The organism is Porphyromonas uenonis DSM 23387 = JCM 13868, assembly GCF_000482365.1.
GTDB lineage: Bacteria > Bacteroidota > Bacteroidia > Bacteroidales > Porphyromonadaceae > Porphyromonas > Porphyromonas uenonis.
In genome coordinates this window covers 57,672-115,342 of sequence record NZ_KI535307.1, presented here as the reverse complement: position 1 = coordinate 115,342, position 57,671 = coordinate 57,672, and the positions used below count along the sequence as shown (strand labels likewise).

Sequence of the window (57,671 nt, the reverse complement as noted above, 5' to 3'; positions counted from 1 at the left end):
GTCCTGCGAAGCAACCGATGCCAGACAACTATCGAGATAAGCCTCCTCATTGTAAAAGGTGACTATCAGTGTAATCAGTGGCTGGGTGTCGGACATATCAAGCTAGGTCAAGGTAAATGTTCAGTAGGTAGCCATTAAGCTTTGCGGGTTCGTACGAAGAGCCACTCCTCGGAGGTCGCTTCGTCGATAATCTCTAGCCCCACGGACGCTAACCCTTGGCAGATGGCTGTGCGGTCCGAGAGGAGGAAACCACTGAGCCACACCTCGCCACTCGATCGTACAGCCGCTACGTAGCTGGGGAGGTCCTGTAGGATGATGTTGCGATGGATATTGGCAAAGAGCAGATCCGCCTTGCTGGGGTAGGCGGAGAGACGCGCAGCGTCACCATGTAGTACGCTGATCCGCTCCGAGGGAACGAAGCCGTTGAGCTGGAGGTTGTGCAGCGTATTGGTCACGCATTCGGACGATATGTCTATCGCTACGAGCGAGTCGGCACCGAGCAGCAGAGCCGCTATGCCGAGGATGCCCGTCCCGCACCCCATATCGATCACCTGAGCGCCCGTCACGTCGTAGTCGAGTAGATGCTCTAGGATCATACGAGTCGTGTGGTGTTCGCCCGAGCCAAACGAATTGTACGCCTCAATGAGTAGCTGTAGCTCATGCGTTGGTAGTGTCGGAGCCAGCTCGGGCGTGGTGACCAGCATACGCCCCCGTAGCGATATCGGCTCGAAGGTCGTGCTGCGCCACGCTGCCAGCCAGTCACTGGATGGCGCCAGATCGTGGCGATAGTGCCACGCTATATCATATAGTGTGAGGGCTCCCGCATCTGTGGCGAGCTGGCTGTCAACCTCTCCGCTCTCTTGCCAAGCGTCATCAGAAATGTAGGCGTGAAGCAACCCTTTGTCAAGCTCCTCCTGAAAGCTTTCGAAGCCCCAGTCGGCTAGCATTTGAGCGAGCAGAGGCATCGCCCATTCCGTCTCGCCGAGTTGCTCCGTGGTAAAGGTGTAGTGGTGGTACATAGCGTAGTTAAGCGGCTAAGTTCGTTGGGGTTAGTTTGTCTCTCTTGGTGAGTAGTACGATGATGGCGGTGATACCCTTGCCGATGGATGAGAGGGAGATAGCCCACCAGACGGCTGGCAGTCCCCAGCCCAAGTAGATCAGTAGGAGCGCCAGCGGTATGCGTAGCAGATTTCCTACGATACTGATGATGGCGGGCGTATTGCTCCGTCCTACACCGTAAAATAGTCCCTGCGTCGTAATCTCCGCCATGATAAAGAGCTGGGAGAAGCTGGCGATGTAAAGGTATCGTCCGCCCTCTATATAGGTCTCAGGATCTGGTACAATCAGCGCAAAGAACGCCCTGCCGAGGAAGAGAAAGAGCAGCGTCCCGAAGAGACCTATGGATAGCGTCATGAGGATCGTCGTTCTGTAGCCACGCCACACACGGTCAAACTGACGTGCCGCATAGTTGTGCCCCACGAAAGTCGCTAGGGCCGTGCAAAAGCCTTGGCACGCATTCCATGTCACGCCCTCTAGCTGTCCGCCAGTCGTCATGACCGCCACGCCGATAGCGCCTCCCTGATCGGAGGCTAAGCGACCCATAAATATGCTGATCAGCGCGAAGAGCGAGTTGAGCAGCACCACTGGTACACCGATAGCGAAGATTCGTCTGCTCTGCTCTCCCGCTAGCTTTGTCACGATGGAGCTCCCGTCAAGTATCTTGTCGCGGTGCTGCATGCGATAGTAGAGGATAGCGCAGACGACCAGCTGAGAGAGGAGTGTGGCGAGGGCCGCTCCGACGACTCCTAGATGGCAGACGAAGATGAGCAGCGGGTCGAGGATCATGTTGAAGAGTAGCCCCAGCGAATTGATCTTGAATGGGGTCATACTCCGTCCATGCGCATTATAAATGCCACTCATGGCGAGCGTCAGGAAGTAGCCCGGCAGGCCAACCAATACGATGCGCAGATAGCTTAGCGCCATCTGGTGCACATCCGCCTCTAGATTGTAGATGCCCACGATCGGAGAGCCAAAGAGTAGGTAGACGAGCGCTAGGAGCGTCCCGATGATGAGCGCCCAGGTGGTACAGTGGCGGGCAAACTTGATCGCCAGCGGTTTATTACGAGCTCCGAGACTCTGCGAGACACACACCTCGGCACTGGTCTTGGTAAGCTGAGCGATCGATGTAGCGATCCACAGGAGCACCCCGATGACACCGACGGCGGCCACCTCACGCCTGCCGAGACGTCCGAGCCACGCCATGTCGGTGAAGTTGTACGCCATCTGGACAAATGAGGTGGCGACGATCGGAGCCGCCAGTCGCAGTAGTTGCTTACGGATCGGTCCTTGAGTGAAGTTTATGCTATCAGTTTTGATGATTTTACCTTCTAGTGAGAGCTGCCATCTAGCGCGGCAGCCTCGGTTACAAACTCGATGCAAAGGTATCAAAAATGGGGGCAGCGAACCTGTCCTCTCCTGAAATAGTACACAGTTGGGGAGCCAACCCCAACTGTGTACTATTTCAGGAAGAGGACAAAAAAATTCTTCCGAACTTTTATTTCCCGTCTCCGTGGAGAATATTCGTTTGCTCCCTGGAGACTCTCGATTTTCCACGTGAGGATTTGCTCCTCCTGACGATAAAGAGTATATCGGGGTGGAACGAAAAAGTCACGCCTAGAAAAGCGGTTGCTCCTAGGCGTGACTATGACAAAGTAAACTAGATGCGGGCTACTATCCGTGCGGGTAACTCCTGCAGCAGTGCCTCTACATCGACCTTTGGCTTGGCGCTGGTACGCTACCTAGCGTGAGGACTTTGTAAAGGACTCTCTGCTAGTCCCCGATTATCGTCCAGGGGGCTTGACCCTTTCTAGATATTAAGTTGAGACTCCTCGTGATTACTCCAGAGTCATAACCTTGTAAGCGATGCCGTTCAGTAGCAGGATGTAGCATCTGCTCGGCTCAAGTGTTATCTGGCTCATAGCAGGGTAATCACCCTGTGCCACGATCGTACCATCTACTGTGTAGAGTGTCAGGGATCCATGATCTGTAAGGATCAACTTAACCCCATCAATTGTGTAGGCAGGAGTTGCGACCACATTTTGCAGTGATGTGATCTGACTGACCTTGACATTGTCTACCTGATAGGTCGTGGTCCGCTTGGTCTGAGAGCTATCGTCGCCTGCGTACTCGAAGAGGATGAAGCTGTTGCTTGTGCCCTTAGGCAAGGCGATAGTCTCTGTGGTGAAGTCCTTAGCATATCCCTGAGCTGGATCCGTAGCAGTGAATGTCTTAAGATCCTTAGTCAGTTGTCCCTGAGCATCGTAAAGGCAGACTCTGAGGGTCGCTCCATTGCAAAATCCACTCTTGAGGTCAAACTGTAGCTCGTACTCCTTAGCAGCGTCTATCGCTACAAGAGGCGTAATGAGTCCTACGGTCAGTTCCTCTCCACTCTTATGTGCTGAGAACTGGGCATACTGATTATTGTTGTACTGCTTGATAATCCATTGGCGAGTTCCTTTCAGAGCCTGTGATGTCCACCCCTCTGGTAAGGAACCAGACTCAAAGTCCTCGTTGAGAGCGATAGGCGTTGCCGTTGTGTCAAAGTGGTAGGAGCCTTGGGTCGGATTGTTGTCATCGCCTTCGTCGCCCTCTACGGTCGCTAGCACAGGGATCGTCAGAGAAGCCTTGCCACTCTTTACTAGGATCTTAGTGGTAAATGATCCCGACTTTTTCGCATCAAAGGAGACCGTTATAACCCCGCCCTCCTTGGGTAGGGTCGTGGGGCTAATGGTAAAACCCTTATCACCCTCTAGGGATATCGTCATATCCTCACTTAAGCCCTCTCCAGTGAGTTTGATCTGGTAAGAGTCACTCTCTCCAATGAGAAACTCTCCAAAGTCCACGCGAGACTCACTCGCCTTGATGCTACCCGATGAGGACTGATCGCCCTCAGCATACACTTTGACATTGTCTAGGCGGTAAGCGGTCGTGCGCTTCAGGCTCTTGTCGTTACTGTCTAGCCCCTTGTATAAAAAGGCGATAAAGCTATCATCACAGCCTGAAGGTAACAAAATCTCCATCGGTGTGAAGTCATCTTTCCATAGCACATTGTCTTTGTGGGTGAGAGTTGTGAGCTCCTTAACCACCTTGCCTGTCTTGTCTAAAAGCAAAACAGACAGCTCGGCTCCATTGGCGAAGCCCCAGTTGTAATCGAAGGATAGTGTGTAGCTCTTTGTCGGATCCATATCGATCAAAGGTGTCGTTACGGCCGTCTCAACCTCAACTCCTAGACCAAAGGGATTGATATGTAGGAACCTATTGCTGTTGTAATCCTTGACCTCCCACGCTACACGACCTTTGAGGGGGATCTGACTCCATCCCTTGGGGAGATTGTAGCCAGAGTCGTCCCACCCAGTTGGCTCAAAGTTTTCATCGAGAGCTTGCGGAGCCATAGCGACATCCACATTGTAGGGATTAGAGGGATCTAAACCACGTCCGTAGAGCATGATCCCCTCATAGAGATCTCCAGACGTCGCGGAGAGAGAGGCTGAGTGACTGCCGCCCTCTGTAGGGTGGTAAGTGATGACCAGCTCTCCGCCCTCCTTCGGTAGTGTTGTGGTGCTCAGGGTAAATACCTTGCTACTATCGGTGAGTGAGAGCTGTATGTCTTCAGGAAGGTTGCGCCCAAGGAAGGTGATGGTGTAGGTGTGATCCTTGTTGATCTCACGACTGTAGAAGTCGTAGCTACTTACGGAGGCTGTGAGCTCTTGCTTAGCGTTGGCAGGCTCTACAACGATGTCATCGATTTCGTAGGTTGTGGTCATAATCGGCCCTTGCGTATTGTCGTCATTACCGATATATTCAAAGCATATATAGCCAGGTTCTGTCGTGTCAGGTAAGTAGAGGGTGTGCTCATCCCAAAAGGGAGCCCAGTCTGGATGATTCTCTTTGATGAACTCCTCTAGGACTTGTACCACGTTGCCATTACGATCGAGTAGCTTCGTCACGAGCTTTGCGCCATTGGCATAGCCTGTATGACTCCAGAAGTTTAGCTGATAGCCCCGCCCCTCATTCTCAGGGAACTCAATCAGAGGGGATACGAAAGCTGTGGTACACTTGCTCCCCGATTGGTAAGCTGTCATACGTAGAGCCGTATTCTCGTCAAAGGTCTTAAGGACCCACTGGCGTGATCCCTCTAGAGATACATTGAGCCAGCCAGTAGGGATTTGCTGATCTTCGAAGTCTAAGTCTATCGTCGTACAGGCGATAGGGGTGGCTGTCGGATTTACTCCGTATGGATTGCTCTGAGCGTGTGAGGAGCTCAGTAGTCCTAGAAGTAGTAAGGTGAGGAGGTAAAGTTTTTGTCTCATAGTAAAGTGATAAGGTTTACTTATAGTGATTAGGCTTGATGATGCGCAGTCTCTATCTAGAGCGCATCACAAAGTACTGCTCACTAGAGCAGTTGCGGAGGCAAAGATATGCTGATAATGTGACGGGACTGTTACTACGGGTGCAATCTAGTGCTAAGGCTCCCCACGTGTCGTAGGACTATGAAGTCGCTATTGTTTGCTTTTCGTATCTTTGGCACTACCAACCATTTTCAACTAGCTTCCTATGGAAGTAAATACTCCTTCACCCTATGAAAACCGAAATAAGGAGCAACAGGACAAGCCAGTAACAAATGACTATGTCCAGAACGCGGTGCCGAGTCCGTGCAAGAACCCTCTAGGTACTGCTGGCTTCGCCTTGTCGGCTGTCACCTTCGTCGTAGGCTGGGTGCCAGAACTGGGCTTTATTGTATGGGTTCTGGGAGCTATCTTTTCTGGCCTTGGGATCTTTCGTAAGCCAAGATATCCAGCCATTGCAGGGGTTTGGCTCTCTTTCTGTTGGCTTATAATAGTCATTTGGGCCTCCGGTATCTTGACGACTTACGAGGACGTTTTCTAGTGTAGGGGGGGCCTGAGAGCTGGTCGTCTCGCTACTATGTCCGCCTGCAGATGATCGACGGGGGAGTGGCTACGCTACCCTTTGACAAGCAGTAAGACATACTAGTCAGTAGAGTGTCTGGCCTATGAGCCTCACGCTATAAATAGAAACACGCCCCAGTTCTAATCTTAGAGCTTGGGCGTGTTTCATGTGCCTCTACGTAAGGAGCCTTTGGTAGTTGAATCTACGGTTACCTCATTGAGGGGTCCTTATTGTTTGCTATTCGTATCTTTGGCACTACAAACCATTATCAACTAGTTCCCTATGGAAGTAAAGACACCGCCACCTCCTCCTCACTACGTGAATCGAATACCGGAGCAACCCGCTAAGCCAGTAACAAATGTCTATGTACAGAACGTGGTACAGAGTCCGCAGAAGAACTCTCTAGGTACTGCAGGCTTTGCCTTGTCGCTGGTCGCCCTAGTCGTAGGTTGGTTCCCCGTCGTAGGTTGGATTGTATGGGTCTTAGGAGCCATCTTCTCTACTATTGGCATCTTTCGTAAGCCACGAGGTCTAGCCATCGCTGGGGCTTGTATCTCTTTCTTTTGGCTTATAATCTTCGTCCTAATCTTCGGCGTCTTTATGACGGCGGTTGTGGCCCATGGCTACGCTAATCCCTAGAGAAGCGAGATGCCCGAGAGCTGGTCGTGGAGCTGTCGTAAGACGAGGAGCGACTCGGGTCCCATATTGAAGAGCAGGTCGAGGATACTGAGATTGGCGACGAAGCCGAGCGATCCGGCGAAGACTTGGTAGTACGGGACGGAGGCGATAGTCTTTTGGGTCGCTGTGCTGGCGGTTGTGATGGGCGGCAGGATCTGTGAGCACACGCCTGCGGAGATGCCGACATACTGCTCCGTCTCTTGCCACTGGTAGGGTAGGTGGATGAGCTGGCAGATGCGTATGATGAGTCGCTGATTGTGCTGGTAGAGCGATGTGGATCGGCGCTCCTTGTCGAGGTAGAGTGGCGCTAAGTCGGGAGCGTAGTACTCGTAGTAAGGTGATGCACCGTAGCAGGTCTCTATGGTGTACCAGTGCTTGTGCCGCCAGTTGTCATGCTCAGCGATCTGCACCGACTGTACAGGGCACTGCTGTGAGGAGCCGGCGAGGACGGGGATAGAGAGCTTCATCACCCCCTCGGCGCCAACGATGGCGCAGCGATTGCGGTAGGTTTGCTTCTGATAGTACTCGTGCGCCTCAATACGAGTGGAACCGTCCAGCAGGTAGCTCATATAGGCGATCGAGGGAGCGTATGCCGTGGGGAGCACTACCATATGACTGTTGCTGAGATCTCTGAGCGGTGGATCGGTCCGAGGTGGCGAGAGTCTATCGTCTCTGCCGTGAGCGGGGGCTTGGCTAAGAGCCAATATTCATCGGCTGCCAAGACCACTTCGTAAGTACTTTGCTGTAAAGGCTGGGGGAGTGGCATGGTAAAGGTTTTCCGACCACGCTTGCCCAGAACTAGGAGTTTGCCCTCGGTAAAGCGCAAGGTGTCGCTTGGCTCGCCCACGACTCGTAGTATCAGCTCGCTTCCCGCTAAGCTATCGGCGGTTAGCTTGAGGAGTACGTCATCGCCACGATGTGGCTGTGCGATGCGACTCATCAGGTGGTAGTTGCTTCCGCTAGGTGTGGGCTGACGATAGACAAAGAAGAAGAGCCGTCCGACGATAATGAGTACTACTATGATCGTCGGAAGTCCCCAGCGTAGCCAGGTGGCTCGTCTCTTCGTTGCTATGTCAGAGTGGCTGACCATGTATCGTGTGCATCATACGTCTCCAGCGTATCTTGCCGCCCCAGAGACCTAGATCCTTGTCTAGCGAGAGCCAGAGGAGAGCGGGACGCCCTACGATATGATCTTCGGGAACGAAGCCCCAGTAGCGACTATCGGCCGAGTTGTGGCGATTGTCACCCATCATATAGTAGTAGTCCATCCCAAAGGTGTAGTGCGTGGCGGGCTGTCCGTCAATGAGAACGGTTCCGTCGGGACGCTGCTCGAGAGCGTGTCCCTCGTAGTTGTGTATACACCTACTGTAGAGTGCTAAAGCTTCGGGCGTCAGTTCGATGGTGAGTCCCTTGCGCGGTATCTGTAGTGGACCGTAGTTGTCACGGGTCCAGCCGAGGTCATAGCCTACGGGGTAGAGATTGGTATTGGGGTCTTGCGACACAACAATCTTAGCGACACGGCTATCACTGGCCAATTGCTGGCGCATCGCCTCCGCAAGAGGTAGTAGGTAGAGCGCCTGCAGGTCGCTGGGGTCGACGCCAGCTAAGCCCATCGCCTCTAGGTCGCCAGCAGAGAGCTGTGAGGGAGAGACGACATGCTGATCGTCGAGGCTAATGCCTAGATGCTTTAGCTCCTCACTGGAGAAGTATCCTCCACGGGTGCAGACCCAGTAGTTGAGCTGCATATGCTCGGGACGCGCCTGTTGCTTGCCATTGATATAGATGTCATTGTTGCGTATCTCGATGAGGTCGCCAGGCAGTCCTACACAGCGCTTCACATAGTGGTCACGACGATCCACGGGGCGGTAGACAATCTTGCCAAAGACCTCCGGTTGAGCCTCTAGCGCAGCCCGTCCGCCATACATCTCCTTGAGGTAGTAGTAGTCGGGATTGGTCACCTTGGTCGTGACGGTGTCGCCTGTGGGGAAGTTGAAGACGACAAGATCGCCACGCTGTACCTTTCTGATGCCTTTGAGTCGCTTGTAGGAGAGCTGTGGTTTGCTGAGGTAAGACTCACGGCCGAGGAAGCGGTTTTGCGTTAGTGGCACCTGCAGTGGCGTCATCGGCATACGGGGACCGTAGGTCACTTTGTCCACAAAGAGGTAGTCACCGACGAGGAGCGTCTTCTCCAGCGAAGAGGTGGGGATGGCAAAGTTCTGGACGAAGAAGATGCTGAGCAGATGCACGCCGATGACCGCCCAGAGGAGGTCTGCCAGCAGAGAGACGAAGCCTCTCAGCGTCTTGTTCTTGATGTTGCGGTACCAAGACCAATTGATGAACTTGGTAAAGTAATAGTCCAGGATAAAGGGGAGGAAGATCAACCAAAAGGGACCAGCCCAGAGGAGACAGAAGAGGAGGTAGAGAATCGGTATGACGATGGCTACAATCTTCTGAAAGATGGTCTTGTCTTGCCAGTGAAGCTTCATTTTCATAGTGTGAATGGGGTGTGTGGGAAGGACTATTTGTGTAGGATGAGGTCACGCATAGACCAGACGCCTACAGGGTGCTGCTGGAGATACTCAGCGGCGAGGGTGGCTCCTAGAGCAAAGCCCCGACGGCTATAAGCCTCGTGGCGAAGCGTTATCTCGTCGATGTCAGAGTGGTAGATGACGGTGTGGATGCCAGGCACCTCGCCTTCGCGGATTGCCTCAATGCCGAGAGAGCCGTCGTGCGTCTCAAGCCCTAGATGCCAGTCGTGTAGCGAGGGGGTCTGCTCGATGAGCCCCTCGGCGAGTGTGATCGCAGTACCACTGGGCGCATCAAGCTTGTGTATGTGATGCGTCTCCTGAATGCGTGGCGTGTACTCGGGGTAGGGAGCCATGAGCTGGGCGAGCTGCTCGTTGAGGATCATCATGAGATTCATTCCGAGGCTAAAGTTGGACGCTGCAAAGAGTCCCCCACGTCCAGAGCTTTGCACCTCAGTCTTGAGCTTTTCTAGTTGCTCTTTCCAACCCGTACTGCCTGTGACCACGGGGAGTCCCGCTTTTAGGGCAGCCAGGCAAAGCTGATAGCCACTCTCAGGGGTGGAGAACTCAATGGCGACGTCGGCCTCTCGCAGAGAACCGTCCTCCAGTAGGGCAGCGTCAGCCTTATCTATACGAGCGACCACCTGATGTCCGCGCTGGGTGGCGACCTCTTCGATCATATGCCCCATGCGCCCGTATCCGAGTATAGCGATTTTCATAGTAGGTAAGTATTTAGCGAGTGTGCGTGGCTTACGGCACACGAGATGTGTGGATTACTTCTTAGACTTCTTGGCGTCCTCGGCCTTAGCTTTGTGAGCAGCGTTGAGGAAGTCAATGACTTCTTGGGTGATGTCAAAGCTTTCGCCAGCGTACATCACGCCTTCAAGTCCTGCGGAGGTGAGGATCAGGTCGTACTTCTTGTCCTCGTTGAAGGCTTTGAGCTGAGCTACCACCTCATCGTGAAGGGCTTTCTGAGCATCTGCTTGAGCTTTCATCGCCTCCTCAGCGTAGCGCTGCTCCAGCTGAGCGCCTTCCTGCTGCATGGCGGTGATGCGCTTCTCTTCGGCATCGACCTGAGCCTGAGTGGTAAAGAGACCTTTCTGAGCCTTCTCCATATAGCTGGCGTAGGCTTGCTGAGCTTTCTGCGCCTTGTTGGCAAGTGCCTGCTGATTGCGCTTGATCTGAGCCTCGATCTGCTTGTTTGCCTGAGTGTAGTACTCGTAGTTCTTGTAGAGCGAGTCAAGAGACACGACGCCTATCTTGAGCTGATGCGTAGGAACGGCGATAGCAGCTGTCAGGCTGTCTGAAGTCGTGGGTTGACCATTCTGTTTTTTATTGCAGCTGCCGAGTAGGAGAGACGCAATGAGTAGGGGGAGTAGGAGAATAAACTTCTTGTTCATATAGTTATTGTGTTGATTTGACTAAAGGTGGAGAGGGCACTACTGTGGATCATCGGCTAGACGGTCGGCTAGGTCTTGTCTTGTAGCCAACTCCGCCATCTGCTTGTTGGCACATCCTATGCCTCTCTTCTTAAGAGCTTTGCTGTCCTCTATGTGCGAGCTCTGAGGGCTCTTGTCGCCCTTGACGACCAGTCGCAAGGCGAGCAGAAGTACGGCGAGTCCGACTAGGAGAACGGATATGATGATGAGTTTCATAGTTTTTCTTAGTATATTTGCAGAGGGAGAGTAGCACGGTGCTACAGCTCTCAGGTAGACAAAGGTATACCTTTTGTCGGACTTACGCACGCATTTGAGGTGACAAACTGATATCGTGCGGTAGTTAATCAGCTAATATTCTAACTTTTCAAAGCAATAAACGATGCAAATAACAGATCTAACTCACATGCCCATCTGGCAGCACTTCTACGAAATCACTAAGATACCTCGCCCCTCTAAGCATGAGGAGCAGATATTGGCTTTCCTCAAGAAGTTTGCCGAGGAGCATAACCTAGACTATGCACAGGACAAGACGGGCAATATAGTCATCCGCAAGGGTGCTACACCAGGCATGGAGGACCGTGAGACCATCATCCTCCAGGGCCACGTAGATATGGTCTGCGAGAAGAATAGTGACGTAGAGCATGACTTCTACAAGGATCCTATCAAGACGCAGATCACAGACGGATGGATTCACGCTGAGGGTACGACTTTAGGTGCCGACAATGGTATCGGAGTCGCTGCAGGGCTTGCTGTCCTAACTGACCCCACCGTAGAGCATGGACCTGTTGAGTGCCTCTTTACAGTAGATGAGGAGACTGGTCTGACTGGTGCCATGGGTATCGAACCAGGCTTCGTCAAGGGACGCATCCTCATCAACCTCGACAGTGAGGACGAGGGCGAGATGTTCATCGGGTGCGCTGGTGGTATGGGTACGATGGCCTTCTTTGACTATACGACAGAGGCTACGCCCGCTGGGCAGATAGCTCTCGAGGTGAAGGTAAGCGGTCTCAAGGGCGGACACAGCGGTGGCGACATCCATGTCGGCCTAGGCAATGCCAATAAGCTCCTCGTGCGCTACCTATATAAGGTACTCAAGGAGGTGCCCGAGATGCGCCTAGCTATGATCGATGGTGGTAATCTACACAACGCTATCGCTCGTGAGGCTAAGGCAGTTATCACGATCCCTGCCAATCGCAAGGAGGATCTAGCTATCTGGGCAAACGAGATGGACGCTGAGTTCCGCAACGAGCTCAAGAAGGTTGATCCTAATGTCAACCTCCGTGTGGAGACGACCACGACTCCTAAGGAAGTGGTCGATGCCAAGACGGCTAACACGCTCATCCGCACGCTCTACGCTTGTCCTCACGGTGTGATGGGCATGAGCCACTCGCTAGAGGGGCTCGTAGAGACATCGACCAATCTAGCTAGTGTCAAGATGCGGGAGGGCAATGTGATCAGCATCGAGACCAGTCAGCGTAGCTCTACCGAGTCACTCAAGGAGGATGTGGGCAACATGCTCCTCGCTCTCTTCGAGCTAGCTGGTGCACGCACAGAGGTTCGTGACGGCTATCCTGGCTGGGCTCCTAACCCCGACTCTGAGATCCTAAAGGTCGCTGAGAGCACCTATCGTGAGCTCTTTGGCAAGGAGCCAAAGGTCAAGGCTATCCACGCAGGTCTCGAGTGCGGACTCTTCCTTGCGAAGTATCCTTACCTTGACATGGTCTCCTTCGGCCCGACGATGCGTGACGTGCACTCACCCGCAGAGCGTATGGAGATCAAGACGGTGGAGATGTTCTGGCGTCACCTCGTAGCAATCCTCAAGAACGCTCCTAAGCGTAAGTAATCATAGCTAAGACTGCCGACTAACCAGTCCGCAGTTCCACTAACGAGAAGGCTCAGTCGCAGCGATGCGGTTGAGCCTTCTTTAATGTTTGCTCTTCTTACGACTAGTCTGCGAAAACAATTAAAAAGGCGAGAGGAGTGCTACCATCACGGTAACACCCCTCCCTATCACATACACTAAACAAATTAATGTCTCTTGCCCGCCTTACTCGTGGTCGTGATCATGGTCGTGGTCGTGGTGATGATCGTCAGGAGCGTTCTTGGAGAGGATGACGGTACGCGCCACCATCGACTCATTGCCCGAGCGATCCACGCAGTAGACGAGGAGGTGGTACTCACCTGGCGTTGCGTCTGCTGGGATCTTGATGTCGTGGTGGTGGATATGGGCGTTGCGCTGGTTGACCGTGTACTCCTTGTTGAAGCTAAAAGGCTTCGTCTGGTCGTCACCGTGACGTAGATCGCGGGTGTGCGAGTGCCCGTCGAAGTTGTTGTGGACGTCGATCTTGTACGACTTGACGAGGTCGTTGTCCGAGAGATTCATCTCGAAGTGCACGCCGTTCTCACCGCCGATGCGGAGCGAGTCATTGTCTTCGGGCTCGATGAGTTCGATGACCGGTTTGGTCGTGTCAACAATTGGTTGATTCTTGGGCTCCTCTTTGCAAGCGGTGAAGGCTGTCGCTAGAGCGAGACAGCTAAGGAGCGTGATTGATGCGAAAATTGTTCTTTTCATCATTGTATTGAAGATTAAAATGATAGATTGATTGTTAGTAGTACATTTCGTCCAGCCTCAGGGAGATTGACTCGCCTGTAGTAACTCATATGGTCATAGTAGCGGCTGTCCAGTAGGTTTTGGATAGCTAGAGAGATGCTGTAGTTGCTCTGTCTGAGCTGTCCGTCGTAGGTCACAGCTAGGTCTAGTAACGTGGCTGTGCCAGGTGTCGGCTCCTCATTGCGCGCTATGCGATGCTGGGGAGCGATCATGCGGTGCTTGAGCGAGAGCGCCCAGTGCTTAGGGTGCCAAGTCAAGTCGTGGCTCAAGCGTGCTGGTGGCGAGTAGGGTAGCGCTAGGCGGTCTGCCACATTGTAGGTGTAGACATAGTCACCCTGCAGGTGGTAGTCCCACTGCGGATGCAGATGCCAAGTGCCCTCCAGCTCGACGCCTGTAAAGAGCGCCCGTGTGGACTGGTAGCGGTATATCTGTCCCGAGTGGGGCAGTATGGACCACTCGCCCGAGGGCTGCAGGAAGATGTAGTTGGTAAAGTAGGTCACAAAAGGCGCTACCGTACAGCTCCACACTTCATTATGAAAGCCCACCTCGCTATCTAGTAGCCAGCCCTGCTCACTACCCAGCGAAGGGTCGCCCACCTCGTGGCGGAAGGTGCCGTGGTGGATACCATTTGCTGCAAGCTCGTAGATGCCTGGTAGGCGAAAGCTTCTGCCCAGATTGACCTTCCAGAGCCAATGTTGATCGATCTGCCAAGCTAAGCCGACACTCCCCGAGAGGTCGTGCCAATGACGCTCGCCCTCCTGGCTACTGTAGTAGTACTGCGCCAAGGTTGCCGAGGACTCGCCACGCTCCTTGAGGTAGTCAGCTAGATAGGGGTCGTGGTAGGGGCTCATCGAGATGTATCCTAAATCGTAGCGCAGACCACTGGTGAGGTGTAGTCCCTGAGCTATGCGCCCTTGGTAGGTTAGGCTCATGCCACTCGTTGCTCGCTGGTAGTCTGGTAGGAGGAAGCCGTAGCCTCTCCGCTTGTGCCACTGGTACTGTCCATCAGTGGCTAAGGTCCACTTGCCACCCCAGGGCGCATAGTAGCTAGCCTGCAAGCGTGCGGAGATGGTCTTGAGGTCAAACTCAAACTCCAAGTCTGCGTCCTGCACGGGTCGCTGCATCGTCCCGTAGTGCGTGTGGAAGGCGCTAAGCTCACGGCGCAGGTTCTGCTGCCAGCCTAGCTCGCCGACCAATTGCCACTGCGGAGAGATCCGCCACTGCAGAGAGCCCTGCGTAGAGAGCTGGCGCACGCTGCTGTAGGGTAGCTCGATGTTGTAGCGGCTTTTGTCCGGTAGCACACGCTTTAGGTCTGGTACGCCGTGTGCTCCAGGGAAGAAGCCACTGCGCTCCCCGTTGACAGAGGCTTGTAGCGAAGCTTTGATCTGTTCTCCCAACCACTCGTAGCGTAGTTGGGAGGCGTAGGTCTGTGTGGCACTATTCTTTAGCCTACGATTATGTATCGGTATCCAGCGGGTGAGGTAGGTGATGCTGTCAGCCGTCACATTGCGGTCGCCATGATACTGACCACTCACACGGAGACGGATGTGATGCGCTCCGTGCAGGTAGCCCATCATGAGACTACCACCACCGCCCATCGTACTGCTCTGTCCCAGTAGTGTGCAGGAACCATAGAGCCCCTGCTTGTGAGGAGGATCTGCTGGCTGTCTCACAATGACTCCTCCTAGGGCGTCGCTGCCGTATAGGAGTGAGCCAGCCCCCTTGATTACTTGGACAGGGTCTTGGTCGAAGGCATCTACCTCCAGCCCATGGTCGGCGCCCCACTGCTGTCCCTCTTGCTTGAGTCCCCCATCGACATAGGCGATGCGGTTGAAGCCTAGACCACGGATCACAGGCTTGCCGTAGCCAGATCCGATCGTGATCACATTGACCCCGGGCAGCGTGCTTAGGGTCGCTGCAAAGTTGCCCGTAAAGTGTTTCGTCAGATAAGTGCTGTCAAGCCACTCGATGGTCTGACCGAGGCGAGCGGTCTGAAGCCGATGGTTATTGGCTCTGACGACCACCGTCTGGAGCGTCTCGTCAAAGGGGTGAGGCTCTAGCGCTACGCTGTCAGGTATCGATATGGATGACTCAGCTAGAGCACCCATCGGGATGAGATATATTAATAGATGGCAAATGTATCTGCAATACATCGCAAAAATGATTTGAACCAGTGAAATGTAAGGAGGGACAGTGCCACTACGCCGATAGCTTCGCTCGCTCACTACGGAGGAGCAGGCGTGCGTAAGTGGTTGTGTCACATAGATATGGTCTAGCTACGCTAGGGAAGGTAGGGGAGCGACACGACGGTCACTCACACTATGGCAAGAAGCCAAAGCAAGCGCATACGGCGGAGCATCAGCATAGAGCTAATCCGCCTATAGCCACGTAGTAGAATAGGTGTGGCTAGCAGTATCTCACTGGTGGGGCTCTTAGAGCTTCGCCCTCTCTCAGGGCTAGGTGTACAGCTTCGGGTTGTAGCACTGGAGCGGGAGCATCCCACTCATCCACCGCAAAGGATGGCGCTACTGCACACTGGTCTGTGATACCGAGGTGAAACTCGCAGATGGGGCAAGTTACATTATTAACTAGGTATACCCTAGAGCTAGTGTCACTCTTCTTGTTATCGTCACTCTGGTGCCCGTTGGCATCAGAGATTAGACCGTAGTAAGTTGACGAAAAGATCTCCGCATCGTGCTGGTGCACAGCTTGCCCCATCAGAGCCAGTACGTACACTAGCCCTAATAGCAAAGCCGTCATTCGCGTCGGCATATCGATATGCGTGAGTCTCTTCATAAGCTGTATCGACCGCAAAGATAGTAAAAAGTTTTCTTTGCACAATAGATGCCTGTTCAAATTTAATGCGACAAATTGGATTTGAAGAGTCGAGGTGCCTTACGGTGTCCCCCGAAAAGCCAATTCCTCCGAAGAAATCCTCAAATTGTTCGGTGGCAAATCAGTATTTCCTCCGAAGTTTGAAATGAAACTTCGGAAGAATGAAATGAAACTTCGGAGGAGTTTTCAAATAGCTCCCTGGAGAATTAGAATTTCCTCCGTAGAAAGTCGGATAAATTGGGATCTAGCCCACGAATGTCACCAAGCGAAGAAAACTTAGAAGGGGTAGCCTACAGCAAAGTGGTATCCGAGCGAATTGGCAAACTTGGGCAGGTTGTAGTAGCCATGGCGTGAGGTCTCGAAGGGTAGGTGCAGACCCACACCGACATCAAAGCGGATGACTAGGAAGTTGAGGTCGTAGCGTAGTCCTACACCAGAGCCGAGGGCGAGCTGCTTGAAGAAGTCCTTAGCCCCAGTGATCTCCTGGAGTGATGCTCCAGGGCGGTTTTCGTCGGGACGAAGCAACCATATATTACCCGAGTCGAGGAAGAGCGCACCGTGCAGATCGCCCGCAAGACGGAAGCGGTACTCAGCGTTCATCTCCAGCTTGAACTCTCCTGTCTGATCCATAAAGGCGTAGCGACTATTGCGTGGCACAAAGCGCCCTGGTCCGATACTGCGTACGGTGAAGGCGCGGATGCTGTTTGCTCCGCCGACGTAAAACTGCTCACTATACGGCGCTACGGTCATATTGCCATAGCTGTATATAGCTCCCACACCAGCTCTCAAGGCTAAGCTCTGGTTGCGATCGATGCCGTAGGTGTAGCGCAGCTCGGCGGTACCCTTGACAAACTGTGCAAAGGGGACTCCGAGGATCTTTTTAGTCTCATGATAGTTGCGCCCAGCTAGCGAGTAGATGCCGTTGAGGATATTGCCCGCCTCAGAGATGCCTAGGTCGATGTGCAGGTGATGACTGCCTAGTCCTGTGAAGATATTGTCAAAGGTGTACTGGTAGCTCATCTGCGGGATTAGTTGGCTCCGCAAGCTAAGCCCTAGGATAGGATTGTCGGCGATGACCTTTTGGAAGATTTCTGACTGGCGAGAGAGCCGGTTGTAGTGTATCCGCAGAGGCGCGATCAGGTGCTGATGCTGTTCATTGCGTACGCTATAGCTGGCGCTCAGTCCTAGAGAGGTGATCTGGAAGTAGCGAGCACGATTGAGCATGGAGGCGGATAGGGTGTAGGTGGTCTGCACGTCGTGTGTGAGGTGCAGATCGTAGAGCCACGGCAGCAGGATGCGTGGAGCCTGTAGGTTGAGATTGGAACCGACCTCGTAGCTGTTGATGTCGGATATGGATACGTTCTGACTGCTCCGTGTACGATTGGTCTGCCACTCGTAGGAGCCGTAGAGATCGAGTGAGAGGCGCTCTCCACCTCCGAAGAGGTTGCGACGTCCGAGTGATAGGGTGAGTCCTGGTCCGATGAAGTTGTTGGACTTGGTCGTGAAGACGGCAGAGAGCGAGGAGTCCCACGGCTTGTCTAGCTCGGCTGTGATGTAGAGGTCGAGGAGGTTGTGCAGTGTATCACTAGCGACAAACTGCATGTCAACATAAGAAAAGGCGCCTAGTCCCAGTAGCGACTGACGTGTAGCCTGCTCGCGGGACTGTGAGTAGAGCTCTCCTGAATGTAGCTGTATCCTATTGGCAAAGACTGAAGGTCGTACTTTAGGGTGCTCTCGGTAGTGTAGTGTGATGCCCTTGAACTGCATGGTGTCTGTCAGCGAAAGCCGATCGTCCTCGGTGAGTAGGACGTGTACGGAGCCTATGCGCCATGGCTCGAAGGTATAGTTTGGGTAGCCACTTTGCTCGCGTACCTGCATATAGACTTTGCCTGGTGTGAGTAGCGTGTCTACCTGATATACGAGCAGGTCTGGTGTGTAGAAGTAGTAACCACGGTCTCGCAGATTCGTGACCAGCGTGTTGCGGTCCTGGAGAATCTGAGAGAAGTTGAACTGGTCGCCCTTGTGTATCTTCGACAGCTCAGCATGACTTAGGATTTCTCCACTACCTAGGAGCCATGGCTCCATATAGCTAATGCTGTCGTAGCGGTAAGGCGCTCCAAGATCGGCTTTGTAGTAGACACGAGCCTGTAGCGAGTCGCTAGAGGCGCGCGCTATACTATCGGTCACGACAGCATTAAAGTAGCCGTGCTCGTGGAGGATTAGCTGGGACTGCTTGGCACGCACGTCGGGGCGTACATCGCTGATGAGCTTGGGCTCCTCGGCAAAGAGCTTATAAAGACGTTTGCCCACCCAAGTGCTGTCGTTGACAAAGCCGTTGTAAAACCAGAGCCCGATGGGGATGCGAAAGCGAGAGCGTGCACTGCCGAAGAAGGCATCGTTGGGTGGTACATTGAGCACTTTCTCCATATTAGATATGGCGCGATCAGCAGCGTCACTGCCGTCGTCTCCCTGGATGCGTGTCTTGCCGATACCTATATATAGTAGCTCTCCCTGGGGTATGTGTTGTGTCACAGAGCAACTACTCATAGCCAGTATGGTGCCGAGTAGGAGGAGTAGCGCATGAGCTATGGTTGGTCTGTAGCGATAACTGTTCATAGCTGTGGGGTCTGTGAGGTTGGGGTTACTGAGTCTGGTGTGATAGGCGTAGCGTGTGACAGGCTATCAAGGGGATTCTTGGAGTCAGCGGGCTTTTCGGACTTCTTCTTTTGCCACCACATGTAGTTGCGCGGATCAAAGAGATCGACGAAGCGACGTGCCTTGAGCTTGACGAGATAGCCGACGCCCGTCTCGGTCACTACGCCCTCGAGCATGTTGTCGTTGTTACGCTTGTGGAAAAGCGTCACATACTGCCGGCCAGCCTCGTCAAGACGATACTCGAAGGTTACGTTGTCGATGAAGGTCTGCTCGTAGTTGGTCGGTAGATTGCCTGAAGCGACGCGCCCACCGATGACGAAGCGTATGCGATCGTTGAGGAAGCGACGACTGAAGCTGTAGGTATAGTTTGTCTGCTGTAGCTGCGACTGGTTGTATCCGCCCAGCTCCATGCCGAGGGAGAGATTCGTCCCCTGGAGGAGCTTGCCCGTAAGGTTGTTGAGCTCGCTCATGGCGACGTTGCTGAGTACTTTCTCCATTGACATCTGTCCCATGTCGGAGGCGAGGTAGGTGCCCGACACGAGCATAGCTACCGCCTGCTTGCCACGCTCCTCTTCGCTCATAGAGGAGAGCTGCGTCTGCGTCTCTAGGTCTTCGGGGGCTGCTAGGTCGAAGGCGAGTGACATATCCTTTAAGTTTTCATCAGCCTTGATGGATACCTCAAAGTCTACCTTATTGGTTGTCTCGCCTCTGGTCACGTCGGCGCGTAGCTTTTGCGAAGCGATGAAGTGTAAGTAAGGATTTAGCAGATCGCCGCTCCAGACGAGGTAGCTCTCGGGTTCTATGTCGAAGTGGCGTCGCCCTACGACGGGGAACTCATACTGTACCTCGCCACCGTTGAAGTCGTACCGCCCTACGAGGCTCATCGTGCCGAGTGGCGGGTACTTCAGGCGGAGGTCTCCACCGCCCTGTATGCGTACGTAGTCTTGTCCTCGTGAGGAGAGGTCTATGCCTATCTGTACTGCGGGCTCGATGTGAAGCGCCACAGCTAGATCCATACGACCGAGAGACTGAGAGCGCTCCTTCTGAGGCTCCTCGACAATCGTAGTGTCTGAGAGATTGACAAACTCTACGACGCCCGACATGTTGTCCTGGGCCTTGATGGCTGCTTGCGACATGACGTAGGTCGCATTGGTTCCTCCATGTAGCGTGACTGATCCCAGTAGCTGAGGCGCTGTCAGGTAGCCCTGCAGGCGTAGGTCCGCAGAGAGGATAGCTCGTCCGTAGATCGACTGCTTGCTGTGGTACTTGCTGTCGATCACCTGTGCATGGTCGGCATAGAGACGAAGGTTGCTCTTGAGCGCCTCAGGACCAAAGAGATTTAGCCAACCATCAAGGTAGAGCGAGGTCTCCTTGCCTTGTAGCGTTAGCTTGTAGTCCTGGAGGTTTAGTCGGCTCTGCTCGATAGTCAGCGGACGACTGTCTAGGGTGTACTTATTGCCTGTCAGAGAGAGTGCGACCAATCCATCGGTAATGTGTGGCGCTCCATTGAGAATAGGATTTTTTGGCGTACCCGTCACCGCAATTGAGCCATTGAGTGCACCTTCCAGACTGAGCAGATTGCCACCTAAGAAGGGGTTAGCCAGACGTAGTGGTAAGGATTCGAATGATGCCTTCATATCCAGCGCCTCTTCGCCCTTACGACTATGGTAGATACCGTCTACCGTGAGTGCTAGGTTACCATTGCTACTCACCTGTGCGGTGACATATTGCGAGGCATTGTCACGAGGCTCGTAGAAGAAGGCGACACTCACGTTGCCTAGGTCCCCATTCATGTAAGTCATGTCGTTCACCGAGAGATCGCCCGTGGCACGGTAGACGTTGTCCACACGCTCGATGCGCAGATCCATGAAGGTGCGTCCACTCATATCGGGTAGGCGTAGGATGCGTGCCAGATCGCTCAGCTCTAGTCGCTGTACGTTGCAGAGCAAACTCTGTACATTGTTTGGCTCATCTAGATCGCTGTGGACAGAGAGCTTGGCGCCTTGCGGATTCGTCAGCTCGAGGTTGGCAAAGATCTGGTTGTCCTCACGGAAGTAGAAGAGCGCATTGTCCTCATTCGCACGAAGTCGCTCGCCAGCAAGGTAGATATCCTTGTCGGATAGGCTTACGCCAAAGCCCTGCGCATTGTAATACCCGCTAGCGCCCAAGCTGTAGTACAGCTCGTGGTCTCGTAGCCAGTCGAAGTCTAGGTTCATAGCTACAAGGTCTGTCTGAGCCGATCCGATGATCTTGTATGGTGGACGCTTTTCCTGTCGCTCACCTTCGAGGCTGAGGTCTATCTGTAGCAATGGGTGTACGTATCGCTGGGCAAGTTCATCAGAGCTAAACTGATCGGAGAGGTCTGATAGGAGTAGCGGTCGCATAGCCTCGGAGGGCAATTGCTGGCTCACATGGGTCAGATGGTCTAGGAGTACGGGACGAGTCGGGGAGAGCGTCGTCAGCTGGAGGAGAGCGTTGTCACACTGTATCGTATCGTACTGTAGCTGGTGCAGCTCGATGCGCCCATTGATCCCTAGCTTAGGGCTGGTCAGCAGATCAGCGTCGAGAGACTCTACGGAGACATTGTACTTCTCTAGCAGCGAGCGGAGCGGGTGGTGTGATCCCATGTGCAGTGCTATGTGAGCATTGGGGAGGACGCTGATGAGGTCGCTGTAGGCGGTCAGTCGGGGCTTGTCAAATTGATATCCCCCTGCCCACTTGGAGACTCCTGAGATAGAAGTCAAGAGGTGGTTCAGTCCCTCCTGCGTTGTCACGCTCAGGTCTATATCGCTAGCCCCTAGCTGTGCCATCACTTGCGTCGTATCACTAGCCAGGCGCAGGTTGATCTGCTCGTTATCTATTCGCTGTGAGCCGACAGCTAGGTGCAGACCAGACAATTGTCCATCGACCATATGAGTCTCTGCAAAGTCGCTATAGAGATCTGCCGTAAGCCTCATACGCCCTTCCATAATACTATCGCTTAGTCCTATAGCTTGTAGGTCTAGGTGAGAGACATCTAGGTCTATCTTGCCTCCGAAGGAAGGCCGTTTGCCAGTTGTGATAAGCGTTCCCGCAAGGTCTCCGGATAACTGTGCCGAGGGATCGTTAGCCTGCAGGGAGACAGATACAGAGTCCCCACGTAGGAAGCCGTCGAGCGAGAGATCGCGGAGCTTATAGTTCTTATAGTTGACTTCGTCTAGGGCTACCGCGACGAGCCCATACTTGTTCTTGGACTTTAGAGAGAAGCCTGCGCCATCTGCTTTGATTGATCCGGAGATTACTCCGATGGAGTCGCGAGGCATAAACTGAGCGACATCAAGACCGTCGAGCTGGCCGTCAAGCTTGTAGCGCTGCTGGTGCAGTGCATACATTCCGTTGAGGGAGAGCGAGCCTCTCGGTGTGCCAAGATGCAGATCCGCTGTGATCTGGTCGCCGTGGAGTGTGCCGTCTAAGTCGAGGTCCATCTTTGCTGGTAATGTCACAGATCCTGACGCTTTGTCTATCCCTGCCATGGCTAGAAGTAGCTTAGCCGCGGGGCCTGTCTGTATGCTACTTTTCAGGGAGGCTGTGCGCCTGTGCTCGTCAAGGATATGCGAGGCTGTGCCACTGGCCGTGAGTGCGATGAAGCCCTCTTGTTGCAACTCTAGATTGTATATCTCCAGGGCACTCAGTGAACCTCGCGAACTCAAGTCTACGGACAGAGGCACATCGGCCAGTTGCTTGTGACCTCCAGGGCTATAGAGCATACTGTCCAGACTAATGCGTGTGTAGTAGTATAGGTCTTGTGGAGCTAAGGTACCCTTGAACTCAGCCGTGACGATCGCCTCTTCATCGCCCGAGAAGAGATCTAAGGGAAGGATCAGATCCCCCGTTAGCTGGCTCTTAGGCGTAGCGAGCGCGAAGTTGCGCATGTTGATCACTTTGTCCTCAAGCTTGAAGTAGCCCTGGAAGTGCTCCAGCTGTGCTCCACTCTGCTCACGTAGACTCAACTCGTTAATGTCCATCTGCACCAGCCCCTTACTATTGATAGAGAGCCCATCAATATCGGCATGCGCATCGTGATAAGACATATGACTGTAGTCCACATAGGGGAGTCGCACCGTGGCTGTATCTCTTGCATAGCTCGCCCTAGTCAGGTCTACATTGATATGCTCTACGAGTAGGTTGAAGTCGGGGATCTCGACCATTACCTTGTCGATAGCGCCACGGTCGATCACCGCATCGGTGTGTACGCCCGAAGGGTAGAGGTGTATGTAACTAGCAAAGCGCGTGAGATCCACCCGATTGATATTGATGCTCATAGGCGGTCCAGGCTCGCTAGTCTCGGTCGTGTCAGTCTGGGTGTAAGCAAAGAACCCATCCGCCAGGGAGACTGCTGCGATATCAATATCCATCGAGCTCAAGTCTACCTGCACATGTCCTGCCTCCATATTCCCTAGACGGGCATCGATACGGCTGCGGTTGAGACTGTCTAGAGGCATCGCCACAACTGCGTCTCGCAGGTTCAGGCTGGGAGCCTCTAGGCGCTTGTTAAAGAGAGGCATCAGTGGCAGACTGGTGCGCAGCTCATCGACCCATATGACCGTGTCCCCCTTCTCCGTGGCGAGCAGTTTGTCAACCCGCACCCGCAGAGGGAAGCTAATGCGCATCTCCTCGACCGTAATCTTCCAGCCCGTCTGCTCCTCGAGGGTACGGACGAGACGGTCTACTGCCCAGCGCTGTACACTAGGTAGGTAGATCGATCCTATCAGTAGCAGTAGTACTGTCAGTGGGGTGAGGAGTAGGATCCAAAAGAGTTTACGGCGTCTTCGTATGGGGTTCATGGACTAAGTTTGGAGCCATCTGAGTAAGCCGAAGAGCACTCTCGGTGTGAGCTCTGAACGGAGCATTCCTGAGGCGAAACGGCTAAATGCATACAAAGGTACGAATTTAGTGCTAAGATCTTATTCTTCTTGCCGCTGGAGTTACGGCTTCTTATCCTTTGGCGGTGCGACAGCTTCGTAAGCGCCTACGGTGTAGCCTCCCAGCTTGTTCTTGCGTCGGGGCATACCCGTACGATCCAGGCCGCATACCGCAGGAGCTAAAGGCGAAAGCTCTTGCAGACCAGCTGTCTCTACAGGGTGAAAGTCAAAGTGAAAGTGATACTTAGCCTGTCTATTGCTACGATCCTTGTAATCCTTGCCCAGCATCCAGTAACTATCCACAAAGGGGACAGTGGCTCGATGACAGGTAGGGAAAAGCTCATCAACGAGTTGCTTAGCCACGATAGAGTCCTGCTCCAATCGTAGGTAGCAATGCTGCAGATCCAGTTGCGTCTGATCCGAGGGGTGCCACGCTAGTTCGCCTGAGCGACGCAGCGTATCGCTCTGTAGTGCAATCGTCTGCCTACCATCCACGATGCTATTGATCATCTGTAGCTTACCCTCCTTACCTACATAGAGTACAGGGCTGCGCCTGTGGTCAAATAAATAGTCGCACACCACCGTCATCTGCTCTGCCTGTACGGTAGCTTTTCGCATGGATAGGCAGGAGCCACCCACATTGCTTAGCTCGCTGTTTCGTAGCGTATAGCTACCTCCTGCGAGGGTCAAGCCATCCCCGCCCATATTGGTGATGGTGCTTGACTCTAGGAGCAACCGCTTCGCTAGAGGATCATTTCCCGGGGCAAAGGTTACCCCTTCACATCCATTGCGAATGGTCGTATAGCGTATCTCATTGTCCTGGCTCTCTGCCGTAAATTGTATGTAGTCCCACTGATTCGGTAACAAGCGATAGGAGACATCTGTCGTGAGATTGTCTCGTCGTACACCCTCTATGAGGATGGGACTAGCCGCCGATCCCGCCAGTGTCAAAGCACCTCGCACGATGATCCGCCCCCCTTGAGGCAGTAACAGGTGCCCCCCTTCGGCGATCGTTAGCCGCGCGCCTGGCTCTATCGTGATGCTGTCGGTTATTAGGTAAGGACGCTCGCTACGCCAGAGGGTGTCCTTTGTTATGTGCCAGTTGGCGGATAGGGTAGAGACGTTTTGCCGATAACCCTCGATGCGCGTATAGTGCGTGACCCCATTGCAGCGCCACAGGAGCGAATCGGTCACCAGTGTCGGCAGGTCTGAGTCTCCCGCCGTAAAGGTCGCCTCCACAAAGACAAAGATGCTATCACGCGGAGGCAGCGTCACATCTCGTATCTCCGAGCCACTACATCCGTCCACGTTGATGCGGTACCCCTTATTGCCACCGCTCAGGAGTGACACCTCATCGAGGAGTAGCGGATGGTCGTGCGGGTTGTAGATCATCGCCACGTGGGTCGCCGAGGAGAGCGCGCTGTAGAGCGTGTCCAGTCGTATCGTGTCAACGGAGAGGTGGGGCTGGCTACCCTCCGAGCGGTCATACTGCCAGGGCGACCGCACGCACGCCACCAGCAAGAGAGCTGCGCAGAGTGCTATGCTGGTCAGTCGTGACAGAGCTCTGATAGATCTTCTTATTTCGTTCATCGAGTGTTCATCAGGTATGGAAAGTGTGGAGCAAAGCAACCTCCTGGTCACCGAACCTGTTGCGGGTCATGCTCCTCCTAGCAAAAGTACTGAAAATAGCGATTGGCGCAACCGCTCACACAGGGCTGACGCATGATAAAAAAAGAGCTCATTTCAATTCCTACCTAGGAAATGGCAAAATTCCTCCGTAGATATTTTTGATTTGCTACCTAGAAAATGGCCAAATTCTTCGGACTTATTTTTTGATTCTTCCGAAGTTTCATTTGATTCCTCCGAAGAATTTTTTATTTCCTAGGTAGGAATTGGGCCAATTTCTAGGTAGCTATTTGGCAAATTCCTAGGTAGGAATTCAATTCTTCGGAAGAAAGGTATAATCAGAGAGGATCCGTAGCCTCTCTGTAGTAATGCTCGAACCCTCTGTAGCGGTGGTCGAACAGCACATCCCTAGTTATCGTCATATGCCGCTCCTAGACGGCTGGCTATCATGCGTCAGCCCTGACCGCTCACACTCTGTACCCTTGTAAAAACAAACGAGTGCACTCCAAACATACTGGACTGCACTCGCTAAGTGTGAGGATGCAAGGCGCATCGTGGTGGTCCCACTTGGGCTTGAACCAAGGACTCCCTGATTATGAGTCAGGTGCTCTAACCAACTGAGCTATAGGACCCGAGGAGCGGCCGTGTGGCTTACCTCTAAATGTCTGTTTCGAAGGGCAGGACGCCTACTGATGAAGCGCCGTTCGCTCTGTCGTGGTGCAAAGGTAATGCTTTTTTCTGATATAAGGGCTCCCTCCTCCTCGACAAAAAACTCGCAGATAGTAGGTATGCGTACCACGTTGCTTAGGTGGAGCAAATGAGTTACCTTTGTCCTTAGAGTAATATATCAAGACACAAGTACTATGAACAAGAAAAAATCTAATCTACCCTCTGAGTGTACGACCATCATCGTCGGCAGTCAGATGAGTGCTGATGGATCACGTATCGTAGCGCGCTCAGAGGATTGGGACGCTATGTTTGCCAAGAACCTCACCATCCACCGTCCCGGCGAGCCTGGCTCGGTCGATCCTATGCGCTTTGACGCATTCGATAGCCCCTTCGCCTGCGATCTGCCCGGCAATGCGCAGAGCTACTCGGCGCTGCCACCTTATCATCTGCCAGGACACTGGGGAAGCGCAGGCTTCAACGAGTCCGGCGTCGGCATGAGCGCCACCGAGTCTATCTTTAGTAGCGATGCAGCACTGGCTGTCGATCCTCTTGTGGAGAATGGTGTGGCTGAGAACTCAGTCTTCAACATCGTCCTCCCCTACATCCACACAGCTCGCGAAGGCGTAGAGCGCCTCGGCAAGCTCATCGAGGAGTATGGTGTCAGCGAGGGCTTTGGCATCGGCTTCGTTGATAGCGATGAAATATGGTATCTCGAGACCGCTTCGGGACATCGCTGGCTAGCTTGTCGTATCCCCGAGGAGCAATACTTCGTCACGGGCAATCAGAGCCGCTTCCGCCAGTATGATCCCAAGGACAAGGAGCACTTTATGGCATCCAGCGACCTGATCGAGTTTGCCCAGGAGCACGGGCTGTATGATCCTAAGGAGGGTGCCTTTGACTTCCACAAAGCTTACATACGCGACGTGGAGCTAGACACTACGTACAACTATCCACGTGTCTGGGGACTCCAGCAGATGTTTACCCCCGCGATGAAGCAGGATGTAGCTGTCAACGACTTCCCTGTCTATGCTAAGGCTGAGAAGCCAATCACGATGGAGGCTATGCGCCATGCTTTCCGCTTCCACTACGACGGCACGGAGCATGATCCTTACCTCCACAGCAATCCGCACGAGGTGTACCGCCCAGTCTCCATCTTCCGTACCACGCAGACGCATATCCTACAGGTGCAGCCTAAGCTACCCGTAGCCGTCGGGCGTATCAACCACGTTTGCTTGGGTATGGCAGACCTAGGTCTCTTCGTACCGCTCTTCCAGGGTGTGACCTCCTATCCCGAGCCTTATACCAAGGGTGGGGGAGAGTCCTCACAGGAGTCAGCCTACTGGACCTTCCGTAAGGTGCAGGTGCTCGGTATGACCAACTATAATAAGTACGCACCGCTGATCAAGGAGCGCTACCACGCCTTCGAGCTGGAGTGCGACGAGCGCATTGAGGAGATACAGCGTCGCTACTGTCATAAGCTGGACAAGGGGATGCCACACGCAGCTCAAGATATGCTACAGGAGGAGTCGGACGCCATCTTGTGGCGCGCCCTCGAGGTGGCTGATGCGCTGATCGAGGAGCTCTTCACGCAGATGACCCGCGACATACAGGCTGAGTACCTCTTCCACGGCGCTTAGTCGATCAACGTCACGCAACAAAACAAAAAGGAGACCGCTCACTGATTGGAGGGCGGTCTCCTTTTCTCGTATGACATGCCCGTCATACTGGAAAATAACTACGGAGGAATTTCCGATTTCCTCGGTGGCTCTTAATTTGTCAGGCTAAACTCTAGGTTTTCGCCACTGCTTTGACTTATAAGTCAGGAGTTTAGCCGATCAGGCGGATCAGACAGTAGCCCCCGATAGTGAGCCAGAGGTAGAGCGCTCCTGCGAGGAGGAAGGGTTTGCCACCAGCACGCTTGAAGCGAGCGAACGAAGCATCGCTACCGAGCGCTGCCATAGCCATACAGAGTCCGAAGTCGTCCGCCCAGCGGATTCCGCCACAGACCTGATTGTAGAGGTCGTTCACGCCCTGCTGCTCAGCGAGGTAAGCGATCAGTGTATTGACGCAGATCATGATGAGGAACCAGATGGCAAACCAAGGTATAGACACCTTGCGCTGGCCTGTGACTGCGCCACGCCCGCCACGATGTAGGACGGAGGTGAGGATGAGTAGGAAAGGCGCCAAGAGGATCACACGGATCATCTTCGTGATGGTTGCTGTGGAGGCGATTGCTTCGCCCATAGCACCGCCAGCACCAGCCACATGCGCTACCTCGTGGAGCGTGCCTCCAGTGTAGATAGCCATCTGATGGTCGGTCAGTCCGAGCCAGCCAGTCGCGTGGACGAGTGGGTAGAGAAACATGCTGAGCGTACCAAAGAGCACCACCGTAGCGACAGCTATGACCGTCTTCTCCGAGCTGGCTCCCAGCACAGGTTCGGTGCCTAGCACCGCAGCGGCACCACAGATAGCGCTACCCGAAGCGGTGAGGATGGCAGTGTCTCGGTCCATCTTGAGCCAGCGACCGATGAGCACTCCGAGGAGGATGACCGAGGAGACGATGATGAGGTCGTAAATGAAGGCGGTAGCTCCCGCCTCGTAGATGTCTGCCAGCGTAAGGCGAAAAGCGTAGAAGACGATCGCTAGGCGCAGGATACGCTTCGATGAAAAGGCTAGCCCAGGCACCCACGTGGGGTTGAGCTTATGCCGTAGCGTATTGGCATAGATCATACCAATCAGGACACTTATGATGAGTGGAGAGATGCGGAGCGTCTCCTTAAAGAGAGGTAGCTGCGCTAAGGCAACAGCTACGCCAGCGAAGACTGCCATTAGGAGTAGCCCACACCAGAAGCCTCGTGAGGGACGTGAGATTGTTTTTGTCATATATATAATTAAGGTATAGGTCTAGTCTAAGCTTTTACAGAGCCATAAAGGTGTAGAACAGCGAAATGATAGCTATCAAGGCAAAGATGAGCGCAAAGATGCGATTGAAGGTGCGCAGATTGCGCAGACTCACCAAGTCTCTCAGGCGGGTGGCTATGTAAGTGATAAAGAGCCACCAAATCAGAGCTCCTAGCGCGATGGAGATGAGTCCGAGAATAAACATCCCGTAGGGAGGCTCGCCAAATGGATAGACGAAGTTGAACTGGCTGAAGAGGACTACATAGACTGGGACGATGAGCAGGTTGGGGATGGTCAGCAGGAAGCCACTCCCAAGGTGGGAGAGGTTGCGCTGATTGATCTGCCCGACGACACGCTGCGAGACGCCCAGCCGTGGCGTGCTGAAGTATAGGTAGCAGGCAAAGGCTAGGAAGAGGAGACTTGCTATAATGCGCAGGACCATCTTGTTGTGATCTATATAGTCCAGCATGATCCCTGTGAAGAGATAGGTAATAACCGCATAGAAGAGGTCGCCCAGCGTGGCACCCACGCCTGTGACCACTCCTGCACGTCGTCCCTGCTCGATGGCTCGTCGCAAGCAGAGGATCCCCGCAGGACCCATCGGGGCGGAGATGCAGATGCCTATGATGATACCTCCGAATAACTGTAATATGTACTCTGTAATCAACATCGTATATAAGAGATAGAAGAGGAGACTTGGACCGCCGACCTCTAGTGACTCCGGCACAAAGGTACAAAAAGGAGAGATTAGAGGTTAGAAGTTAGAGATTAGAAGTTAGAGGTTAGAGGGGGCTAGTGTTTCTAGTGACACTAGTGCTTCTAGTGCTCCTAGTGCCTCTAGGGCCTAACTTCTAACCTCTAACTTCTAATCTCTAACTTCTAACCTCTAATCTCTAGCTTCTAATCTCTAACCTCTATTTTCGTATCTTTGTCCCCGTATATGATACCTTAACTATAGATATGCAACAGAACTGGCGACTGTACAATCTGCTGAACAATGTGGTGGGCTGGGTGACTTTTGTCATCGCAGCAGTGGTCTACCTGATGACCATCGGTCCCTCGGCGAGCCTGTGGGACTGCCCCGAGTTTATCTTATCGGCCTTTAAACTGGGGGTGGGGCACCCACCTGGGGCTCCCATCTACATGCTTGTGTACAATGTCGCTGCACACTTAGCCCCGACACCTGCACTGGCGGGACTATACACCAATGCGCTGAGTGGACTGCTCAGTGCGGGGACGATCCTCCTGCTCTTCTGGAGCATCACCCATCTGGTGCGTCGTGTGGTATTACCAGGCGCTTCGCCTTGTGCCAAGCAATTGATCCCCGAGGGGGTGACTCCTGTGCCTACCTTAGCGCAGACGATACTGATCATGGGCTCTGGACTGGTGGGAGCGCTGCTCTACACCTTTACAGATACCTTCTGGTACAGTGCTGTGGAGAGCGAGGTCTATGCCTTTAGCTCCTTCCTGACGGCACTGGTCTTCTGGCTGATGCTCAAGTGGAGCGACCGCGCGGACAATGCCCGCTCCGACCGCTGGATAGTCCTCATCGCCTATGTGATGGGACTCAGTATCGGTGTGCACCTGCTCAACCTGCTCTGTATCCCTGCGATGGCGCTTATATACTACTTCCGCAAGCATGATACGCTCTCCTTCAAGGGGATTGTCACGACGCTGATCGTCTCCTTCGTCTTGATTGCAGTTATCATGTTTGGTATCATGCAGGGTGTCGTGGCCTTCGGAGGAACGATAGACCGCTGGGTGGTCAACGGGCTGAAGTTGCCGTACAACAGTGGCTTCTACCTCTATCTAGCGGTCCTCATGGTGGTGCTGGTCGGTTCGCTCACGCTCTATCAGCGAGGCGAGCGTGGTCGTAATCTGATCATCAGCTCGTTTATCCTCTCCTGGTGCTTGATCGGTATCCCATACTTCGGAGGAGCGGTCTGGTTAGGCGTGATCGTGACGATAGCATTGGCGATATACCTTTTCCAAAATAGAAAGGTCTCTCTACAGCTCCTACACACGGCTCAGATGTGTATGCTGGTCATCATGATCGGCTTTAGCTCCTACGGGGTGATCCTGGTGCGTTCGCTCGCTGGCACGCCGATGAATCAGAATGAACCGAACACGGCGCTTGCCATCAAGAGCTACATCAACCGTGAGCAGTACGGTGCTATCCCGCATCTGTACAGCGCTACCTACGTGGCGCGTCCTATAGCTATGGAGGATGGAAGTCCTGTCTATGCGCCCAAGGTAAAGAGCAATCCCAACGAACCTGACGAGTATGTCAAGATCTATAGCCAGCCAGTGGTGAAGTATGCTGAGGGGAGCAAGATGCTCTTCCCCCGTATGTACTCTCCGCAGCCGGAGCATATCAGTGCGTACAACAGTTGGGTAGACCGCAACCCCGATGATATGTCTAAGCCCTCGATGGCGGACAACTTAAAGTACCTCCTGCGCTATCAGGTCAACTATATGTACTGGCGCTACTTTGGCTGGAACTTCATCGGCCGTCAGAACGACTTGCAGGGCGATGGTGGCATGCTCAAGGGAGGCGTCCTGACGGGCTACTCGTTTATTGATCAGATCGCACTGGGTAAGACCAAAGATCTGCCAGATCAATTCCGCAATAACAAGGGGCGCAACGCTTACTACCTCTTGCCGCTTCTCCTCGGCTTCCTCGGCATTGCCTTTCAAGTGACGAGGCGCAAGAAGGGGATGCAAGCTTTCTGGATTACGCTGGCGCTCTTCTTCATGACGGGCTTGGCGATTATCCTGTACATCAACCAGACGCCAGGGCAGCCACGCGAGCGAGACTACGCCTATGCGGGCTCTTTCTACGCCTTTGCGATATGGATTGGCTTTGGTGTGGCAGGACTTTACGAACTGCTGAGCCGTGCTAAGCTCAAGCCTGTACTGAATGCCTCGATAGTCTCCGTACTCGGGTTGATCGTGCCGATACAGATGGCTTCGGAAAACTGGGACGACCACGACCGCTCAGGACGTGTCCTAGCAAGCGACTTCGGCTACAACTATTTGATCAGTTGTGATCCCAATGCGGTGCTACTCTGCTTCGGGGATAACGATACCTTCCCCTTGTGGTACTCCCAAGAGGTGGAAGGCGTGCGCACGGATGTCAAGGTGGGCAACCTGAGCTACCTGCAGTCGGAGTGGTACGGCAAGCACATGCTACGTCACAGCTACGAGGCGCAGCCGATACCTAATAAATATATGAGTCCAGCCTTCTTCGTGTCGAACTCCTATGTACTGATACGTCCGACGAGTGCGATGCCGATGCCTTTCGACCAAGCGATGAAGGCAGCGACCAAGGTCGTTCCTCAGGGGCAGGCGCAGATGCCTGCGGACAAGGTGCTACTACCTGTGGACACGATGGCTGTCGCTAAGTACTTCCCGCAGCTTCAGGGCTTGCCTATGCCCGAGAGTATGGTGCTTTCGCTGGAGGGCAAGACAGCTGCCACGAGAGATCAGCTCTTCGTCCTAGACATGCTGGGCGCAGCGAAGTGGCAGCGACCGATCATGTGGGTAACATCGGCTCCTCAGAATGTCTTTGCTAATCAGAGACAGTATATGTCGCAGGTGGGTATGGCGCAACGCTTTAACCCGACGACTGTGGCGGGGACGCCTTACGAGGTCGATGTAGAGCGGATGTATGACTTGGTGATGAACAAGTACCGCTATTTCAATGCCAACGACCCGAACATCTACTTTGACGAGAATATCCGACGCAACATCTCTTACTACTATCGAGCACGTGTCTTCGCGACGCTAGCCCAGGCGCTCCTACGTCAGGGCGACACCGAGCGAGCTAAGGAGGTGCTGACGAAGTGTGCCGAGGTGATCTCGCCCAAGGCGGTTCCCTACGACATGACTGACGTAAGTCTAGCGGACGCTTACTATCGTGCCGATATGACGAAGCAGGGCGACGAGATCGTTCGCGCACTCTTCCGCGACACGGCACAGCTCCTCTACTGGGTCAGCCAGCAGAGCCCACGCCATCAGTTGGCACTCGTCAGCGATGCGACGGTACGCTACTCGCTCGTCACGCTTATGGACTTGGTTCGCATAGATATGCTTTGGGGTCGCAACCTCTTGGCAGAGTATGAGACGATGCTACAGCAAGCGTTGCCCACCTTTGGCGGATCACTGGAGGCTGTCAAAGAGATGACCGCTCAGCAGCTTGCTCAGAGGCTCTCTGGCTCAACAAATCAGTAATTCCCTAGAAACTCCTTTATCTCACCCTTATGAAAAGACTTGTATTAGTACGCCACGGACAGAGTACGTGGAATAAGAGTAACCAATTCACAGGCTGGACAGATGTCGACCTCACCGAGCAAGGTGTCGAGGAGGCGCACGAGGCTGGCCGACAGCTACGCAAAGCGGGCTTTCGATTTGGCAAGGCTTACACATCATATCTCAAGCGCGCTATCAAGACGCTAAACATTATCCTCGATGAGATGGACCTCGACTGGATCCCCGTGGAGAAGTCGTGGCGTCTCAACGAAAAGCACTACGGCATGCTACAAGGGCTGGACAAGTCCGAGACAGCAGCCAAGTATGGCGAGGAACAAGTGCACATCTGGCGACGCAGCTACGATGTACCGCCTGCACCGCTAGACCCGACCGATGAGCGTGCGCCGCAGCACGACCCACGCTATGCAGCAGTCAATCCTGACGAGCTCCCACTCACGGAGTCGCTCAAGGAGACGGTCCAGCGCATCCTTCCTTACTGGGAGAGCAACATTCGTCCCGACCTGGAGAAGTATGGCGAGATCATCGTCACGGCTCACGGCAATAGCTTGAGAGGTATCGTTAAGCACCTCAAAGGTATCTCAGACGAAGAGATTCCTGCGCTCAATCTCCCGACAGGCATCCCGTACGTCTTCGAGTTTGACGACAAGATGCAGTTGCAGCGAGACTACTTCCTCGGCGATCCCGAGCAGATAGCCAAGCTTCAGGCAGCCGTTGCCAATCAAGGCAAGAGCAAGTAACCACGATCCTGTTCATTTCACTAGACACTTCCAACTATTATGACATACGATCTCATCATCATCGGTGGAGGACCTGCGGGTTACACAGCTGCTGAGCGTGCTGCTCGTGGAGGACTGGAGACGCTGCTCATCGAGGAGCGTGCGCTCGGTGGCGTCTGCCTCAACGAAGGGTGTATCCCTACGAAGACGCTCCTTTACTCTGCTAAGGTTTGGCAGACAGTGCAGAGCGCCGCTAAGTATGGCGTCACCTGTACGCCAGAGCAGATAGACCCAGCCAAGGTTATCTCTAGAAAAAATAAAGTCGTTCGTAAACTCGTCGCTGGTATCCGTGCACGTATGAAGGAAGCTGGCGTGACCGTGGTCACAGAGCATGCGACCGTCACGGCGCACAACAGCGACGACACCTATACCGTCACGGCAGCTGCTGAGACATATACGGCTAAGCATCTACTCCTCTGTACAGGCTCAGAGACAGTCATCCCGCCTATCCCTGGAGTCGAGGAGGGGCACTATATTACCCACCGAGAGGCTTTGGACAGCAAGGAGCTTCCCGCCTCGATTGTCATCATCGGCGGTGGCGTCATCGGCATGGAGTTCGCCGCTTACTACAACGAGATGGGCGTGACCGTCTCCGTAGTCGAGATGCTTCCCGAGATTATCAATGGAATGGACAGCGAGCTAGCAGCGCTCCTTCGTGAGGAGTACACAAAGCGTGGCATCAAGTTCTACCTCCAGCACAAGGTGACGCATCTCTATGCCGACGGCGTAGAGGTCGAGTATGAGGGCAAGACCTTTAAGGTAGAGGGCGAGCAAGTGATGCTCTCCGTGGGTCGTCGTCCTGTGACCGGCTCCTTCGAGGCATTGCTCAGCCAAGGGCTCGAGCTCGAGCGTCGAGGCGTTAAGACCGACGAATACCTCCGCACCTCGCTCCCCAATCTTTATGCTGCGGGCGATGTCAACGGACACTCGCTCCTAGCCCACACGGCTGTGCGTGAGGCAGAGGTGGCGGTCGATCATATCCTCGGCCGTGAGATCAATCCGATGAGCTACCGAGCCATTCCTGGGGTCGTCTACACGCATCCCGAGATAGCGGGCGTAGGCTTCACCGAAGATGCGCTACGAAGTGGAGACAAAGTCTATACGAAGCTGATGCTCCCGATGAGCTACTCAGGACGCTTTGTTGCGGAAAACGAGATGGCTTCAGGCTTTTGCAAAGTACTTGTCAACCCCGAAGGCAAGATCCTCGGAGTGCACATGCTAGGCAATCCTTGTAGCGAACTGATCGTCACCGCAGGGCTAGCCATCGAGCGTGGTATGACAGCGCACGAGCTGAGCGAAATCATCTTCCCGCACCCCTCCGTGGCTGAGATCCTCAAGGAGACGCTGGAAACCTTCCCACGTACGCTCTAGTTAGCCATGAGAACTCCTCATATAGTTATCCTCGGCTTAGGAGGCGTCGGCGGCTACTTCGGCGGGCTTTGGACACGCTACGCCATGGAGCATCCCGACCAGCTATGCGTCTCCTACCTGATGCGTCCAGGAGCGCACTACGATCGTGTACGCAGTGAGGGCTTGAGCATCTCTTCGCCTCGTCTGGCAGAGACCGTTGTACGTCCCAGTTGCGTCACTTGCGATCCGCAGGAGCTGGGTCCGATAGACTATCTAGTCGTCGTGACCAAGAGCTATGACCTAGCCGATAGTATTCGTCCACTGCAGTCCTTCCTGACCAAAGAGAGCGCCGTCCTGCCTCTGCTCAATGGACTAGATATCCATGAACAGCTCCGCACGATGCTTCCCGCAGAGGTCGAGCGCTGGGCGGGCGTTGCGTATGTCACCGCACGGCGCACAGAGCCCGGTGTCGTGGAGAGCCACTCCGACAACGAGCGACTCTACATAGGTTCTCTTGCACGCCCCATCGGTAGTGAACGAACGGCTAGCGAAGAGCGACTCCTCAAGATCTCCCAAGCTGCCGGCATTGACCTCGTCATCCCTGACGATCCGATGGAAGAGGTGCGCAAGAAGTTTCTCATGCTCTCCAACTCAGCTGCTGCAACAGGCTACTACGACTGCGACGTCGAGGGCTTGCTCTGTGCGCATCGTGCCTTTGTTATCGGACTCACCGAAGAGCTCTGCCAGCTCTACCGTGCTAAGGGGTGGGGCATCAGCGATGCCGATCCAGTCGCCTCAGCGCTCCGTCGCATAGAGCGTATGCCACCAGGCACGACCACCTCGATGAATAGCGACTTACGTAATCATCATCAGAGCGAGGTTGAGAGTCTCGTCGGCTACGTGGTCCGTGAGAGCCATCGCTTAGGCCTCTCAGCGCCACACTATGCAGAGGCTTACGCTGGCATCCTGCAGCGCATTGCTCAGCAGTAATCTACTTATCAGCGTCTCGGAGCTGTCGGTCCCTGTCCGATCACTCCGAGACGCTTCCTCTAATATCTAACCTCTAATCTCTAATCCCCCATGAAGCGTCTACTCGTCATCTTGCTTTGCCTCCTCACTTTGCCAGCCTTTATGGTTCAAGGGCAAAAGCTAGACTCGCTCACGCAAGCCTTTCATGCGAAGCCCACTGTAGCTACCGCCACGCAGCTCGTGGAGCGAGCTACAGCGCGAGGACGCAGTGACCTAGCCGTCTCAGCTTATGAGTACCTTGCTCATCAGAATGGTAAGTACCTGCCCGCTCTCTGGGAGTGCTACCTCCGAGAGTTGCGACTAGACGCACTGTCCGCTTCGCTAGAGAAGCAGAGCAAAGCGCGCAAGGCTCAGCACGTCACCGACCTCTACGCTGAGCGACTGCATACGCTGCGACGTCTTATGGGAAACGTCCTTTGGTTAGAAGTGGCAGACACCATCACCGTCGCACGAGAGCAATTGGCCAGCTACCTCAATGGACAGGGCGTCAAAGTCTTCTCCTGTGATAGCCTAGGTCTCGGCTTCCTCACCGAGCGAAGTGATCGCTATATCAGACCGCTCCGAGAGCGTCCCGGTGCACCCGTGCGTCTCGTCTATGGCGATCTTCTAGCCAATCAGCCGATACCGATGACTCTTCAGTCAGATGCTAGCATCATCACCGCTATCCCAGACAGTCTCGAGGCCCCCTCTTATCCTACGCTAGCTCCCGACGGTATCACGCTTTACTTCTCCGCTATTAGCAAGCAGGGGCTTGGCGGGCGAGACCTTTATATGACCCGCCAGACCGCTTCGGGTGCTTACCTACAGCCTGTCCCGCTAGGATTGCCGTACAATAGTTCGGACAATGACCTGCTTCTCGCTTTCAACGCTGAGCGCCATCTCGGCTACCTCGTCTCCGACCGCTATGCCCCCCGTGGCATGGTCACCGTTTACCGCTTTGTTTACAATGATGGAGAGGTGACAGAGGTCCCGTCCAACGATCCCGCTCTCTTGCGCCAGTACGCTATGCTACGACCTTACCATGTCACGCAGCGCTCGGACGTAGACTACGCTGCTTTGCTGGGTAAGCATACCTCTGCACAGCCTGCCCACAGCAGCGCTTCTCAGGGTAACTTTGTCGTGGCACCAAATGTGATCTACACCAACCGCGATCAGTTTCACTCCGCCGAGGCTGCGACCCTCTACGATCAGTATCTGAGTCAGCAGAAGCAGCTCACCGAGCAGGAGCAGACACTGGCTCGTCTCCGCACTGCCTATCACCAGCATAGTGGTAGCGATGCTGACCTGACCGAGATGATCCTACAGCTCGAGCGTGAGCTCCCTGCAGCCCGCAAAGCGTTGCGCACGCTCGCCCAGAAGATACGACAGCTCGAGCGCCCGCATCTCTAAGAGCGCCCTATATTTTGGAAAAGTAGTACCTTAGCGGGCGTTAAACCAATAAACGCCCTAATAACAATGAGAAAAGAACAATTGATCCGCATCTGCCTAGCCATGCTACTAGTCAGCACCACCCTCATGCTCAGCTCCTGTAAGAAGGATCCAAAAGACAAGGGCCCCAAGGAGGCACTCGTCAATACCCGCTGGAAGATGGCTACAGACCTCACAGGGCTTGACATTGACAAAGAGATCGGTGAAGTATCTGGCGGCGAGCTTCGCTTCACTTCTCAGACGGAAGGCGAGCTGACAGCAGCTATCAAAGGGACGAAGCTCACACTCTCGGTGACTTACAGCTACGATGCTACGCAAAAGGCTTATCCCGCCACGGTAAAGATAGGAGATGATATCAACCAGTTTATCTTGAAGGTCGATTGGGACACTAACATCTTGATAGCCTACGAGCTGGAAGCTGGAGTCGTCATCCCGAAGCCTATTATGTTCTTTAGATATGTCAAGTAGTCAGTCCTAAGACGCAATAACCCGTAAGCGCCGTTTGTAACGGCATTATAGATAGGGGGGTAGAGACCAGAGCGGTTTCTGCCCCTTCTTTTATCTCTGCGCATCAAAGTGATTACTGGGTGGAATTAGAAGGTTAGTCTGATAGTCTCTCTCCGTTAATCTGTAATTCGTATCGTGCTGTACTCGTAGTAGATACGAGTTCCAAAAACAGTTCCCCTCTTGGAACTATTTAGTTCCAAGGGAGGAACTCTTTAGTTCCAGCGGAGGAACTCTTTATTGGATAGCAATATTTTTCTAACTTTGTCTTCACAACAAACATTGTTTTAACCGACACATATCAAAACAACCTATGCAGTACTATTTACATGCTTCGCTACGAGGAGGATTGCTGGCAGGTTTGCTTCTTCTCTTTGCCACGAACTGGCTAGAGGCAACCCCCTTAGCGACCCTCGCTCCAGACACAATCATCGAGCGAGACGACTACAAAGTCATTATAGAGTCTAGTAAAGATCAGACCGATGTGACACTCGTCGATTACAACGAGCGGAACCGCGTGCGTCGTATGGAGACGACCGCTTTCTCGCTAGATCGTGATTTACGTAAGGCTCTATCGGGTGTAGGTGGTGTACTCGGTATCTACGATGATAATAGCTTTCGCTGGGGTACGATACGACTCTTTCCGAAGCTGTACTTCGGCTCGACGATGATGCTGGGCGATGCTTTTGACCATGCAGCTACACCCTGCTTCAACCACTACATGGTGGCGCCGATAGGGTATAGGTATTACCTGCAGGGTCGTTACTTTGTTGGCTTTGACTTTGCCTTTGAGGGGCGTACCTACAGCCTGCGTGATGGCTACTATTTCAAACCAAATAGGGATCTCAACGAGCTGCATCAGAGTCACTATGACGAGGATATGGGACTACGCCAGAGCAAGCTGGTGACACGCTACATATCGTTCCCAATCACGCTGGGGATGCGCCCGATGATGAATAGTCGTATGCGTGTCGGCATCGAGGTGATTCCACAGATCAAGTACAAGGAGTACGTGATGCACAAGCAGTATGGCAATCGTCACAAGGAGCGTACCAAGACAGAGGCGACACCGCCACTCTCGATGACTTATGGCGCTTTTATCGACTTTAGACCTCTAGGTCTCTATCTCCACTACACGCCTCAGTCGCTACTCCTCGTCAAAGACGCTATGAGCGGGTACAACAACAAGGGCCTTCTCACGGCTGGACTAAGTATCACCTTCTAATCGTATCGTCACTATGTACTCAAGAGTTTATACATTACCCTTATTTGCGTTAGTCACCTTACTGCTTACTACGCTAGGTGCCACGGGGCAGACGGTGACCTCGTGTGATACGATCCAGTTCGCTGACCGCACGGTCTATGTGATGCGAGGTGAGAAAGATAGTCAGATAGAGGTGGAGCATCGGCTCCCTAAAGGTCAGGCGCAAGAGGTGCCACTCTATATAGATAGGGTATGGACGAGAGGTGGTCGTCAGTCAGTTTGGAATCGCTCTCGCATTAGCACCGTTCACAAGCAGGATGGCCGACCTATCATCTACAAGACACTGATGGGAGATGTCTCCTATCACTTTGTAGGCTCCTTCGGTTGGAACCTCTTTACAGCTCCTGAGTGGAGTGGCAAGCAGCGCTTTTGGTGCTCTACTCGTGGAGAATTTGGTGTCTATGGTATCCTCCAGATCGGGCGTAGTCCGTGGGCTTTCAACGTGGGGACTTCGCTTGTGGGCAGTAGATTTGCCTTTGACAAGAAGTACGCTATGCAGCGTGACGATAAGGAACAGACGATCCTAAGACAGGAGCCTACAGAGGTGGGCTATGCGCAGACGGAACTAGACCTCCTCTCCATAGAGATGCCGATAGGGCTGTCGCTCTCATGGGGCGAGACGAATGCCTGGAGCTCGCTATCGATCGTCCCGAAGTTCGTATGCCTACAAAAGTCCCGCACACGCTCGCTCGATGAGCGGATCAATACGCTTGTGGACGATGATCTCAATGTACGCCCCTTCGGACTAGATCTGCGTGGCGAGATAGGGTATGGCTTCCTCGGACTCTTCGGACGGGTTAGTCTGCTCAGCACCATACCGTCAGCGCAGGCTGAGGTGAGCACGAGAGACTACTCGGTGGGAATAGTGGCTCGCTTCTAGAGGAGAGTTCGCTAATCCACTATCAGATACGATATTCCCTTTGAATTGCGGGTAGTGCTCAGACGAGTGCTACCCGCTTTTTTGTACCTTTGTGGTGGCTCTGCGCCTTGACACTTCACTAGATGCTCACCTCCCGATCCATACAGTGGTTCACACCGATTCAGGTAGCTCCTCTGCCCACCTCTATAGCGGGGCGCTATGGGGATCGTATCCTGACGCTTGGCTCTTGCTTTAGTGAGCATATAGGCGAGCATATGCGACACCTCGGATATGATGTGCTGGTCAATCCTTACGGTACGCTCTACAATCCGATCAGTATCTGCGACACGCTGGAGGATCTGCTCCTCGATGAGCAAGACTGCCCCGACTATACACCTTATATTATAGAGCGAGACGGATTCTACTATAGTCTGCGTCACCACAGCGCTATCTATGGCGAGAGCCAGGAGGCGCTACGTGAGGCGACCGCTCAGCTATGGCATACGGCTCATCGCCGACTAGCAGAGGCAAACTGGCTCTGGATCACACTCGGCACGACGCAAGTCTACTACCTTGCGGAGGGTGGTCGTGCTGTGGCAAACTGTCAGCAACTTCCCGCACGTCTCTTCGACAGACGGGACCTTCCCTTGGATCTTCTGCAGGAGCGTATGCTAGCGACGCTTTCACAGCTCCTTAAGCATCATTCGCTGCAGATAGTCCTGACGGTTAGTCCTGTGCGCTATCTGCAGGACGGCTTGGCGGAGAGCAACTTGTCAAAGAGCAAGCTACGTATCCTCTGCGACACGCTTTGTCGTGAGCTACCTGCCTGTCACTACTTTCCCGCGTATGAGATCCTACATGATGAGTTGCGGGACTACCGCTTTTACGCCAGTGACTTGACTCACCCGTCTGATGAAGCGGTCGCCTACATAGCCGATCACTTCGTCGCCTACTGGGCAAGCCAAGAGGAGCGTGAAGTGGAGAGGCGTCAGGCTGCTCAGCGTCTGCGCAAGCTGGCACTGCATCGGCCTAAGACGCCACACGGAGCCGAGCGACTACAGGCTCAGATCGCTGAGCGCATAGCACACTGCCGTGAGCGCTATGGAGAGAAGCTATGCGTAGCCTCCGTAGTAGAACCATGATGACCCTTATTTACAACACGATAATGTCTACACTGCAAAACATCCTTGAGTATCTTCGTCCTATCCAAACGCATCTCGTCGACGAGCGTCCGATACGACATATCCTGACCGATAGTCGTAAGCTCACTTCGCCGAGCGATAGCCTCTTCTTCGCGATGCGTACCGCCTCTGGTGACGGGCATAAATATATTCCCCAGCTTTACGAGCATGGGGTGCGGGCTTTCTTCATTTGCGAGCCGATCGAGCCCTATGTGGAGCGCTATCCTGATGCCAATATTGTACAGGTGCAGGAGACACTCCGTGCGCTCCAGCAGATAGCTAGCCACTGGCGTATGCGCTACAACTACCCAGTCATCGGCATCACGGGAAGCAACGGCAAGACGGTCGTCAAGGAGTTTCTCTATCACCTCCTCTCTGGTTGCTATCGCATCGTGCGTTCGCCAAAGAGCTACAACTCGCAGCTCGGTGTGCCGCTCTCGATACTGAATATGGAGGAGGAGCATACGCTCGCTATCTTTGAGGCGGGGATCTCGATGCCGATGGAGATGCTACGTCTCCAGCGTATCATACGGCCGACGCTCGGTATCTTGACCAACATTGGGGCGGCGCATCAAGAGAACTTTGTTTCGCTCAATCAGAAGATCGAGGAGAAGCTGCAGCTCTTCGTCGATGCTGACCACTTTGTCTATGATGCCGACAGCGATGAGATACAGCGAGGCATTGACAATTTGGGTCTTTCGGACAAGGCGATCGGCTGGAGCCTCACGCCTGGCAAAGCTTACTACCATGTCTTCTATAGCCCCTCAGGGGACGGCACCACAACCATCACAGTTCAGCATGCGGACGAGAGCAGTACGGTGACCATTCCCTTTGCGGATCAAGCCTCTATACAAAACGCTACGCACTGTCTCTGTCTCATTGGTCTCCTGCCACTCACCACGGCTCAGCGCCAGGCGGTGCTGGCTCGCTTTGCGACGCTTGAGGCGATCGAGATGAGACTGGAGGTCAAGGAGGGGCAGGCGGGCAATCGTCTGATCAACGACGCTTACAACAACGATATCAATTCGCTACGCATTGCGCTTGACTTTCAGAAGCAGCGCACGGCCACCTCGCATCAGCAGGCGGTGATCATTCTCTCCGATATCCTACAGAGTGCCCAGCTACCACGAGACCTTTACAAGCAGGTGGGCGAGATGATTGCGCAGTATCCCCACACGCTCTTCATCGGTGTGGGTCGGGAGCTGTGCAACTATCAGGACTACTTCCAGGGGAGTGGGGAAGGGAAGACCGCCTTCTACGAGACGACCGACCAGCTCCTTGCCGATGACCTCCTCAGCACCATCACTCATGCGGAGATTTTGGTCAAGGGGGCTAGACAATTCCAGTTCGAGCGTATCGTACAGCACCTAGCGAAGCAGGTGCATGAGACGACTCTAGAGATAGACCTCGAAGCTCTGGTGAACAATCTGAAAAGCTACAAAGCGCTCCTCTCACCCGAGACACGTATCATCGTCATGGCCAAGGCGCAGGGCTACGGTATCGGAGCTTACGAACTGGCCAAGGCGCTGGAGCAGCAAGACCTCGCAGCGCTAGCGGTGGCGCTGGCGGACGAGGGCAAGGAGCTTCGCAGCAAAGGGATCCTCCTGCCGATCATCGTGATGAATCCTGAGGTCGAGGCTTTTGAGGTGATGACGCAGAGTCGCCTAGAGCCTGAGATCTACAACGAGCGCATCCTCCGAGAGTTTGCCCGCCATGTGGAGCGTCAGGGCCTGAGCCACTATCCTGTTCATATCGAGCTAGACACGGGTATGCACCGTACGGGCTTTACGCCAGACAGAGCGACCCTCGAGCATCTCGCTCAGACGCTTCATGAGGTGGAGCCGCTGATACGGGTGCAGAGTATCTTTACGCACTTGGCTGCTGCCGATGAACCGACGATGAGCGACTTCACGGAGCAGCAGTTTGCCCTCTATGATGCAGGTGCCGACTACCTTACCAGTCAGCTCTCCTATCGTCCTCTGCGTCACGTCCAAAACACGGCCGGCATGGAGCGATACAACCATCATCACTACGACATGGCTCGTCTAGGAGTAGGGCTCTATGGTATCAGTGCTACGGGTAGTCTCACCCTCGAGCCTGTCGCTAAGCTACGTACCACGCTCCTACAGATTAAAACGATCCCTGACGGGGAGACTATCGGCTATGGACGTCGTGGGCAGGTCGCTCCTGGCGGGCAGATTGGCATTATACCTATTGGCTATGCCGATGGCTATGATAGGCGCTTCAGCTGTGGCGTGGGGAGCGTTATGATCCACGACACGCTCTGCCCGATTGTGGGCAACGTCTGTATGGACACCTGTATGGTCGATCTCACGGCACTCAAAGGGAAGGTCGCAGAGGGTGACGAGGTGATCATCTTTGGCGTGCCAGGCTTGCAGGTGAGTGACCTCGCAGAGCGCATCGGCACCATACCATATGAGGTGATTTCCAAGCTCTCGCCACGCATCAAGCGTACTTACTACAAGAGCTAACGCTCACTTTTGAGTTATTTTTCTCCTGAAAAAGCTTGACAGGACTTCAAATAATCAGTAACTTAGCGGAATGTTTCAGGAAACCTATCGAAAAGGCTTACCAAGATATCAAAACACAACACTATAAATAGATAATACTATGGCTATTCAGACAAAGATCGTAGAGTGTGTCCCCAACTTTAGCGAGGGACGTGACAAAGCAAAGATTGAGCAGATCGTACAACCCTTTAGAGAGACTAAGGGTGTCAAGCTCCTAGACTACAGCAATGACGAAGATCACAACCGCTGCGTGGTGACCGTCATGGGCGAGCCTGAGGCTGTCCGTAAGGCTGTCATCGCTGCTGTCGAGGTCGCTGTCAAGGTTATCGACATGACTAAGCACCAGGGCCAGCACCCACGTATGGGCGCTGTCGACGTTATCCCCTTTATCCCCATTCGCAATATGGAGATGGAGGAGGCTATCGAGCTCTCTAAGGAGGTTGGTAAGGAGATCGGCGAGCGCATCGGTGTGCCCGTCTTCCTCTATGAGAAGAGCGCTACAGCTCCTCACCGTGAGAACCTCGCTAAGATCCGCAAGGGTCAGTTTGAGGGTATGGCTGAGAAGATTCACGAGGATGAGTGGCACCCAGACTTCGGTCCAGCTGACATTCACCCCACAGCAGGTGTTGTAGCTGTCGGTGCACGTATGCCACTCGTCGCTTACAATGTTAACCTCAACACGGCTGACCTCTCTATCGCTGATGCCATCGCTAAGAAGGTACGTCACATCGGTGGCGGTCTACGCTTCTGCAAGGCTATGGGCGTAGAGCTGACTGACCGACACATCGTACAGGTCTCTATGAACCTCACCGACTACACCAAGACAGCTGTCTATCGTGCTCACGAGATGGTACGCATGGAGGCTCGTCGCTACGGTGTCGAGATCGTTGGCGCTGAGGTCATCGGCCTCGTACCTATGAAGGCGCTCATCGACTGCGCTGAGTACTACCTCGGCATCGAGAACTTCTGCGAGACCCAGATCCTGGAGCTCCGCATGATGGAGTAATGCGAACATAGAGATTAGAGGTTAGAAATTAGAGATTAGAAGATAGAGTGGCCGGCAAGGATCATAGAGAGTTGATCGTTTGGCAGAAAGCCATGCAACTGACCATAGATGTCTATAATCTCATACGCCAACTGCCACTGGAAGAGAAGTACGCACTCTCAGACCAAATGAGACGGTCGGCTCTCTCCATCCCCTCTAATATTGCAGAAGGGAATGCAAGGGAGAGCACTAGAGATACGAATCACTTCCTATACATAGCGCAAGGCTCTCGAGCAGAGCTAGAGACACAGCTAGAGCTTTGTCTGCGCATAGGGTACCTCTCAGAGCCTCAGATAAAAGAGCCTTTGGACCTTTCCAACGAAGTAGGACGTATGCTTGCAGGTCTCATCAAATCTCTAAAGTCTAACCTCTAACCTCTAACTTCTAACCTCTAAAGTCTAACCTCTAAATCTCTAATCTCTAATGTCCAATCTCTACCTATACAATATCGGTCAGATCGTGACTCGTCCAGGCTCCACCGCACAGCACGGCGCTGAGGCGATGCGTCAGATCGGAGTCATCGAGGGACCTGCCGCCATCATCGTACGACAAGGCAAAATAGCCTTCGTAGGAACTATGCAAGAAGCCGAGCAAGTAGACCACACCGACTGCGTCGCTTATGACGCTCAGGGCGGGTGCGTCCTGCCAGGCTTCGTCGATAGTCACACCCACCTCATCTTCGGTGGGTACCGTGAGGACGAGTTCCAATGGCGACTAGCGGGCGATAGCTACATGAGCATCATGGAGCGTGGCGGTGGTATAGCCAACACGATGAAGGCGACCCGTAGCGCAACGGCTGAGGAACTTACTCAGCGCGCCTCTGCACATCTAGACGCCATGCTATCCATGGGTGTCACCACCGTCGAGGCGAAGAGTGGTTACGGCATGGAGCTCGACACGGAGATCAAGCAGCTAGAGGTCATTCGGACACTACAGAAGCAGCACCCGATAGACCTTTACCCCACCTTCATGGGAGCGCACGACACACCGCCCGAGTACAAAGGTCGTTCCACAGACTTCATCCACTACCTCTGTGACACGGTCATGCCAGTAGTCGTAGAGCGAGGCTTGGCAGAGTGTTGCGATATCTTCACTGAGAAAGGAGTCTTCGACCATGAGCAGACACGCATCCTCTTGACCCATGCTAAGGAGCTAGGCCTCAAGGTCAAGATGCACGCCGACGAGATCGTCTCCTTCGGTGGCGCTGAGCTAGCAGCCGAGCTAGGTTGTCTCTCTGCAGACCACTTACTACAGATATCTGACAAAGGTATCCAAGCATTGGCTCAGAGCGACACCGTGGCTACCTGCCTTCCCTGTACAGCTTTCAGCCTGGGTGAAAAGTATGCGCCAGCACGTCGCATGATCGATGCTGGTTGCGCTGTAGCCGTTGCTTCCGACCTCAATCCTGGAAGCTGCTTTAGCTCCTCCATCCCACTCATGTTCGCTCTAGCGACCATCTATATGGGCATGACCGTCGAGGAGGCCGTCACAGCACTCACGCTCAATGGCGCAGCCGCCATCGGCCGTGCTGACCAAATAGGAAGCATCGAGGTAGGCAAGGCGGGAGACCTAGCGCTCCTACGCTTCCCCTCGTACAAGTTCCTCTCCTATCACTTTGGTGTCAACCTCGTACGAGCCACCATCAAGGCGGGTACCGTCTACGAAAACAAACTCGTGACCCCCACACCCAGCGTCTAGCCAGGCTAGTCGCTACCCATCTAATTAACTAACAAACAATCTCAATCATCCTATGAATAATAGTCTAACAGATTTGACTGTCAAGGGGCTTCTTGACGTCACCGCAGGCAAGGACCCTGTACCTGGAGGTGGTAGCATCTCAGCACTCAGTGGTTCCATCGCTGCAGCTCTCACCGAGATGGTCGCTGGCCTCACCATTGGCAAGAAGAAGTATGCCGAGGTCGAGGAGCAGATGAAGGAACTCGTCGAGCGTGTCCAGAAGATCCGTCAGCAGTTGATCCTCGATGTAGATCGTGACAGCGAAGCTTACAACGTTGTCTTTGCCGCTTTCCAAATGCCCAAAGAGACTGACGAAGAGAAGGCTGCTCGCTCTGCACAAATCCAAGAGGCCACCAAGATTGCGGCCAACGTACCCATGGAGGTCGCTCGTCGTGTCTACAGTCTGCTGAGCGATATTGAGGAGGTTGTCTCCAATGGTAACCAAAACGCTGTCACCGATGGCTGCGTCGCTATGATGTCCGCACGTAATGCGATCATCGGCGCACTCTTTAACGTCCGCATCAACCTGACCTCCATCAAGGACGAGCAGTTCGTCGCAGATATGACTGCTGAGGCAGACCGTCTCGAGCGTGAGGTGATCGAGCGTGAGGCTAAGGTCATAGAGTATACTAAAGAAGCTTGCAAATAAAGAAACATGTCAGCACGTAAATCATTCGCCATCGGTAGCGAGCAGCTCACCATCGAGCTATGCCGAGAGTATCTAGAGAACCACTTCGAGCTAACCCTCTCACCAGAGGCCGTCAAGCGTATCGAGCACTGCCGCAACTACCTAGACCGCAAGGTCGAGGAGGTCGACAAGCCCATCTACGGTGTCACCACAGGCTTCGGTTCACTCTGCAACCGCACCATCTCACCTGATCAGCTCACCAAGCTTCAGGAAAACATCGTCAAGAGCCACGCTTGTAGCTGTGGTGACGAGGTCGCAGCCCCCATCATTCGCCTCATGCTCCTTCTGAAGGCTCATGCCCTCCAGATCGGCAATAGTGGCGTACAGGTAGAGACCGTACAGCGCATCGTTGACATGCTCAATGCCGATGTCCTACCCGTCGTCTATGACCGCGGTTCGCTAGGTGCTTCAGGTGACTTAGCTCCTTTGGCCAACCTCTTCCTCCCGCTCATCGGTTACGGTGAGGTACGCTACAAGGGCGAGAAGCTTCCCTCCTGCGAGGTCCTCGGCAAGTTCGGCTGGAAGCCCATCAAGCTCAAGAGCAAAGAGGGTCTAGCCCTGCTCAACGGTACTCAGTTCATGAGCTCACACGGTGTCTATGCCCTCATACAGGCAGAGCGCCTCAAGCTAGCCGCTGACTGGTGCGCAGCACTCTCACTAGAGGCCTTCGCTGGACTAGATGCTCCCTACGATGATCGTCTGCATCAGATACGTCCACATCAGGGGCAAATACAAGTCGCAGCCCACATGCGTGAGCTACTCAAGGGCAGCGAGATGATTGCAAAGCCCAAACCACAGGTACAGGACCCATACAGCTTCCGCTGTGTGCCACAGGTACATGGAGCTTCCCGTGACGCCATCGCTTACGTGCGCAGTGTCGTCGAGACTGAGATCAACTCCGTCACAGACAATCCCACCGTCTTCCCCGATGACGATATGGTCGTCTCAGGTGGTAACTTCCACGGTCAGCCACTAGCCATCGTCTACGACTTCCTCGCTATAGCACTCGCTGAGCTAGGCAATATCTCAGAGCGTCGTGTCGCTCAGCTCATCCTTGGGCTACGCGACCTGCCTGAGTTCCTCGTTGCCAACCCCGGACTCAACAGTGGCTTCATGATCCCACAGTATGCCGCAGCCTCTATGGTCAGCCAAAACAAGATGTACTGCCACTCAGCAGCTAGCGATAGCATCGTCTCCAGCAATGGTCAGGAGGATCACGTCTCCATGGGAGCCAACGCAGCAACCAAGCTTATGCCACTCATCGCCAATCTCTATCGTCTCTTCGGCATCGAGCTACTCAATGCCGCTCAGGCTATCGAGTTCCGTCGTCCTATGAAGACCTCGGAGCGCCTTGAGGGCTTCCTCGCTACCTTCCGCAAGGTTTGTCCTCGCGTCGAGGATGACGTCGTCATGTACGAGCAGATGAACAAGGCTGAGGAGCTCATCAAGACCTTCCCCTTTGAGTAATCACTCGTCATAAGGTAGTGTAGGGACATCGCCCCCTCATACTACACCCCAATCGTGAGCGTGTCTGAGCACAGTCAGCACGCTCACTTTGTTTGCCATAGCCTGAAGGCCCCTGTGCCCTGCTCGAGAAGTAACCCTTGGGCAAATAAGTGAAACGCTACAGTCAAGCGAATCTTTTCCAACGGTGGAAAAGAAAGTTTCCTCCCTTGGAAAACTAAGTTTCCTCACTTGGAAATTTCATTTTCCAATACCGGAAAGCTTTTGGAAATCTCTCAGAATGGTTTATTTCGGTCCTCCGACTCGACACTCATCGTGCGTTCCTACATTTCGCTACTCGTTCCATGCATCCTAAAGCTCCTTCAATAGGAGCTGGGGATTAGCTGATTTGTCCCCAGTGGTGGGCGTTGGGGTGGATGCGCTCGAGGTTGATGCGGTAGAGCTCTGTGTCGGGTTTGTCGAGGAGGGGGCTATAGTCGAGGAGGTAGTTGACATCTAGCCGTGTGAGGGCGAGGAGATTGTAGTCCGCCACGGGGTCGGCTATGCTGATGCCCGCTAGGGTGCCGCTCTGTCGTGTCCCCTCCATCTGTCCAAAGCCTCGCAGGCGCATATCCTCCTCCGCTATCTTAAATCCGTCTTGCGTGGCAACCATCGTGTCGATGCGTTGCTTGGCATCGCCCTGCAGGTCGTCGGGCGTGACGAGGATGCAGTAGCTCTTGTCGCCACCACGTCCCACACGTCCCCGCAGCTGATGTAGCTGTGCCAATCCGAAGCGCTGCGCATCGTTGATCACCATGACCGTAGCGTTTGGCACGTTGACGCCCACCTCGATGACCGTCGTGGCAAGGAGTATCGGCACCTCTCCCGAGGCAAAGCGCTCCATCTGCTCCGCCTTGTCCTCGGCACTGAGTCGTCCGTGAACGTAGACGACTCGCTCTTCGCCAAATCGCTCTACGTACTCTTTGTAGCCTACCTCTAGATTAGCAAAGTCAGACTCTTCCGTTCCTTCGATCATGGGGAAGACGACGTAGATCTGTTGCCCACGATTGATCGTTTCGTTGATGAGACTGTAGAGTGTCTCCTTCTTCTTTTCTGCTATTTGGACGGTTGTGATCGGTTTGCGCCCAGGGGGCATCTCGTCTATGATCGAGACCTCGAGGTCGCCATACATAGTCATCGCTAGGGTGCGGGGGATGGGGGTGGCGCTCATGACGAGGATATGGGGTAGTGTCAACACGTTCTTGCCCCAGAGCTTGGATCGCTGGGCTACGCCAAAGCGGTGCTGCTCGTCAATGACGGCCATGCCGAGCTTGCGAAAGGCAACCCGCTCCTCTAATATAGCATGTGTGCCAATCAAGATGGAGAGGCTGCCATCGGCTAGTGCCGATAAGGTCTCACGTCGCTCTCTTGTCTTGCTACTTCCCGTGAGGAGTGCGATGGATACATCGAGCCCCTCGACGAACTCGGAGATGGTTTCGTAGTGCTGTTGCGCTAGGATCTCCGTCGGAGCGAGCATGCAGGCTTGGTAGCCGTTGTCTACGGCTAGGAGCATGGCAAAGAGCGCGACGAGGGTTTTACCACTGCCCACATCTCCCTGCAGGAGGCGGTTCATTTGTGCTCCCGATAGGGTGTCCCGACGTATCTCACGGAGGACTCGCTTTTGCGCTCCAGTGAGGTCGTAGGGGAGTGCGTGGTATAGACCGTTGAAGAGCTGACCCACCTGATCCAATCGGTAGCCCTCGTAGCGCATGCGCTGCATGACGGCTAGGCGACGTAGGTAGAGATTGAGGTAAAAGAGTTCGTCGTACTTGAGTCTGAACTTAGCCACCTGCGCCTGCTCGACACTTTTGGGGTGATGAATCCATCTGATAGCGGTCTGGAGTGGCGCTAGATGGCGGTGCGCTATGAGTGGCTCGGAGAGCGTCTCGGGGATGGAGAAGTAGGGGCTCTGGAGAAGCTGGTCGATGTAGCGTCCTAAGAATGCGGAGTCAATGCGGGAGCGCTTGAGTCGCTCGGTGATTCGGTAGATCGGTTGGTACCCACCGACGGATGGGTTGGGCTTGTCTGCGAGTTTGATCTCAGGGTGTGTGATCTGCAGTTGATTATTGAAGAACTGTAGTTTGCCGTAGACGATATATTTGCACCCAGGGGTGAGTGAGCGCTGGATGTAGTTGAGCCCCTTGAACCAAACCAAGAGCAACTCTCCCGTGTCGTCCATAAGTCGTGCCGAGAGGCTGCTCTTGCGCCCCAAAGAGGGCGCGCTAAAGGGTTGTAAGATCCCCTCGACCTGTACCTCCGACATGGAGGGCATGAGCGAGCCTATGGGGTAGATGACCCGACGGTCGGCGTAGCGGTAGGGGATGTAGTAGAGCAGGTCCCGATAGGTGTGCAGGTCTAGCTCTTCGGCTATCAGTTGCGCCCGCTTGGTGCCCAGTCCAGGCAGATCTGCTAGGGGTGTGGTCAGGAAGCTCATAGCAGTATGGGCAGAGAGGGGAGGATGGGCTACCGACTTGAGAGTAGTCGCTGTGTAAGTCGCAGACGCTCCTGACGGGATATGGTCAGGAGATGCTCACCCCAGTAAAGCTGGTCAGGAGTCGTAATCTTGATATTCTCCGTGGTGTCAGGGACTAAGACAAGGTCGCTGTAGAGCTGGTCATAGACAGAGCAGTCGTCCGTAAAACTCTCCTGAAAGGGCTGCTGATAAGCCTCCTTGATGCGCTCCGACCAGAAGACTTGTGGCGTGCGTACCAAGCGGTAGCGACTACGATCTACAGCTTGCGAAGGTTGTGCTCCTGCCCCTTCGTCAGAGAGGTAGCGTAAGCTCTCCGAGAACTGTAGGACAGGCACAGCAGCACCCACTCGCTGAGCCTCTTCGTAGCATTTGTCCACCACTTCCTTAGAGACGAAAGGGCGTACCGCATCGTGTATGCCGACGAGCGTGCCGTCGGGTACGGCCCGTAGAGCCCGACGCACTGTTTCAAAGCGCGTTTTGCCTGCCAATGTGAGATGGGTTCGATCGGCAAGACCTATCGTTTGGAGCATATCCTCAATGATGATACGGTACTCGTACGATATGCCTATGACGATGTAGTCCACACACTTAGAGAGAGCCTCTACGGTGTGCTGGAGGATCGTCTTGCCACCCAGCTTGATATACTGCTTGGGCAGATCAGCCCCCATACGGACACCCGACCCTCCAGAGGGGATGACGAGATATCTCTTAGTATGATCTGACGCCTTTACTGCTTGCTCCATGTTTATAGTAAGTTGTGAAGGGGAAGATTACTTCTCTCTGAGGAAGACATTGATGGGAGTGCCGCAGAAGTCCCAGTTCTTGCGGATTTGATTTTCGAGAAAGCGCTTGTACGGCTCGCGCACCCACTGAGGTAGGTTGGCATAAAAGGCAAATGTCGGCACCGCTGTGGGGAGCTGCTGGACAAACTTGATCTTGATGTACTTACCCTTGATAGAGGGTGGTGGAGTCTTCTCGATGAGTGGCAGCAAGACTTGGTTAAGCTCGTGCGTCGGTATGCGGGTCGAGCGCATATCGTAGACATGCTGCGCCATCTCGATCACCTTCAGGATGCGCTGCTTATTGAGTGCTGAGATGAAGATGATAGGAAAGTCGGTAAAGGGGGCAAACCTTGCACGGATCGCCTCCTCCATGGTGCGCTGTACGGGCAGGCTCTTGTCCTCGACAAGGTCCCACTTATTGACGCAGACGACCAGCCCCTTGTTATTGCGCTGGATCACCCGAAAGATGTTGGCGTCCTGAGCCTCGATTCCTCTCGTAGCGTCGATGAGCATGATGCAGACATCGGCATTCTCGATAGCACGGATGGCACGGATCACGGAGTAGTACTCAAGATCTTCGTTGACCTTGCCTTTCTTGCGGATGCCTGCCGTGTCGACGAGATAGAAGTGCTGATTGTACTTGTCGTACTCGGCAAAGATGCTGTCACGCGTGGTGCCCGAGCGGTCGGTGACTATGTTGCGTTCCTCGCCGATGAGAGCGTTCAGGAGCGAAGACTTACCCGCATTCGGTCTGCCCACGATGGCAAAGCGAGGCAACTCAAGAAGAGGTTCATGGTTGCCCTCCTTGGGGAGCAGCTCTAGGATATGATCGAGGAGGTCACCCGTTGAGGAACCGTTGATAGCAGAGATAGGGTAGGGATCGCCCAGACCTAGAGAGTAGAACTCGGCGGCGTCGTTGTGCTGGGTGAAGTTGTCCGCCTTGTTAGCCACCAAGATGACAGGCTTGCTGGTCTGTCGGAGCATCAGAGCTATCTCGTCGTCTAGGTCTGTCACACCGTTGAGGATGTCCACGACAAAGAGTATCAGGTCAGCCTCTTCGACCGCTATGCGGACCTGCTTATTGATCTCCTCCTCAAAGACATCATCACTGCGCAAGACCCATCCGCCCGTGTCTACAATCGAAAAGGTACGCTCACACCAAGTGACGTGGCCGTACTGTCGATCACGAGTCGTACCCGCTTCGTCTGTGACGATCGCTTGGCGGGAGCGGGTCAGACGGTTGAAGAGGGTACTCTTGCCCACGTTGGGGCGCCCTACGATGGCTACTAGATTACTCATAGCTTGATATCTCTTATAGACTACGTCAGTCTGCTTAGTATATAAATAGGTGCGTCAAAAGCTACTCAACGGCTAGATGTCATAGCCGAACTGTGTCAATGCTTGATCGCTCTGACGCCAATCCTTATCCACACGAACCAATAGTGTCAGGTGGATATGCTTGTCAAAGAATCGCTCCAGATCCTTTCGTGCCGAAATGCCTAGACGCTTGATTGCGGAGCCTTTATGCCCGATGATGATTCCCTTCTGAGACTCACGCTCCACGAGGATCACGCAGCGCATGTCAATCCTGTCTGGACTCTCGACAAACTCCTCCACGACTACCTCCACAGCGTACGGCACCTCCTGATGATAGTACTGAAGTGCCTTCTCGCGAATGATCTCCGAGACGAAAAAGCGTGCTGGTCGATCGGTCAGCGCATCCTGCTCGAAGTAAGGTGGCGATACGGGAAGTAGCTCCTCAATGCGCTTCTTGAGCGGCGCTAGGTTAAACTGTCTCAACGCCGACACGGGGATAATCTCCGCCTGTGGGATGACACTGTGCCAGTAGTCGACCAGCTCCTCCAGATGTTTCTGCTCGGTCAGGTCTACCTTGTTGATGACAATGATGATCGGGCAGGAGAGTCGCTGTACACGCTCCACAAAGTCGTGATGCTTGTCTCGCTCCTCCATCGTATCGGTGACGTAGAGTAGCAGGTCGGCATCCTCTAGCGCTTGCTCCGAGTAAGCACGCATACGCTCTTGCAGCTTGTAGCTAGGCTGTAGCACACCAGGCGTGTCGCTGTAGACCACCTGCATGCGATCGCTATTGACGATGCCTAGGATACGGTGCCGCGTCGTCTGCGCCTTGCTCGTGATGATGGAGATGCGCTCTCCGACCAGGTAGTTCATCAGCGTCGACTTACCCACATTGGGGTTGCCGACGATGCTCACGAAGCCACTCTTGTAGCCTTCTGGCAAGGGCTTACCGGCGCGGTGCTGTAGCTCCGTCATAGCCCCAGACTAGATAGATAGCTCCCCACGTGTACCCGGCACCAAAGGAGCTTAGGATGAGCTTGTCGCCCTTCTTGAGTTTAGGCTCATACTCCCAGAGACAGATAGGTATCGTAGCGGAGGATATGTTACCATACTTCTGAATGGTCACCATCACCTTGTCCATCGGCACATCGGTGTACTCCGATACCGCCTGGATGATACGCATATTAGCTTGGTGAGGTACTACCCAAGCGACATCATCGTTGGTCAGATGATTGCGCTTCATCACTTCACGGCTCACACGAGCCATGTCGAGGACAGCATTCTTGAAGACATACTGCCCCTCCTGATAGACAAAGTGCTCACGTCGTGCGACCGTCTCTGCCGTGGCAGGGCTAGCCGATCCACCCGACTTCATGATCAGGTGCGAGCGTCCATTGCCGTCTGTCTTGAAGAGGGCATCCTGCACGCCTAGCGAAGTGTCTTCCGTACGCTCTAGCAAGACGCATCCCGAGCCATCGCCAAAGAGCGGACTCGTCTGGCGGTCGGTGTAGTCGACTGCTGCGGACATCTTTTCGGTAGCCACTACGATCAGGCGCTTGTACTGTCCAGAGCGGATGAAGTTGGCACCCGTCTCTAAGGCGTAGAGCCAGCTAGGACAGGCCGAGTTAATGTCAAAGGTAAAAGCGTGGCGACACCCAGTCTCAAAGGCTACGATCGAAGAGGTCGAGGGAAAGTGGTAGTCGGCCGTATTGGTTGCTAGTATGACACCCTCTACAGAGAGCGGGTCTATATTCCATCGCTCCAACATCTGGCGAACAGCTTGGATAGCTAGGTAGGAGGCACCGAGGCTCTTGTCCTTGAGTATGCGGCGCTCCTTGATGCCTACACGTGTCATAATCCACTCGTCGGTGGTGTCGACCATCTGCTCCAGGTCGGCATTAGTCAGTCGATCCTCCGGTAGGTAAGCCCCTACGGCAGTGATCATCGCATTGTATTGGGTCGAAATCATGTACTAGATACTACTCTGAAATGGTATTCAGTCGCTAAGGTAGTAAAAATCGACCAACGAACATACATCTTGCCCGAAATATATTAGCTAAGTGCCACGGCTCTGCCATAAGGGGAATAAATAGATGCTGGCCGTTTGTCATAAAATAACTAACTTTGGGACGAGCAAGAAACAAGCTCGCAAATACCAACTAGAAGAACAGACTAACATGCCAACAGCCCAAAAGAAAAACACCTCTGCTACGACAGAGCGAAAGGAAACCACCAGCAAGAGTCACTCTAAGACGACACCCCGCTCCAACGCCAAGAGCAAGGCTACCGTTGTGTCGCATAGTAAGAACTTTGTCCTAGACACCAACGTCATCCTGCACGACTATGAGTGCATCGACAAGTTTGAGGACAATGATATCTATCTCCCGATCGTCGTACTCGAAGAGCTGGACAAGTTTAAGAAAGGCTCCGATCAGATCAACTTCAACGCACGCGCTTTCGTTCGCAAGCTCGACGACTTGACTGACGCTGACTTCTTCGAGCATGGCGCTGAATTAGGAGAGGGGAGAGGGCGCCTCTACGTTTACCTAGGCAATAAGCCTCATGAGCGTGTGGCGCATGCCTTTGGGGAAAACATCCCCGACCACAAGATCCTGAGCGCTACGCTACACATCGCTGAGGAAAACGAGAGTGAGCAGACGATCCTCGTGAGCAAGGATATCAACCTGCGCATGAAGGCTAAGTCGCTCGGCATACCTGTGGAGGACTACTTCAACGATAAGGTGCAGACCTTCGACCTCTTTGACGAGGCTCAACCAGTTTTCGAGGGGATCGATGTGGAGCTCATCAATCGTCTTTACAATGATGATCAGGGAGTTCCACTTGACGAACTAGAGTTTGGCAGCAAGTTGATACCCAATGAGTGCTTCGTCCTCAAGAGCGATCAGAGCAGTGTGCTGGCGCGCTACAACCCCTTTGAGGCGATGGTGCGACGGGTCGATAAGTTCACCCATATGGGCATCACGCCGAGGAATGCGGAGCAGGCCTTTGCCTTTGACGTGCTGATGGATCCCAACGTGCTCCTCGTGGCGCTCTCGGGCAAGGCCGGTACGGGCAAGACGCTCCTAGCTCTAGCGGCTGCTCTAGATCAAGCTGATCGCTATGGGCAGGTCATGCTCGCGCGTCCTATAGTGGCGCTCTCCAATAAGGATTTGGGCGCTCTCCCGGGTACGGAGCAGGAGAAGATACGTCCCTATATGCAGCCACTCTTTGACAACCTGAATGTGATCAAGTCGCAGTTCAAGGGTGGTAAGCAGCAGGCTGAGCTGGAGAAGCTACAGCAGGACAATAAGCTCATCATTGAGGCGCTGGCTTATCTGCGTGGTCGCAGTCTGGCGGACGCCATCGTGATCGTCGATGAGGCGCAAAACCTAACCCCGAACGAGGTCAAGACGATCATCACGCGTGCTGGTGAGGGGACGAAGATGATCTTCTGCGGTGACGTGGAGCAGATCGACTCGCTTTACCTAGACAGCCAGAGCAATGGCCTCGCCTACATGATCGACAAGATGCGTGGCGAGACACTCTTTGCGCATGTCAACCTGATCAAGGGCGAGCGTAGTGAGCTCAGTGAGCTGGCTTCGCACCTACTCTAATACTATAGACACCCCAAATCTGGAATATGAAAGAAACTACATCACCCTCGACGGCTCGTGACGGAGCCGTCGAGGGACTCTCCCTCCTAGGCAATAAGCGCACAGTCTACGCACAGGACTACGATCCGAGTGTGCTGGAGGCTTTTGAGAATAGACATCAAGACCGAGACTACCGCGTACGCTTTGAGTGCCCTGAGTTCACGGCGCTCTGTCCTATTACGGGGCAGCCTGACTTCGCCACCATATATATAGAGTATGTCCCAGACGTGCGTATGGTCGAGAGCAAGAGTCTCAAGCTCTATCTCTTTAGCTTCCGCTCGCATGGCGCCTTTCATGAGGATTGTGTCAATATTATCATGGACGATCTGATCCGTCTGATGGACCCGAAGTATATTGAGGTGACAGGTGACTTCTCTCCACGAGGGGGCATTAGCATTGTGCCATTTTGCAACTACGGTCGCCCTGGCACCCCATACGAGGCTTATGCTCGTGAGCGTATGCTCGCCTTCCA

42 protein-coding genes, 1 tRNA gene and 1 pseudogene (2 of these 44 cut by a window edge) are annotated in these 57,671 nt (G+C 53.9%); 20 read left to right on the top strand and 24 right to left on the bottom strand.

What is annotated here, in order from left to right:
- The 4 genes from L215_RS0105735 to L215_RS0105715 form a co-directional block, all read right to left on the bottom strand.
- A protein-coding gene (locus L215_RS0105735; RefSeq protein ID WP_027451483.1) for a glycosyltransferase family 2 protein crosses the window boundary here: on the bottom strand, positions 1–96 show its 5' portion. It extends 897 nt beyond the left edge of the window; the window shows 96 of its 993 coding nt (coding positions 1–96); the start codon lies at positions 94–96; the stop codon falls past the left edge of the window.
- Between the two features lie 38 nt (positions 97–134).
- Complete coding sequence (prmA, locus tag L215_RS0105730) at positions 135–1,019, bottom strand: 50S ribosomal protein L11 methyltransferase (RefSeq protein WP_025882597.1); 885 nt, start codon at positions 1,017–1,019, stop codon at positions 135–137.
- Positions 1,020–1,026: 7 nt separating this feature from the next.
- Complete coding sequence (locus tag L215_RS0105725) at positions 1,027–2,379, bottom strand: MATE family efflux transporter (RefSeq protein ID WP_025882598.1); 1,353 nt, start codon at positions 2,377–2,379, stop codon at positions 1,027–1,029.
- A gap of 515 nt (positions 2,380–2,894) precedes the next feature.
- Positions 2,895–5,369, bottom strand: coding sequence for a choice-of-anchor J domain-containing protein (locus tag L215_RS0105715; RefSeq protein ID WP_027451481.1), 2,475 nt, complete (start codon positions 5,367–5,369; stop codon positions 2,895–2,897).
- A gap of 880 nt (positions 5,370–6,249) precedes the next feature.
- On the opposite strand from L215_RS0105715, the gene L215_RS0105705 reads away from it, so the two are divergent.
- A complete protein-coding gene (locus L215_RS0105705; protein WP_025882600.1) occupies positions 6,250–6,606 on the top strand; it encodes a hypothetical protein in 357 nt (118 codons plus the stop codon).
- On the opposite strand, the gene L215_RS0105700 is transcribed toward L215_RS0105705, so the two are convergent.
- The 6 genes from L215_RS0105700 to L215_RS0105675 are packed head-to-tail and all read right to left on the bottom strand — an operon-like array spanning position 6,603 to position 10,825.
- Positions 6,603–7,256 carry a WbqC family protein gene (locus tag L215_RS0105700; RefSeq protein ID WP_025882601.1) on the bottom strand — a complete coding sequence of 218 codons (654 nt, stop codon included), beginning with the start codon at positions 7,254–7,256 and terminating at the stop codon, positions 6,603–6,605. The two genes, L215_RS0105705 and L215_RS0105700, sit on opposite strands and share 4 nt — an antisense overlap.
- Positions 7,250–7,735 carry a S26 family signal peptidase gene (locus L215_RS0105695; RefSeq protein WP_025882602.1) on the bottom strand — a complete coding sequence of 162 codons (486 nt, stop codon included), beginning with the start codon at positions 7,733–7,735 and terminating at the stop codon, positions 7,250–7,252. The genes L215_RS0105700 and L215_RS0105695 overlap by 7 nt, the downstream gene beginning before the upstream one ends.
- Entirely contained in the window at positions 7,719–9,131 is a 1,413-nt protein-coding gene (lepB, locus tag L215_RS0105690; protein WP_025882603.1) for a signal peptidase I, read from the bottom strand. The genes L215_RS0105695 and lepB overlap by 17 nt, the downstream gene beginning before the upstream one ends.
- Before the next feature lie 32 nt (positions 9,132–9,163).
- Positions 9,164–9,889 (bottom strand): 4-hydroxy-tetrahydrodipicolinate reductase, encoded by a 726-nt coding sequence (gene dapB / locus L215_RS0105685; protein ID WP_025882604.1) that lies wholly within the window; start codon positions 9,887–9,889, stop codon positions 9,164–9,166.
- Positions 9,890–9,943: 54 nt separating this feature from the next.
- On the bottom strand, positions 9,944–10,570 hold the full coding sequence (locus tag L215_RS0105680; protein ID WP_027451480.1) for an OmpH/Skp family outer membrane protein: 627 nt from the start codon (positions 10,568–10,570) through the stop codon (positions 9,944–9,946).
- Between the two features lie 39 nt (positions 10,571–10,609).
- The gene (locus L215_RS0105675; RefSeq protein ID WP_025882605.1) at positions 10,610–10,825 is read right to left on the bottom strand and encodes a hypothetical protein; all 216 of its coding nucleotides are present in this window, start codon (positions 10,823–10,825) and stop codon (positions 10,610–10,612) included.
- A 163-nt stretch (positions 10,826–10,988) separates the two neighbouring features.
- Between L215_RS0105675 and L215_RS0105670 the strand changes: the two genes are divergently transcribed.
- Positions 10,989–12,452: an aminoacyl-histidine dipeptidase gene (locus L215_RS0105670; RefSeq protein ID WP_025882606.1), complete on the top strand. Its 1,464-nt coding sequence runs from the start codon at positions 10,989–10,991 to the stop codon at positions 12,450–12,452.
- 204 nt (positions 12,453–12,656) lie between these two features.
- On the opposite strand, the gene L215_RS0105665 is transcribed toward L215_RS0105670, so the two are convergent.
- The 7 genes from L215_RS0105665 to L215_RS0105635 all read right to left on the bottom strand — a co-directional run bounded on the left by L215_RS0105665 (position 12,657) and on the right by L215_RS0105635 (position 25,869).
- Positions 12,657–13,184 carry a DUF4625 domain-containing protein gene (locus L215_RS0105665; RefSeq protein WP_154657855.1) on the bottom strand — a complete coding sequence of 176 codons (528 nt, stop codon included), beginning with the start codon at positions 13,182–13,184 and terminating at the stop codon, positions 12,657–12,659.
- Positions 13,185–13,195: 11 nt separating this feature from the next.
- Complete coding sequence (locus L215_RS0105660; RefSeq protein ID WP_238296106.1) at positions 13,196–15,481, bottom strand: TonB-dependent receptor; 2,286 nt, start codon at positions 15,479–15,481, stop codon at positions 13,196–13,198.
- A 145-nt stretch (positions 15,482–15,626) separates the two neighbouring features.
- A complete protein-coding gene (locus tag L215_RS0105655; protein WP_025882609.1) occupies positions 15,627–16,016 on the bottom strand; it encodes a hypothetical protein in 390 nt (129 codons plus the stop codon).
- Between the two features lie 315 nt (positions 16,017–16,331).
- Positions 16,332–18,671 (bottom strand): translocation and assembly module lipoprotein TamL, encoded by a 2,340-nt coding sequence (gene tamL, locus L215_RS0105650; RefSeq protein WP_025882610.1) that lies wholly within the window; start codon positions 18,669–18,671, stop codon positions 16,332–16,334.
- A complete protein-coding gene (locus L215_RS0105645) occupies positions 18,668–23,533 on the bottom strand; it encodes a translocation/assembly module TamB domain-containing protein (RefSeq protein WP_027451477.1) in 4,866 nt (1,621 codons plus the stop codon). The genes tamL and L215_RS0105645 overlap by 4 nt, the downstream gene beginning before the upstream one ends.
- A 141-nt stretch (positions 23,534–23,674) precedes the next feature.
- Complete coding sequence (locus L215_RS0105640; protein ID WP_025882611.1) at positions 23,675–25,201, bottom strand: hypothetical protein; 1,527 nt, start codon at positions 25,199–25,201, stop codon at positions 23,675–23,677.
- A 591-nt stretch (positions 25,202–25,792) separates the two neighbouring features.
- Positions 25,793–25,869, bottom strand: a tRNA-Ile gene (locus L215_RS0105635).
- Between the two features lie 231 nt (positions 25,870–26,100).
- On the opposite strand from L215_RS0105635, the gene L215_RS0105630 reads away from it, so the two are divergent.
- Positions 26,101–27,543: a C69 family dipeptidase gene (locus tag L215_RS0105630; protein WP_027451476.1), complete on the top strand. Its 1,443-nt coding sequence runs from the start codon at positions 26,101–26,103 to the stop codon at positions 27,541–27,543.
- A gap of 190 nt (positions 27,544–27,733) precedes the next feature.
- Here the strand turns inward: L215_RS0105630 and L215_RS0105625 are convergent, their stop codons facing one another.
- Together L215_RS0105625 and L215_RS0105620 are read right to left on the bottom strand one after the other, a co-directional pair.
- Positions 27,734–28,789: a YeiH family protein gene (locus L215_RS0105625; RefSeq protein ID WP_025882612.1), complete on the bottom strand. Its 1,056-nt coding sequence runs from the start codon at positions 28,787–28,789 to the stop codon at positions 27,734–27,736.
- Positions 28,790–28,823: 34 nt separating this feature from the next.
- Positions 28,824–29,477 carry a LysE family translocator gene (locus L215_RS0105620; protein WP_025882613.1) on the bottom strand — a complete coding sequence of 218 codons (654 nt, stop codon included), beginning with the start codon at positions 29,475–29,477 and terminating at the stop codon, positions 28,824–28,826.
- Positions 29,478–29,767: 290 nt separating this feature from the next.
- Between L215_RS0105620 and L215_RS0105615 the strand changes: the two genes are divergently transcribed.
- From L215_RS0105615 to hutH, 15 genes are all read left to right on the top strand, one after another.
- Entirely contained in the window at positions 29,768–33,040 is a 3,273-nt protein-coding gene (locus L215_RS0105615; protein ID WP_027451473.1) for a protein O-mannosyl-transferase family, read from the top strand.
- A 29-nt stretch (positions 33,041–33,069) separates the two neighbouring features.
- Positions 33,070–33,816, top strand: coding sequence for a 2,3-diphosphoglycerate-dependent phosphoglycerate mutase (gpmA, locus tag L215_RS0105610; RefSeq protein WP_025882614.1), 747 nt, complete (start codon positions 33,070–33,072; stop codon positions 33,814–33,816).
- A gap of 39 nt (positions 33,817–33,855) precedes the next feature.
- Positions 33,856–35,226: a dihydrolipoyl dehydrogenase gene (gene lpdA / locus L215_RS0105605; protein ID WP_025882615.1), complete on the top strand. Its 1,371-nt coding sequence runs from the start codon at positions 33,856–33,858 to the stop codon at positions 35,224–35,226.
- 6 nt (positions 35,227–35,232) lie between these two features.
- Entirely contained in the window at positions 35,233–36,195 is a 963-nt protein-coding gene (locus tag L215_RS0105600) for a ketopantoate reductase family protein (RefSeq protein ID WP_027451472.1), read from the top strand.
- A gap of 90 nt (positions 36,196–36,285) precedes the next feature.
- The gene (locus L215_RS0105595; protein ID WP_025882616.1) at positions 36,286–37,623 is read left to right on the top strand and encodes a hypothetical protein; all 1,338 of its coding nucleotides are present in this window, start codon (positions 36,286–36,288) and stop codon (positions 37,621–37,623) included.
- A gap of 66 nt (positions 37,624–37,689) precedes the next feature.
- Positions 37,690–38,130, top strand: coding sequence for a hypothetical protein (locus tag L215_RS0105590; protein ID WP_025882617.1), 441 nt, complete (start codon positions 37,690–37,692; stop codon positions 38,128–38,130).
- 349 nt (positions 38,131–38,479) lie between these two features.
- On the top strand, positions 38,480–39,391 hold the full coding sequence (locus L215_RS0105585) for a hypothetical protein (RefSeq protein WP_027451471.1): 912 nt from the start codon (positions 38,480–38,482) through the stop codon (positions 39,389–39,391).
- A 13-nt stretch (positions 39,392–39,404) separates the two neighbouring features.
- Positions 39,405–40,310, top strand: coding sequence for a hypothetical protein (locus L215_RS0105580; RefSeq protein WP_025882618.1), 906 nt, complete (start codon positions 39,405–39,407; stop codon positions 40,308–40,310).
- 122 nt (positions 40,311–40,432) lie between these two features.
- Entirely contained in the window at positions 40,433–41,431 is a 999-nt protein-coding gene (locus L215_RS0105575; RefSeq protein ID WP_025882619.1) for a GSCFA domain-containing protein, read from the top strand.
- The gene (locus L215_RS0105570; RefSeq protein ID WP_244869673.1) at positions 41,428–43,962 is read left to right on the top strand and encodes a bifunctional UDP-N-acetylmuramoyl-tripeptide:D-alanyl-D-alanine ligase/alanine racemase; all 2,535 of its coding nucleotides are present in this window, start codon (positions 41,428–41,430) and stop codon (positions 43,960–43,962) included. The genes L215_RS0105575 and L215_RS0105570 overlap by 4 nt, the downstream gene beginning before the upstream one ends.
- A 139-nt stretch (positions 43,963–44,101) precedes the next feature.
- Entirely contained in the window at positions 44,102–45,007 is a 906-nt protein-coding gene (ftcD, locus tag L215_RS0105565; RefSeq protein ID WP_025882621.1) for a glutamate formimidoyltransferase, read from the top strand.
- A gap of 47 nt (positions 45,008–45,054) precedes the next feature.
- On the top strand, positions 45,055–45,420 hold the full coding sequence (locus L215_RS0105560; protein ID WP_025882622.1) for a four helix bundle protein: 366 nt from the start codon (positions 45,055–45,057) through the stop codon (positions 45,418–45,420).
- A 49-nt stretch (positions 45,421–45,469) separates the two neighbouring features.
- Positions 45,470–46,744 carry an imidazolonepropionase gene (hutI, locus tag L215_RS0105555; RefSeq protein ID WP_027451469.1) on the top strand — a complete coding sequence of 425 codons (1,275 nt, stop codon included), beginning with the start codon at positions 45,470–45,472 and terminating at the stop codon, positions 46,742–46,744.
- A 52-nt stretch (positions 46,745–46,796) separates the two neighbouring features.
- Positions 46,797–47,432 (top strand): cyclodeaminase/cyclohydrolase family protein, encoded by a 636-nt coding sequence (locus L215_RS0105550; RefSeq protein WP_007365317.1) that lies wholly within the window; start codon positions 46,797–46,799, stop codon positions 47,430–47,432.
- Positions 47,433–47,438: 6 nt separating this feature from the next.
- Entirely contained in the window at positions 47,439–48,938 is a 1,500-nt protein-coding gene (hutH, locus tag L215_RS0105545; RefSeq protein ID WP_025882623.1) for a histidine ammonia-lyase, read from the top strand.
- 376 nt (positions 48,939–49,314) lie between these two features.
- On the opposite strand, the pseudogene recG reads toward hutH, so the two are convergent.
- From recG to L215_RS0105520, 5 genes and pseudogenes are all read right to left on the bottom strand, one after another.
- Positions 49,315–51,414: pseudogene (gene recG, locus L215_RS0105540) on the bottom strand (ATP-dependent DNA helicase RecG); the annotation flags it as partial.
- Positions 51,415–51,437: 23 nt separating this feature from the next.
- Entirely contained in the window at positions 51,438–52,190 is a 753-nt protein-coding gene (locus L215_RS0105535) for an IspD/TarI family cytidylyltransferase (RefSeq protein WP_025882625.1), read from the bottom strand.
- 27 nt (positions 52,191–52,217) lie between these two features.
- On the bottom strand, positions 52,218–53,528 hold the full coding sequence (gene der / locus L215_RS0105530) for a ribosome biogenesis GTPase Der (protein WP_025882626.1): 1,311 nt from the start codon (positions 53,526–53,528) through the stop codon (positions 52,218–52,220).
- Between the two features lie 72 nt (positions 53,529–53,600).
- Entirely contained in the window at positions 53,601–54,521 is a 921-nt protein-coding gene (era, locus tag L215_RS0105525) for a GTPase Era (RefSeq protein ID WP_036871611.1), read from the bottom strand.
- A complete protein-coding gene (locus L215_RS0105520; protein ID WP_025882627.1) occupies positions 54,493–55,515 on the bottom strand; it encodes a beta-ketoacyl-ACP synthase III in 1,023 nt (340 codons plus the stop codon). Before L215_RS0105520 ends, era begins: the two co-directional genes overlap by 29 nt.
- 322 nt (positions 55,516–55,837) lie before the next feature.
- On the opposite strand from L215_RS0105520, the gene L215_RS0105515 reads away from it, so the two are divergent.
- Positions 55,838–57,160 (top strand): PhoH family protein, encoded by a 1,323-nt coding sequence (locus L215_RS0105515; RefSeq protein ID WP_027451468.1) that lies wholly within the window; start codon positions 55,838–55,840, stop codon positions 57,158–57,160.
- Between the two features lie 26 nt (positions 57,161–57,186).
- Positions 57,187–57,671, top strand: the 5' portion of a protein-coding gene (gene queF / locus L215_RS0105510; RefSeq protein WP_025882628.1) for a preQ(1) synthase. Its footprint extends 7 nt past the window's final position; the window shows 485 of its 492 coding nt (coding positions 1–485); it begins with the start codon at positions 57,187–57,189; its stop codon lies off the right edge, out of view.

What these genes read in the sequence shown, in the direction of transcription:
- L215_RS0105580 (WP_025882618.1), top strand. Translation starts at nt 39,405, where the DNA reads ATGTACTCAAGAGTTTATACATTACCCTTATTTGCGTTAGTCACCTTA.
- L215_RS0105600 (WP_027451472.1), top strand. Translation starts at nt 35,233, where the DNA reads ATGAGAACTCCTCATATAGTTATCCTCGGCTTAGGAGGCGTCGGCGGC.
- L215_RS0105665 (WP_154657855.1), bottom strand. Translation starts at nt 13,184, where the DNA reads ATGATGAAAAGAACAATTTTCGCATCAATCACGCTCCTTAGCTGTCTC.
- L215_RS0105570 (WP_244869673.1), top strand. Translation starts at nt 41,428, where the DNA reads ATGATGACCCTTATTTACAACACGATAATGTCTACACTGCAAAACATC.
- lpdA (WP_025882615.1), top strand. Translation starts at nt 33,856, where the DNA reads ATGACATACGATCTCATCATCATCGGTGGAGGACCTGCGGGTTACACA.
- hutI (WP_027451469.1), top strand. Translation starts at nt 45,470, where the DNA reads ATGTCCAATCTCTACCTATACAATATCGGTCAGATCGTGACTCGTCCA.
- L215_RS0105700 (WP_025882601.1), bottom strand. Translation starts at nt 7,256, where the DNA reads ATGGTAGTGCTCCCCACGGCATACGCTCCCTCGATCGCCTATATGAGC.
- L215_RS0105655 (WP_025882609.1), bottom strand. Translation starts at nt 16,016, where the DNA reads ATGAAGAGACTCACGCATATCGATATGCCGACGCGAATGACGGCTTTG.
- L215_RS0105595 (WP_025882616.1), top strand. Translation starts at nt 36,286, where the DNA reads ATGAAGCGTCTACTCGTCATCTTGCTTTGCCTCCTCACTTTGCCAGCC.
- L215_RS0105575 (WP_025882619.1), top strand. Translation starts at nt 40,433, where the DNA reads ATGCTCACCTCCCGATCCATACAGTGGTTCACACCGATTCAGGTAGCT.
- L215_RS0105705 (WP_025882600.1), top strand. Translation starts at nt 6,250, where the DNA reads ATGGAAGTAAAGACACCGCCACCTCCTCCTCACTACGTGAATCGAATA.
- L215_RS0105520 (WP_025882627.1), bottom strand. Translation starts at nt 55,515, where the DNA reads ATGATTTCGACCCAATACAATGCGATGATCACTGCCGTAGGGGCTTAC.
- L215_RS0105645 (WP_027451477.1), bottom strand. Translation starts at nt 23,533, where the DNA reads ATGAACCCCATACGAAGACGCCGTAAACTCTTTTGGATCCTACTCCTC.
- L215_RS0105715 (WP_027451481.1), bottom strand. Translation starts at nt 5,369, where the DNA reads ATGAGACAAAAACTTTACCTCCTCACCTTACTACTTCTAGGACTACTG.
- L215_RS0105695 (WP_025882602.1), bottom strand. Translation starts at nt 7,735, where the DNA reads ATGGTCAGCCACTCTGACATAGCAACGAAGAGACGAGCCACCTGGCTA.
- dapB (WP_025882604.1), bottom strand. Translation starts at nt 9,889, where the DNA reads ATGAAAATCGCTATACTCGGATACGGGCGCATGGGGCATATGATCGAA.
- L215_RS0105550 (WP_007365317.1), top strand. Translation starts at nt 46,797, where the DNA reads ATGAATAATAGTCTAACAGATTTGACTGTCAAGGGGCTTCTTGACGTC.
- L215_RS0105675 (WP_025882605.1), bottom strand. Translation starts at nt 10,825, where the DNA reads ATGAAACTCATCATCATATCCGTTCTCCTAGTCGGACTCGCCGTACTT.
- L215_RS0105630 (WP_027451476.1), top strand. Translation starts at nt 26,101, where the DNA reads ATGAACAAGAAAAAATCTAATCTACCCTCTGAGTGTACGACCATCATC.
- L215_RS0105585 (WP_027451471.1), top strand. Translation starts at nt 38,480, where the DNA reads ATGCAGTACTATTTACATGCTTCGCTACGAGGAGGATTGCTGGCAGGT.
- L215_RS0105640 (WP_025882611.1), bottom strand. Translation starts at nt 25,201, where the DNA reads ATGAACGAAATAAGAAGATCTATCAGAGCTCTGTCACGACTGACCAGC.
- L215_RS0105680 (WP_027451480.1), bottom strand. Translation starts at nt 10,570, where the DNA reads ATGAACAAGAAGTTTATTCTCCTACTCCCCCTACTCATTGCGTCTCTC.
- tamL (WP_025882610.1), bottom strand. Translation starts at nt 18,671, where the DNA reads ATGAACAGTTATCGCTACAGACCAACCATAGCTCATGCGCTACTCCTC.
- der (WP_025882626.1), bottom strand. Translation starts at nt 53,528, where the DNA reads ATGAGTAATCTAGTAGCCATCGTAGGGCGCCCCAACGTGGGCAAGAGT.
- L215_RS0105590 (WP_025882617.1), top strand. Translation starts at nt 37,690, where the DNA reads ATGAGAAAAGAACAATTGATCCGCATCTGCCTAGCCATGCTACTAGTC.
- prmA (WP_025882597.1), bottom strand. Translation starts at nt 1,019, where the DNA reads ATGTACCACCACTACACCTTTACCACGGAGCAACTCGGCGAGACGGAA.
- L215_RS0105625 (WP_025882612.1), bottom strand. Translation starts at nt 28,789, where the DNA reads ATGACAAAAACAATCTCACGTCCCTCACGAGGCTTCTGGTGTGGGCTA.
- lepB (WP_025882603.1), bottom strand. Translation starts at nt 9,131, where the DNA reads ATGAAGCTTCACTGGCAAGACAAGACCATCTTTCAGAAGATTGTAGCC.
- gpmA (WP_025882614.1), top strand. Translation starts at nt 33,070, where the DNA reads ATGAAAAGACTTGTATTAGTACGCCACGGACAGAGTACGTGGAATAAG.
- era (WP_036871611.1), bottom strand. Translation starts at nt 54,521, where the DNA reads ATGACGGAGCTACAGCACCGCGCCGGTAAGCCCTTGCCAGAAGGCTAC.
- L215_RS0105615 (WP_027451473.1), top strand. Translation starts at nt 29,768, where the DNA reads ATGCAACAGAACTGGCGACTGTACAATCTGCTGAACAATGTGGTGGGC.
- L215_RS0105620 (WP_025882613.1), bottom strand. Translation starts at nt 29,477, where the DNA reads ATGTTGATTACAGAGTACATATTACAGTTATTCGGAGGTATCATCATA.
- L215_RS0105670 (WP_025882606.1), top strand. Translation starts at nt 10,989, where the DNA reads ATGCAAATAACAGATCTAACTCACATGCCCATCTGGCAGCACTTCTAC.
- ftcD (WP_025882621.1), top strand. Translation starts at nt 44,102, where the DNA reads ATGGCTATTCAGACAAAGATCGTAGAGTGTGTCCCCAACTTTAGCGAG.
- L215_RS0105535 (WP_025882625.1), bottom strand. Translation starts at nt 52,190, where the DNA reads ATGGAGCAAGCAGTAAAGGCGTCAGATCATACTAAGAGATATCTCGTC.
- hutH (WP_025882623.1), top strand. Translation starts at nt 47,439, where the DNA reads ATGTCAGCACGTAAATCATTCGCCATCGGTAGCGAGCAGCTCACCATC.